Source organism: Chitinophaga sp. G7 BAM 1005, assembly GCF_057126945.1.
In genome coordinates, this window is record NZ_CP181478.1 from 4,382,224 (window position 1) to 4,439,894 (window position 57,671).

General features: G+C 45.2%; 33 protein-coding genes (2 of these 33 only partly in view). 11 read left to right on the forward strand and 22 right to left on the reverse strand.

What is annotated here, in order from left to right; genetic code table 11:
- The 10 genes from ACMXI2_RS17400 to ACMXI2_RS17445 all read right to left on the reverse strand — a co-directional run.
- Nucleotides 1-1,998 carry the 5' portion of a T9SS type A sorting domain-containing protein gene (locus ACMXI2_RS17400; protein ID WP_483777359.1) on the reverse strand. It extends 264 nt beyond the left edge of the window, so the window shows 1,998 of its 2,262 coding nt (coding positions 1-1,998); the start codon lies at nt 1,996-1,998; its stop codon lies beyond the left edge, outside the window.
- A 23-nt stretch (nt 1,999-2,021) separates the two neighbouring features.
- On the reverse strand, nt 2,022-2,930 hold the full coding sequence (locus ACMXI2_RS17405) for a FecR family protein (RefSeq protein WP_483777360.1): 909 nt from the start codon (nt 2,928-2,930) through the stop codon (nt 2,022-2,024).
- Between the two features lie 49 nt (nt 2,931-2,979).
- Nucleotides 2,980-3,573: an RNA polymerase sigma factor gene (locus tag ACMXI2_RS17410; RefSeq protein WP_483777361.1), complete on the reverse strand. Its 594-nt coding sequence runs from the start codon at nt 3,571-3,573 to the stop codon at nt 2,980-2,982.
- A complete protein-coding gene (locus tag ACMXI2_RS17415) occupies nt 3,574-5,187 on the reverse strand; it encodes a RagB/SusD family nutrient uptake outer membrane protein (protein ID WP_483777362.1) in 1,614 nt (537 codons plus the stop codon).
- A 12-nt stretch (nt 5,188-5,199) separates the two neighbouring features.
- Nucleotides 5,200-8,616, reverse strand: a complete 3,417-nt coding sequence (locus ACMXI2_RS17420) for a TonB-dependent receptor (RefSeq protein ID WP_483777363.1) — start codon at nt 8,614-8,616, stop codon at nt 5,200-5,202.
- Between the two features lie 709 nt (nt 8,617-9,325).
- Nucleotides 9,326-10,960: a hypothetical protein gene (locus ACMXI2_RS17425; protein ID WP_483777364.1), complete on the reverse strand. Its 1,635-nt coding sequence runs from the start codon at nt 10,958-10,960 to the stop codon at nt 9,326-9,328.
- 35 nt (nt 10,961-10,995) lie between these two features.
- Entirely contained in the window at nt 10,996-12,012 is a 1,017-nt protein-coding gene (locus ACMXI2_RS17430) for a PorP/SprF family type IX secretion system membrane protein (protein ID WP_483777365.1), read from the reverse strand.
- 25 nt (nt 12,013-12,037) lie between these two features.
- Entirely contained in the window at nt 12,038-26,623 is a 14,586-nt protein-coding gene (locus ACMXI2_RS17435) for a DUF7507 domain-containing protein (RefSeq protein WP_483777366.1), read from the reverse strand.
- Between the two features lie 968 nt (nt 26,624-27,591).
- Nucleotides 27,592-29,562 carry a sensor histidine kinase gene (locus tag ACMXI2_RS17440; protein WP_483777367.1) on the reverse strand — a complete coding sequence of 657 codons (1,971 nt, stop codon included), beginning with the start codon at nt 29,560-29,562 and terminating at the stop codon, nt 27,592-27,594.
- 30 nt (nt 29,563-29,592) lie between these two features.
- Nucleotides 29,593-30,225, reverse strand: a complete 633-nt coding sequence (locus ACMXI2_RS17445; RefSeq protein ID WP_483777368.1) for a LuxR C-terminal-related transcriptional regulator — start codon at nt 30,223-30,225, stop codon at nt 29,593-29,595.
- Nucleotides 30,226-31,121: 896 nt separating this feature from the next.
- Here ACMXI2_RS17445 and ACMXI2_RS17450 point away from each other — a divergent pair.
- The 4 genes from ACMXI2_RS17450 to ACMXI2_RS17465 all read left to right on the forward strand — a co-directional run bounded on the left by ACMXI2_RS17450 (nt 31,122) and on the right by ACMXI2_RS17465 (nt 33,444).
- The gene (locus tag ACMXI2_RS17450) at nt 31,122-31,829 is read left to right on the forward strand and encodes a sensor histidine kinase (RefSeq protein ID WP_483777369.1); all 708 of its coding nucleotides are present in this window, start codon (nt 31,122-31,124) and stop codon (nt 31,827-31,829) included.
- Nucleotides 31,830-32,027: 198 nt separating this feature from the next.
- Complete coding sequence (locus ACMXI2_RS17455) at nt 32,028-32,330, forward strand: transposase (RefSeq protein WP_483782404.1); 303 nt, start codon at nt 32,028-32,030, stop codon at nt 32,328-32,330.
- The gene (locus tag ACMXI2_RS17460; protein WP_483777370.1) at nt 32,272-32,550 is read left to right on the forward strand and encodes a transposase; all 279 of its coding nucleotides are present in this window, start codon (nt 32,272-32,274) and stop codon (nt 32,548-32,550) included. The genes ACMXI2_RS17455 and ACMXI2_RS17460 overlap by 59 nt, the downstream gene beginning before the upstream one ends.
- Before the next feature lie 552 nt (nt 32,551-33,102).
- Nucleotides 33,103-33,444 (forward strand): helix-turn-helix domain-containing protein, encoded by a 342-nt coding sequence (locus tag ACMXI2_RS17465; RefSeq protein ID WP_483777371.1) that lies wholly within the window; start codon nt 33,103-33,105, stop codon nt 33,442-33,444.
- An 83-nt stretch (nt 33,445-33,527) separates the two neighbouring features.
- Here ACMXI2_RS17465 and ACMXI2_RS17470 read toward each other — a convergent pair whose 3' ends face one another.
- The 7 genes from ACMXI2_RS17470 to ACMXI2_RS17500 form a co-directional block, all read right to left on the reverse strand.
- A complete protein-coding gene (locus ACMXI2_RS17470) occupies nt 33,528-33,908 on the reverse strand; it encodes a hypothetical protein (protein ID WP_483777372.1) in 381 nt (126 codons plus the stop codon).
- 4 nt (nt 33,909-33,912) lie between these two features.
- Nucleotides 33,913-34,908, reverse strand: a complete 996-nt coding sequence (locus ACMXI2_RS17475) for an RHS repeat domain-containing protein (protein ID WP_483777373.1) — start codon at nt 34,906-34,908, stop codon at nt 33,913-33,915.
- Nucleotides 34,909-35,005: 97 nt separating this feature from the next.
- On the reverse strand, nt 35,006-35,413 hold the full coding sequence (locus tag ACMXI2_RS17480) for a hypothetical protein (protein ID WP_483777374.1): 408 nt from the start codon (nt 35,411-35,413) through the stop codon (nt 35,006-35,008).
- 749 nt (nt 35,414-36,162) lie between these two features.
- Nucleotides 36,163-36,708: an ORF6N domain-containing protein gene (locus ACMXI2_RS17485; RefSeq protein WP_211327025.1), complete on the reverse strand. Its 546-nt coding sequence runs from the start codon at nt 36,706-36,708 to the stop codon at nt 36,163-36,165.
- Between the two features lie 33 nt (nt 36,709-36,741).
- On the reverse strand, nt 36,742-37,668 hold the full coding sequence (locus tag ACMXI2_RS17490; protein ID WP_483777375.1) for a tyrosine-type recombinase/integrase: 927 nt from the start codon (nt 37,666-37,668) through the stop codon (nt 36,742-36,744).
- Complete coding sequence (locus ACMXI2_RS17495) at nt 37,658-38,626, reverse strand: tyrosine-type recombinase/integrase (protein ID WP_483777376.1); 969 nt, start codon at nt 38,624-38,626, stop codon at nt 37,658-37,660. The genes ACMXI2_RS17490 and ACMXI2_RS17495 overlap by 11 nt, the downstream gene beginning before the upstream one ends.
- Before the next feature lie 51 nt (nt 38,627-38,677).
- The gene (locus ACMXI2_RS17500; RefSeq protein WP_483777377.1) at nt 38,678-40,075 is read right to left on the reverse strand and encodes a hypothetical protein; all 1,398 of its coding nucleotides are present in this window, start codon (nt 40,073-40,075) and stop codon (nt 38,678-38,680) included.
- Between the two features lie 275 nt (nt 40,076-40,350).
- Here ACMXI2_RS17500 and istA point away from each other — a divergent pair, with 275 nt between their 5' ends.
- Genes istA through ACMXI2_RS17520 form a run of 4 tightly spaced genes read left to right on the forward strand, consistent with a single transcriptional unit; the run spans nt 40,351 to nt 43,845 of the window.
- Nucleotides 40,351-41,898: an IS21 family transposase gene (gene istA / locus ACMXI2_RS17505; protein ID WP_483777378.1), complete on the forward strand. Its 1,548-nt coding sequence runs from the start codon at nt 40,351-40,353 to the stop codon at nt 41,896-41,898.
- Between the two features lie 32 nt (nt 41,899-41,930).
- Entirely contained in the window at nt 41,931-42,686 is a 756-nt protein-coding gene (gene istB / locus ACMXI2_RS17510; protein ID WP_483777379.1) for an IS21-like element helper ATPase IstB, read from the forward strand.
- 32 nt (nt 42,687-42,718) lie between these two features.
- Nucleotides 42,719-43,006: a transposase gene (locus ACMXI2_RS17515; protein ID WP_111580750.1), complete on the forward strand. Its 288-nt coding sequence runs from the start codon at nt 42,719-42,721 to the stop codon at nt 43,004-43,006.
- Between the two features lie 23 nt (nt 43,007-43,029).
- A complete protein-coding gene (locus ACMXI2_RS17520) occupies nt 43,030-43,845 on the forward strand; it encodes an IS3 family transposase (protein WP_483782389.1) in 816 nt (271 codons plus the stop codon).
- Between the two features lie 131 nt (nt 43,846-43,976).
- On the opposite strand, the gene ACMXI2_RS17525 is transcribed toward ACMXI2_RS17520, so the two are convergent.
- Nucleotides 43,977-44,234, reverse strand: a complete 258-nt coding sequence (locus tag ACMXI2_RS17525) for a hypothetical protein (protein ID WP_483777380.1) — start codon at nt 44,232-44,234, stop codon at nt 43,977-43,979.
- A gap of 145 nt (nt 44,235-44,379) precedes the next feature.
- On the opposite strand from ACMXI2_RS17525, the gene ACMXI2_RS17530 reads away from it, so the two are divergent.
- A complete protein-coding gene (locus ACMXI2_RS17530) occupies nt 44,380-44,724 on the forward strand; it encodes a helix-turn-helix domain-containing protein (RefSeq protein WP_483777381.1) in 345 nt (114 codons plus the stop codon).
- A 47-nt stretch (nt 44,725-44,771) separates the two neighbouring features.
- Here the strand turns inward: ACMXI2_RS17530 and ACMXI2_RS17535 are convergent, their stop codons facing one another.
- The 4 genes from ACMXI2_RS17535 to ACMXI2_RS17550 form a co-directional block, all read right to left on the reverse strand.
- Nucleotides 44,772-45,188, reverse strand: a complete 417-nt coding sequence (locus ACMXI2_RS17535; protein ID WP_483777382.1) for a hypothetical protein — start codon at nt 45,186-45,188, stop codon at nt 44,772-44,774.
- A gap of 2 nt (nt 45,189-45,190) precedes the next feature.
- Entirely contained in the window at nt 45,191-49,705 is a 4,515-nt protein-coding gene (locus tag ACMXI2_RS17540; protein WP_483777383.1) for a DUF6443 domain-containing protein, read from the reverse strand.
- Entirely contained in the window at nt 49,698-50,660 is a 963-nt protein-coding gene (locus tag ACMXI2_RS17545) for a hypothetical protein (protein WP_483777384.1), read from the reverse strand. Before ACMXI2_RS17545 ends, ACMXI2_RS17540 begins: the two co-directional genes overlap by 8 nt.
- 136 nt (nt 50,661-50,796) lie before the next feature.
- Nucleotides 50,797-54,591 carry a DUF5977 domain-containing protein gene (locus tag ACMXI2_RS17550; RefSeq protein WP_483777385.1) on the reverse strand — a complete coding sequence of 1,265 codons (3,795 nt, stop codon included), beginning with the start codon at nt 54,589-54,591 and terminating at the stop codon, nt 50,797-50,799.
- A 1,199-nt stretch (nt 54,592-55,790) separates the two neighbouring features.
- Here ACMXI2_RS17550 and ACMXI2_RS17555 point away from each other — a divergent pair.
- The gene (locus ACMXI2_RS17555) at nt 55,791-57,356 is read left to right on the forward strand and encodes a VPA1262 family N-terminal domain-containing protein (RefSeq protein ID WP_483777386.1); all 1,566 of its coding nucleotides are present in this window, start codon (nt 55,791-55,793) and stop codon (nt 57,354-57,356) included.
- On the forward strand, nt 57,353-57,671 hold the 5' portion of the coding sequence (locus tag ACMXI2_RS17560) for a hypothetical protein (protein WP_483777387.1). 275 nt of this gene lie beyond the right edge of the window; 319 of the gene's 594 nt are visible here — the first part of the coding sequence; the start codon lies at nt 57,353-57,355; its stop codon lies off the right edge, out of view. The genes ACMXI2_RS17555 and ACMXI2_RS17560 overlap by 4 nt, the downstream gene beginning before the upstream one ends.

Consider the following 57,671-nt stretch of genomic DNA (forward strand, 5'->3'; position numbering starts at 1 on the left):
AACCGTACCTGCGTTCTTCTTTGCAGGCGCCAGGGGGCTGTTATAAGCGCCAATATCAGGCGCGGCGCCGGACGGAACGGGATTGCCCCAGTAGTCCCTTCCCCCGTTGTCCGGGATCACCATGCCCGCACCAATAGCCGGGGAGCCGCTTTGCAGCTGGTAGCCGTCCACATTGCCGAAACTGATAACGCCGCCGGAAAAGCTGCCGGTAGTGCCTGTGCCGGGCGCCGCCAGCAAGGGATTGCCGCTGAAGTTGTTGATACCGGCCGGCTCGCCGGCGGTATGCGCGCCGTAAACAATGTTATGCTCAAATATCTTTGCTCCGCCGATGGAATCCCAGTTGGTCCAGGGTCCCGCGGCAGTGAGATAGAAAATATTGTTCCGGACATAGATATTGGAGGGATACCTGTTACCCCAGTTCTCCACGGCTATCGGCTTTGTGGTGGACCCGGCGGACAGGTACATGGTATTGTTATAGACATGCGCGTTGGTCACGTTCCCGTTGAACAGGATGATCCTGTATTTATCGTTCTGGCTTACATTGTACCGCACAACCGCATTGTTGTTGGAATTGGGCCTGTCCGTGCACAGGAGCATAAAGCCACCTTCGTTGTCATGGCTGTAGTTGTACTGGAACAGGGTGCTGTCCTGCATGAAATCCACATCATACCCCTGCCCGTCAATGGCGGTTTTCACGTTATACGCTTCGTTGAACTGGAAAACGTTCCTGCTTCCAATAAAGCACCAGATACCGGCGTTGGCGGTACCCGAGCTTACATTGGCGCCGTTCACCATATTGTATTCTATCAGGGCCGCATGGCAGACCATGGGCACAATGCCGTCCCCGCTTGCATTTTCCACGTAGTTATTCCTGATCACCAGCTGCGTGAGCGGCGTGTAATCATCAGCGCTGCTGGTGCATCCCCAGGCGGTCTTGCAGCGCCAGTCGGAGCTGGTGCTGATGCCCGTACGCTTTACATTCTTCACAACGTTGCCCTCTATACGCAGGCTGTCAAACCACGATGGAATGTTCCCATAGCTGCTTTTACGTACAACGGCCATGATGCCGGTGCTGCCGTCCTGCCCTTTGGTATTGTCGCCTAACACATCATGCACATTGTTGTTCAGTATCTTGATACCCGTGAGCCTGCCCCGGTTGATGTTCTCCACTTCAATGCCCCGTTTCTTCTGGCCGGCATTGGCGGTATTGGTCACTTCCAGGTTGGTGATATGCCAGTACTGTTGATTAGTGAGATAAACGGTACGCAGCGCGCCGTTGCCGTTGAACACCGGCTTTGACGTTGCGCCTCCGTAGCGGCTGATCACAATGGGCTGTCCCGGTTTGCCTTCTCCCAGGGGATGAAGGGTACCGGTCCACTGGCCATCGTATTTGAAGAGAATACTGTCGCCGGCAAAGAAGATGGTGGCGTTCACCTTTGACAGGGTTTTCCAGGCGGAGGAAGGCGTCAGCCCGTTGTTGCCGTCGTTGCCCGTAATATTATCGATATAATAATTAGCCCGTGCAACAGGCGTAACGGTCAACTGGAAATCGTCCGCGTAGGCGGCGCCTGTTTTGGTCATGTAGAAATAAACAGTGGCCTGGGTATCGGCATCGCCTGTGATAAAGGTAAGCGAGTACTCCTGGTAGCCGGTATTGGTGACGGGCGTTTTTAGCTCGGCGCTGCCGTAATTCTTCACGCCCAGTAAGGCGGTATCCCCGGCTGTTCCAATGCTGATCCAGGCAGTGAGGGTGTACTTCGTCCAGGGTTGCAGTCCTGTGACCACTTGTTCAATGCTCACTTTTCCGCCGCTGGCCATAGCAGCGTATGTACCGGAATGCGCGCCGGAAGCAACCGCTTGTATAGTCCCGCCGCCGGAAGCGGGCGCCCATAGCGACCAGGGGGATAATACGCCTGTCTCAAAACCGGGATTCTGGATAGATTGGGCCTGGCAATAGAAAGCCAGGCAAAGCAGTGGTAAGCTTAGCAGTTTTTGCATAACATAAATGGAATTGATATCTTTCAGCAGCCCGTGCCTTTCAGTACATATTCGTCCTGCTGTTTTACTGATCTTCCGTTAATGATCTCTGCCAGCACGGCCAGCACGTCTTCCAGCGACTCATTGCTGAAGTCCGCGGATATCAGGCAATGCTGTATGGCAGCGTCTGCGCTGATGCGAGCGTTGTACCTGCGCTGCAGCTGCTGCAGCACTTCCGCCAGCGGCGTTTCCATGAACGCCAGCTTCCCATCCTTCCACGCAGCGGCGCTGCCGGCATCAAACTTTTTGCTGATGGAAAACCGTTGCTCGCTCTTATTATACACCAGTTGCTGATCCGGGGTAACATATTCCGCGGGTTGCCTGCCGTTCTCCTTCATTACTTTCACACTGCCGGTCAGCACGGCCACATTGATCTGCCCACTCTCCCCGTAAGCGCTGATGTTAAAGCTGGTGCCTACCACCTGTGTGCTGATCTTATCTGTATGGATGATGAAAGCCTTCCCTACGTCCGGCGCTACTTCAAAATAGGCTTCCCCTTCCAGCTGCACATCGCGGGCATTTCCACTAAAAGACGCCGGGTATTGCAATGTGCTTGCTGCATTCAGCCACACCTTTGTACCGTCTTCCAGCACTATTGACGCCACCTGTCCCCGATTTGTGGTAAGGGTTTTCATGACTACCGGCTGCCGGGCCGGCCTGTTCATGTAAAGCCAGGCTGAGATACCGATCAATGTTGCCAGGGAAGCCGCTATCAGCCAGCGGCGGGAGCCGTTCCGGGAGGAACGTGTGTTATTGTCCATACCTTCCAGCACTTTGTCAAACACCCGGGCTCCGTCAAAACCGGCATTCGTTTCCAAAGGCGCGCCGCCTTCAGCTTTCAACTGCTGAACATCCCGGTAGTATTTGCGGATCAGCTTCTCTATTCTGGACATATGCTTCATTGAATTGTATGCTTGAGATGTATATAGGATGCAGAAAACATCATGCTCCCCCAAAGTGAAACAGGGAAAGTATGCACAGCAGGATCAGCATTTCCCGCAACACTCCCTTTATTCTCCGCAGGGCAATGGTGATCTGGTTTTCCACTGTTTTCGGGGAAATATGCAGCAATGCGGCTATCTCTTTATTGGATAATTGCTGCTTGCGGCTGAGGTAAAATATTTCCCGGCACTTGCCCGGCAGCTGTTCCATGCTCCGCTGAAGCACAACGCCTACTTCCTTTTCCAGGAGCCGGCCCTCCGGTGAATAGAGCATTACTATGTTGTTCTCTATGGCCGCCATATCCAGGTATGTTCTGGCTGATCTGACATACATCAGCACACTGTTACGCACGGACTTGTACAGGTAGGCCTGCAGGGAATGTATGCGTAGCGAGTGCCGCTTGGACCAGAAATTAATGAACAGTTCCTGCACCAGGTCCTCGCATACCTCCTTATTACGTAAAAGGTTATACGCGGAAGCGTACAGCGGTGAAGCATACCTGTGGTATATCTGCTCAAAGGCCCGTTGATCGTCCTGCCGCATGCGCTCCAGCAGCTCCCCGTCCGTTATATGGAATGCATCGTTGTACATCATTTACCAGCCTTCATTTTGGGTAAGGTTAAGGTCCAGGCCCAGGTCTGTCAATGGTATGGGCCAAAGATAATCCCTTTTGGGATCAAATTTCCTCTTTGAGGCATCCTGTACTATCACCACGCTGTCTGTTGTAAGCCTGGGATTGGTGATGCCGGACTGCTCCTTCGGGAAATACCTGGCGCCCAGGACAGGCTTTGGCAGCTCCGTTTCCGCCGTTTTCCAACGGATCAGGTCCCAGTACCGGAAATCGCTTTCCGCCGCCAGCTCTATCCTGCGTTCCCGCCTGATCTCTTCCCGCATGTCCAGGCCTTTGGCCGTTACAAAGGCGTTGGTGAGCGCGGGCATCTTTACGCGGGCGCGCAGCAGGTTGACGGTCCTGTCCAGGTCCGCATCGGAAATGCTGCCGTTCAGCTCATACTTTGCTTCTGCATTGATCAGCAGTATTTCCGCATAGCGGATGATCATATAATCCACGTAGCTCTTGCTGGGTCCCCAATCCGCCGTAATAAAGTATTTACGGATCTTGTAGCCGGTAGGCGCCAGGGAGAACGTGGGCACATAATTATTGCTGATGAACCACACACTCCTGTTGAACACCGTCATTCCCATCCGCGGGTCCCTGTTCTCAAATTCCGTCAATGTGTTCACCGGATCTTTATATAAAGGTGACCTGTCCCCTGGCAGACCATCCGCATACAGGTATGCATCCATCAGGTCCCGCGTAGGCGTAACCTGCCCGTTCTCCAGGCTCCTGCTCTGGTTGTGGGATGCAATATCATTGGTGATATTCTGCCCGTATAGCCGTACCAGTATGTTCTCCTTATTGGCCGGCCCTTCTGCCGCATACTGGAACAGGTAATAATAACTGCTGTCCTTATTGGCGCCATAGGTGAAAAGGCTGTAATCGCCGGAGTTGATAATGTCGTCTGAAGCGGCTATTGCTATTTTAAGATGCTTCTCCGCATCCCCTGCATTGTGGAACTTGTTCCAGGCGCCTTCAAAGAGCGCCAGCTGGGCTTTCAGCGCCAATGCCGCGCCCTGGGAGATCCTGCCGTATTCCGCCGCCGGCATGGCGGAGGCCCCGGGCAGTTTGGCGATGGCAAAATCCAGGTCTGCATAAGCAGAATCTATCACCTGCTCCCTGGGACTGCGGTGCGCCTGCATCAGCGTATCAAACACGTCAAAGGTGCGCAGGATCAGGGGTACATCCCCGAAACATTTCACCAGGTTAAAGTAGGCCATGGCCCTGAAGAAATGCGCCTCTCCCCTGTAGCGGTCAATGGTGGCAGCGTCTGCATTCACCCCTGCTGATTTCTCCAGGATATTGTTGCAGCTCCTGATCAGGTCATACTTATCTCCCCAGCTGGTGGAACCGGCCAGGCGGGAACCGTCGCTGATGCTGTTGGGCGTGCTGCCGTAATTGTCATTGGACCTGTTGGCCTCCGCCATGGCGCCTACACCTTTCAATGACAGGTAAAGGTAGTTGCAGGCATTCTGCAGGTCAGCAGCTGTTTTCCAATAGGAAGCGTCAGAGATACCGGTCTCAGGGTATTTGTCCAGATCTTTGGCACAACCGTAAAAGATGCATAAAATAAATATGTAACTGAAACGCATATACGTGAAATATTATAAAGTAAGATTGATACCGCAGGAATAGGTCCTGAAGAATGGATACTGGAAACTGGCATTGTTGGGCACCTCGGGATCGTAATATTTGATCCACATCTTTGTAACCTCCCAGAGGTCCTGTCCTGACAGGAAGATCCTGGCTCTACTGATCTTAGCCCTGCCGGTCAGGCTGGCAGGCAGCGTATAACCGATCTGCAGGTTCTTTAGCCGCAGGTAAGCGCCGTTCATGATCCACTTTGACGATGCCACTGTATTCTGTGTGCCGCCCAGGTATAAACGCGGGAACCTGGCGTCCGGGTTATCCGGCGTCCAGTAATCAGTGGTAATGTCCAGCGGCGATCTCCAGGCGGACAGGAAAGGCGCAATAGCTGCGGGATTCAACAATATGTTCCGCTTGCCGATGCCCTGGAAGAACGCGGAAAGATCAAAGCCTTTCCAGTTAAAGCCGAAATCAAATCCATAGTTATAACGCGGCATGGTATTGCCCAGGTACACCAGGTCCCCGTGGTCCGTTACCCTTCCCAGGCCGGCGCTGATCACTTTATCACTGTTGATATCCCTGTATTTCAGATCTCCGGCGCCGGTTCTGTTGTCCTGGAATGCATGGCCCTGCACTTCCTGCTGGCTCTGGAAATAGCCTTCGCTGATATAGCCGTAGATGGAGTTGTAAGGCATACCTTCGCTTACCTTATTCAGACCTGCCGCCACGGAGGTTTGCCCGCCGTATTTCAGTATCTTGTTCTTGTAATCTGAAATGTTAGCGTTGATCCAGTAGTTAAACCCAGATGAAAGCGTGCTTTTCCAGCCAATGCTGATCTCCCATCCCCAGGATTTCATATCAGCCACATTGTAGCTGGATGTATTAATGCCCAGGAAGGAAGGAACGGTCAGCTGCACCAGCATACTTTTGTTGCGCTTTATAAAATAGTCTCCCGTAACAGTCAGCCGGTGATCCAGGAAAGTCATGTCCAAACCGGCATTGCTGGTCTCCACCGTTTCCCAGGTCTTGTCCGGCGATGCCAGCGTTGCCTGGTAATAGGAACTGTTCCGGGTATTATTAAATGGATAAACGCCGCCTTTACTCAGCAGCGCTATATAATCATAGCTGCCTATCACGCCGTCTGAATTACCCAGCTGTCCCCAGGAGCCTCTCAGTTTGAACTCATCAAAAAAGGGGAACATACCATGGAACCATTGTTCATTGCTCATACGCCAGCCCGCGGACACAGAAGGGAACGTCTGCCAGCGGTTCACGGGCGCCAGCTTGGAGCTGCCATCCCGGCGAAGGTTAAACTCCAGGAGGAAACGCTCGTCAAAACTGTAGTTCAATCTCCCGAAATATGACAGCAGCGCCCAGGTGTTAATATTATCTGAATTGACGGCCTGCTGCGGATCACCCAGGTTCAACGCAAACAGGTCATTGGAGGATAGCGCTTTGGCAGTAGCGTCCGAATAATCATAGCGGTAATCTTCAAACGCGTAACCTGCCAGCGCATGGAAAGTATGTTTACCAATGGAATGATCATAATCCGCCAGCAGCTGGATGTTATTGGTAGTGGTGGAGGCGCGGGCCTTGGTGAGCGAGTTTGGATTGTTCAGGTAAGCCACAATGCCTCTGATATTATACATAGGCACTGTCCTGTTGATCCGCTGCGCCTGCATGCCTATATACCGCGGGCTGTACACCGCCCTTAAGGTCAGGCCTTTTACCAGCTCCCTGTATTTTAGCGATACAACGGCGGAGAAGTTATCGTCCCTTTCATCCTTCCAGCCCCCATCCTTCAGCAGCGCATATGTATTGGAACCGCCGTTGGCATATTTGGTATTATTGCTTTCCGGCAGGAATATGGGATAGGTGGTCCTGATCTGGTACATATTGTATAGCAGACCATAGTCACTATTCACTTCCTGCCCCGGCGTGTATGTATTATTCTGTGCATAGGCCACACGGGCATCCAGGGTCAGCTTATCAGTAAAATCACGACTGTAGTTCAACCGGGCATTGATCCGGTTGGCCCTGTCTGCGCCTACTTTGAACAATCCCTGCTGCCTGTAATAGCCCAGGGAAAGGAAATACTGGTCCTTTTCCCCGCCGCCTCTCATGGAGATATTATGGTTCTGCGAGGGCGTCAGCTTTCTTGTGATATAGGGTATCTGGTCAAAATCATAATAGTATTTATAATTGTCCGTATTGGTGGAGTCTACCAGGTAGTTTACATTGGGGTCCTTCATCAGCGCTATGTCTTGGTCCGTCCAGTAGGCGGCCTGCCCGGCGTTGGTAAAAGCCTCGTTCATCATCTTTGCCTCTTCCCAGGAATGCAGCCGTTTGGGCAGGTGGATGGGCTTTTGCAGGCCATACAGGCCGCTGTATTCAATAATAGCTTTTCCGCCCTGGCGGCCTTTTTTAGTGGTGACGATGAGCACCCCGCCGGCGGCCCTTGCCCCGTAAATTGCGGAGGCTGCCGCATCTTTCAGGATACTGACAGACTCAATGTCCGCGGGGTTGATATTCGCCAGATCGCCCGGCGCTCCATCCACAATGATCAATGCGCTGCTGCCATTCACGGAAGTAAGGCCCCGTACCTGGACGCTGTAACCTTCCAGGCCCGGCTGCCCGGTATTCCTGGTCACCGTAATACCGGTTGCCGCACCCTGCAAAGCCGCCAGGGCATTGGTGACCGGCCGGTTCTCTATCATCCTGCTTTCAATCTGCGATACGGCGCCGGTGAGGTTCGCCTTTTTCTGCGTGCCGTACCCTACTACCACCACCTCGTCCAAAGCGGTCCTGGACCGCTGCGACAACACAATATTTAATACCGGGGGACTGTTCCCGTCCAGCTGGATGCTCAGGGGGGCATAGCCAGTATAGCTTACATTCAGTACGGCGCCCCTGTCCACCTGCTTCAGCTCAAAAGCGCCCTTAGAATCTGTGACAGCGCCTTTAGACGTTCCTTTGATGAAAACGGTAGCTCCCGGTACGGGCGTTCCCGTTTCATCTCTGATCATCCCTCTGACTGTCCCCGGCGCCGGTCCTGCATTGGCCGGCGTCTGAAGCGCTGGCGCGGCGGGCGGCTGGACATTCTTGATCACCACCATCCTGTTCACCAGCTTATAGGACAGCTGGTTACCCGCAAGCACTTTGTCCAGTACAGCTTCCAGGCGCTCTCCCACGCAACTGAGACTGATGCGCCTTGACAGGTTGCGGATATCCTGGCCGTAGGCAAACTTTACCCCGGCTACTTTGCCAATACTGTCCAGCGCTTCGCGTAAAGGGATGTCCCTGAGCGTAAGCGTGACCGGGTTAGTTAATACCTTTTGTGCCAGGGCCGTAGCAGTAACGGCACAGACACCCAGCATGCAAAGAACAATTAATTTCAACCTGCGGATACTGAGCCGGTGGGGGATATTTTTCATAACGTAAAAAACGACTTTGATGTGTGATGCAGAAAAACGCAGGTCCCCCCAAAAAAATAAGCCTTTTTCCCCTAAATTCAAATAGTTGTACTTATTCAGGCGGTTATTGATTGGCATAACGCAGACAAATACAATGCAGCTATTCCAACCAGGGGTGAGGGGCGGCTATAGTATTTGCTGCCAGAAAAATATACGCAATTATCATCTGGTCTAAAGCGAAAGAAAATATACTGATTCAGGAAGGCGATTCATTAGAATCGTATAAGCGAATATATCCGATATTGTCTAATAACGGGGCGAATAGCGTGGAGTTATATAGCCGGTTGGCATATAATTATACCGTTTTAAAAGAAAATGTACTCGCTGAGAAGTACTATATTAAGGCTACATACATGGTTCCTAAATTGTTCATGCCACTAAATGGTTTATTCCACTTTTACCGAAGTAGTGGTCAAGTCAATAAAGCGAAGCTTGTCGCAGAGCAGATATGTATTAAAACGGCGAAAATTCCCTCAGCTCATGTAGGTCAAATTAAACGCGAGGCATGGGTATTTATCTTAATTGCCGCTAGGTCCTAAAAAAAGCCATATTAGTGTTAATGATAACATGGCTTTTTCAGGACTTGCATTTTCTACAGTAACTACCGTCGATGAACTAACGCTGCACCCGGACGGATAGTTGATTTATCATGGACATAGTAAAAAGCTCTTCAGTGTAAAAACCGTCCCTTCTTTATTTTATTCTCAGGACAAATCTCTTTCTTCAAAACATCATGCCCCTTAAGACCGCGTGTATTAAACTCGATGCTGTCCTTAGGCTGATTGCCGGCAGGCGTAATACGGATAACATAATCTGTTTCCTTCTCCAGCATCATGGCAATGGTCCTTCCGGGGGTTGCTATGAAGCACCAGCCAATGTTACGCTGCCGGTTGTACAGGTATATGCAGGCATCGTAATATCGCGGGCATACCGTACCTTCAAAAGGAATCTCCAAGGCCGGTCGCGCCAGGGGTATTATATCCATTCTTTGCGGAGCATGCCAGCTGTAAATATCATCGTCGCCCTTCCCACCAACTCTGTTGGAGGAAAGGTATCCGCTTCCATCTTCCCGGCTCACAAAATAAAAATCGTCTCCGGACGTGTTCACAGGATATCGCATGTTTTCCGGAGTTGTCCACTGTGCCTTGCTGCCATTAGATTTGAAGATATCGAAACCGCCCATACCAACAAAGCCTTTGCTTGAATAATAGAGATTTCCATCAGCTCCTATAGTAGGAAATTCTTCTTCATCTGTTGTGTTAATGGTTGGGCCGCAATTCCGTGGCGTTCCCCAGGAACCATCTGCCTGTCGTTCACTATACCAGATATCGGTGGCCCCTTGTCCACCGGGCATGTCTGAGGCAAAATACAAGATGTTGCCATCTTTGCTTAAAGCAGCATGCCCCACTGAATATTCGCCTGGCTTATTATAGGCAAATGCCGTTGGCTGTGCCCATTTCCCGTTACTATCTTTCTTACTGATATACAATTCCAAACGTCTGTTACCCGATATCGTCACCTTTTCTATTCTTTCCTTCACTGTAGCAATGCGGCGATCTGGTTCTGTTACAGTAAACCAGGCCGTCTGGTATCCATTATCAAATGCTACAGGGCCAACGTGGTACCGGTACTGGTTAAACACGGAAGAAAGATCGCTCAGGTAAACATTTCCATACTTACTGCCATCTGCGAGATACAATTTATAATAGGGGTCATTTGTACGGCCATAGTTGTTCTTATTCACCTTACTGCCGGGAGCCAGTTGATTCCGAAACAAGGAATCTGACATAAATACAATACCATTGGGGTACCAGGTAGCGCCCCAGTCAGACTTTGCTGTATTGAGCCTGGCCATATTCCGGATATCATCCCTGGTTGGTTGCTGCATCCATTGAACAGCGGCATCACAACCGGCAATCTTATTTTCTACCTGGTGGACCTGGTTGGTCTTCCGGGCATATTGCTGAAAGACTGTTTTGGCAGCATCATATTTGCCTAGGCTTTTCAGCATATCTCCATAATACAATTCATCGACGGGGTCAGCACCCGGCATTGCTACCAATTTTCCGTACCACTCGGCTGCATTGGCATAGTCATTTATTTGCCGGTAACAATCAGCCAAACGCTCCAGGTTTTTTATACTGACCTTCTTCTTTTTTGCCATTCTCTTATAGAGATTAGCTGCTTTTGCATAATCTTGCTGCAGGTAATATATGGTTGCCTGTTGCGCTACAGATCTTTGTTCCTGGGCGCATACACACTGGGCCAGCAAACAGCAAAATATAATCCCAACCGTTTTCATCATGTGGTTATTAACTAAGTGAAAAGCTTTCATGGTGATCAGAAATATCTTGGACTGAGTATACGTGTTCTTTTCCCAGGGAAGGTAATACCCAGGGATATTTCATGTGACCCGCTCTGGGCAGAAGCCAGCTTACTGATCGTAAGATCATAGGCATACCCAATCCGGAACCGGTCGTTAGCATAAAATTCAACCACCGCGCTGGCAGCATCGAGCGGGTCAAGGTATGAAGGCAGATTTGACTTGTTCCACAAACGCACACCTGTTCTGTAAGAGCCTCCTACCCACAGTTTTTCTGCGATCAGTAAAAATGCCGTCAGATCCACATTAGTAGGGCCTTTGAAATCCTCCTTTATCAAAATTGAAGGTTTGAGTTTGAAGCCCTCCCCCAGATCAAACACTGTTCCTGTTGTAAGATACAGGTGTTGTGTTTTGCGGATCGTTTTGTATTGATACCCTTTCCAATAATACCGGGTAGGGTCCGTATACAATGAAAACAGGTCCATGACTGATGCACTCGCATAAAACCTGGGGGTAAAATAATAAATCCCGAAGCGCGCATCCGGAATAAGCGTTGACACCCTGGCAGCCGGGATGGCGGGATCTCCGTCATCGTTGAATTGCAGCGTAGTTCCATCGATAGAATACTGTGTAGCCCCCGCGCCTATGCCAAAACATAAACGCCTGGTACCATCTTCATCCAACGGAATACGGTAAGAATACATTCCGTAAAATGCAGTAGCATCCTGCGGCCCCAGCTTATCGTATGTTACCTGCAGCCCTAACCCCACTCTTTCGTCTTTTGATTTAACTACTCCATCCAGCGAAACAGCTGCAGTGACCGGCGCCCCGGGAAAGCCAACCCATTGCTTTCTGTAAATAGTATTCAGATAGAGATCTTCCTTATAGCCCGCGTAAGCAGGATTTACACTCAACATGTTAAACACATATTGACTAAACTGCAGATTCTGTTGCCCTCTTGCCAAAGCAGGAAAAAGCATTAATCCTCCTATACACTTTAACAACACCCGGTTCCATCTTGATATATTATACATAACAATTCTTTTTTCGTTTACGTAATTATCTCAATAATTCTATCCAGCCTTTATATACACGTTCTCCTTCCGGTGTTCTCAGTTTCAATATATAGTAGTAGGTGCCCTCATTCAAACCATTTCCATCCCATTTGTTATCATAGTCCTTGCTCTGGTATACCATATTACCCCACCTGTTATAAATGAACAAACCGCTACCAGGATATTTGCCTAATCCCAGGATCACAAAGCGATCGTTCTTACCATCTCCATTCGGGGTAATAACATTTGGAATAAATATTTCATCACTTGCAGTTATCGTTACTACCGATGTATTGGAACCTGGCGCCGGATCATTTTCGTTGCCCTGTATAGTTGCCGTATTCTGGATACTACCGCCGCTTATTATCTGCACGGTATAAGTCAGTGTAAGCGCATCTGTGGTGCTCACATCCCCGATGGTCCATATAATACTGCGACTTGCCGGGTCATAGTGCACCTCTCCTTTCGTTACTACTATATCGACAGGCACTCCCAATGCAACTGGCAGCACATCAGTAACAACAACACCAGTGGCGGCATTTGGCCCATGATTACTTACTTCGATCTTATATCCGATACGTTTTGCAATAACATACGGCTGTGGCGTAACTACTGTCTTATTGACTACCAGGTCGGCCGATCTCACTGAATTGATATCCACCTTAGCAGTGTCCGGTATCGACGTTGCAGGCGGCCCGGTAATGATAGCAGTATTGCCGATGGCTCCCTGATCAAGCAATACCATCTCGTATGTGAGGGTGGTGCTTTGTCCGCCCGTTAATGAATCTATTGACCAGGTGGCTGTATGTGATGCAGCGTTATAACTTACTGTTCCAAGACCTGGCTTGCCAAACACCGGTGTTGGCAGGTGATCACCTGTAAGCACATCCGTTACTACCACATCTTTAACAGTAACAGCACCACCGTTACTAGCGGTCAATGTATACGTTACCTTATCGCCTGCTTTGTATGGTCCTGGCGTTACTGTTTTAGTGATATGCAGCTGGGGTTTTGCTACCACTGTTGTGATAACCGGAGGCGTAGTATTATTGTCCGGTACATTATCTGTCACTCCTGAAGGAGGAGTCAAGGTGGCTGTATTACTCAATGCACCGATGGTGGCCGCCGTACCAGAGATAAGGATACTCACGCTGCCGTTGGCAGGCAACATAGCAATCGTGCCGGTCACATTATTACCGCTTGCACTGACCACAGTACCTGCCGCGCCGTTTGACTGGCTTTGAACTGTGGCAGTTACTCCTGTCACGCCTGCAGGCACTGCATCGCTGAAGGTAGCGCCGCTTACACCAGACGGACCGGCATTGGTTATTATTACCACATAGCTGATAGCGCTTCCCTGCACTAGTGTAGCCGGTCCTGTTTTGGTAATTTGCAGGTCTGCTACTTTACTTACCGTTGTTATAACAGGCGGTGTAACAACTGCCGGTTGACCAGGAACGTTAGCTGTAGCGGTATTTACCAGTTGTCCGCCATAGTCGGCAGGAACTGTTCCGGTCACTGTTATCAGGATGCGATTGCCGGTACCCGCGCCAATATTGGCGGTTACGCTGATATTATTACCGGCGCCACTGTTGCCGGCTGTAACGTTACCGCTGCCAACAACGGAAGTTGTCCAGCTAACATTTTTCAATGCAACAGGCACCGTATCAATGATAACAACAGCTGTGGCATCACTCGGGCCACTATTCCCGGCTGTAATCTGGTATATCACCTGGTCGCCTGTGCGGACAATGGTCGGTCCTGTTTTCTGCAGGGTTACGCCTGGCTGCTGTACAATCTTCGTTATCACCATACTGCTATCAGGCGTAGTTGTCACCACTGTAGATGGCACTTTTATATGGGCCGTATTGGTAACAGTAGTTGCAGTGGTTTGCTGTAAAGTTCCGGTAATAGTGATACGCAACTGACTACCACTGGTGGCGGCCGCCTCTATGCTGATATTATTACCCGTACCATTGGCCGGACCGGTAAATATAACGTTACCGGATACACGCACCGCCTGCCAGCTTTTAACGGTAATGAGCGATGGTACAACATCAGTGACTATCAAGGTATCAAGATCAGATGGACCATTATTGGTTACATCTACGGTGTAGGTGATATCACTGCCTGCCGCCAGTTGGGCCGGTCCACTCTTGGCTATCAGTACATTGGCTTTACGTTGCACATTCGTCACTGTTGTATCTGTAGTTATCTGTGGATTACCAGGAGCAGATACTTTAGCCACGTTCTTCACCTTGCCGCTGAAATTCGGATCCAGTTTTCCATGAACGGTCACAACGATTTCATTACCTGCACCTGCCGCTATATTACCTGTTACCATTACCGCCGTACCTGAACCAGCAGCGCCCGCAGTAACTGTAGCATTTCCGGAGGCCGTCGCTGTCCAGGTGACGTCATTAATACCTGCCGGCACATTATCAGTAATCACTGCACCTGTTGCTTCACTTGGCCCGGCGTTCGTCACTGTTACAACATATGTTACAGCATCCCCGGCCTGGGCAGCAGATGGAGCAGCTTTAGTGATATGCAGTTCTGGATGATTGGTAACCTGGGTTATTACAGGTGTACTGTTAACCGGTGCTCCACCTGGAGGTACAGCAGTGGCTGTATTTGTAATAGCGCCTGTAAACGTTGGATCAACTACGCCATTGATGGTAATAGTTATTTCATTTCCGGCGCCGGCAGGGATATTAGCCTGTAGTTGTATATCATTACCACTGCCGCTGTTGCTGCCGGTAATGGTAGTATTAGTACCCGTTGCCACCGCGGTCCAGGTGACATTTTGTACCTGTACAGGCACCAGATCAGTGATATTTGTATTGATGGCATCAGACGGACCTGCATTCGTGACCACAACAGTGTAAACAATGGCTTGTCCTGCAATCACACCTGACGGTCCGTTCTTAACCACACTCAATCCCTGTTTATTACTGATGGTTGTATTTACAGAACTGCTAGCAGGCGTTCCACCCGGCAATATAGCTGAAGCCGTATTGGTTATTACTCCTGTGGAAGAGGAAGCAACGATACCTGTAACAGTAATACTGATCTTGTTACCAGTACCCGCCTTTATATTTCCGGTTAAACTGATGTTATTACCTGTACCACTATTTTGGCTCACACTGGTACCGGCACCTGTAGCTATAGCTGTCCATGTTACTTGTTTTATCTGTGAAGGCACAACGTCAGTGATGCTGATATTGCCGGCATCGGAAGGCCCGTTGTTAACAATATCTATGGTGTAGATAACCGGCGCACCTGCGAAAACAGTAGCCGGGCCGCTCTTGGTAATCTGTAATGCTGCCTGGTTCACCACGTTGGTGTTTACCGGCGGTCCGGTAACTGTAGCGCCTCCATTTGGCGTAGCCGTAGCTGTATTCACCAGCGTGCCACTGAATGAAGGGTTCAAGGTACCGGTCACGCTGATCACAATCTTGTTATCCGTTCCGGCCGGCAGGTTACCTGTAATATGAACAGTATTACCACTGCCGGCGCCACCGGTCAGCACGGCTCCACTGCCAGCTGAAGTAGCTGTCCAGCTTACATTCTGCACAGCAGCGGGCACTACATCATCAATGCTCAGGTTCGTGGCATCTGAAGGACCGTTATTGATCACCGTGATACTGTATGTTATCTGGTTGCCCGCCGCAACAGCAGCAGGACCGCTCTTAATTACCTGCAACCCGGTTTGATTATTGACAATTGTAGATACCGTACTGGTAGCCGGGGTAGGATCAACAACTCCTGCCGGCGGTGTAGCGGTGGCTGTATTGGTCAATGTACCGGTAAATGCAGCATCTACCGTACCAATCACTGTAACAACTACTTTACCTGTACCTGCTGGTATACCAGCAGTAATATTGATGGTACTGCCCGTGCCGGATGCCGTATTTACCGTGGCTCCGCCGGATACGGCAGCATTCCAGTTCACATTACTGATATTTGCCGGTATATTATCTGCAATGGCGGCACCGGTAACATCAGCAGGACCAGCGTTCGTTACTTCAAAGGTATAGCTGATCTGTTGTCCTGCATTGATATTGGCCGGACCTGTTTTGATAATATTAAGATCAGTTGACTCGTTGACAGATGTAGTAAATGAACTTGTTTTAATAGATCCTGATGTAGCCGTTGCTGTATTTGTAATAGAAGAACCAGCTGCCGGAGAGATAGTGCCGGCAATGGTAATCAGTATCTGGCCCGGACCATCCGTAGTACCTTCGATCGCAGCCTGCAGATTAATATTATTACCACTTCCGCTTGTTGCACTCACAGTAGTACCACCATTACCAGTAGCAGTGGCTGTCCATGTCACATCAGTGATCACCGCCGGCACCAGATCTGTAATATTTACAGATGTAATATTGGAAGTGCCGGTGTTGCTAACAGTCACCTTATACACAATCTTATCCCCCACATTAGCTTCTGCAGGGCCACTCTTACTGATCTGTAGTCCTACATCTGTATTGATGTTCGTATTAATAGTGCTGGTATTGGTTCCCGGTACTGTTTCTGTAATACCTGCGGGCGGTATTACAGTAGCTGTATTACTGATGGTACCCGGCGTAGCGCCTGCATTTACAACGCCATTAATATTTACCGTTATACTATTACCCGCACCAGCCGGAAGATTACCTGTAACAGTCAGGTTATTACCGGCAAGACCGGTAGTAAGCACCTGGGCTGTACCACTCGCAGTAGCTGTAAACGTGATATTGGTTATCTGGGCTGGTATTGCATCCTGTATTACGGCTCCCGGCACATCTGAAGGGCCGTTATTGGTAATAAGCAGCTGGTAACTGATTGGCTGACCAGCAGCCTTATCAGCCGGGCCTGTCTTAATAATAACCAGGTCAGCTTTCCTGTCTACAGAAGTAGTTACCGTGCTGGTGGCAGGTGTTGGATCAGTGGCGCCCGGCGGAGGTGTGGCGGTAGCTGTATTTTTCAGCGTTGTCACTGTTGTAGCAGGATCTACTTTACCGTTTACAACAATAGTAACATTGTTTCCCGTGCCTGCCGGTATACTGGCGGTGATATCCACATTACCGGTTCCGGTGGCAGCACTTACAGAAGTGCCAGTTCCGTCAGCGGTGGCAGTCCAGGTGACATTTTGCAAACCTGCAGGAATTATATCAGCAATATGACTGCCTACAGCGTTAGCCGGGCCTGCATTGGTAACTACAATGGTATAAGTCACATTCTGACCGGCAGTCACCTGCTGAGGACCGCTCTTTACAATATTGAGGTCGGTTATGTTATTCACCTGCGTAGTAACGGTGCTAACAGATGGTGTTTTGCCCGGTACTGTAGCAGTAGCGCTATTTGCAATGGATGCCGATATATAAGCTGGATCAACTACAGCGCTTATAGTAAATGTAATTTTATTGGCAGCACCGGCAGGTATATTACCCGTTACCGCAATATTGCCATTTCCGGAAGCAGCGCTTACGGTAGTACCTGCCCCTGTAACAGCCGCTGTCCACGAAACCTGCTGTAAACCGGCTGGTAAATTATCGCTGATGGCAACATTAGTGGCATTGGACGGCCCGCTGTTGGTAACGTCGAGTGTATATACAACAGGCTGTCCTGCTGAGATAATAGCCGGTCCGCTCTTCACTATTGCCACATCAGGATCATTGGTAACATCTGTTGCCTTAGAAGCCGATGCCGGTGTTTTACCGGTTATGCCGGCCGTTGCTGTATTGGTGAGTGTTCCAGAGAAAGACGAATCCACCGTACCATGAATAGTGATACTGATATTATTAGCAGCTCCCGCAGGAATGTTGCCGGTGATGTTGATATTACCGGTTCCGGCAGACGCGCTGACACTGGTGCCTGTACCGTTGACTGTCGCTGTCCACGTGGCATACAAGAGGTTTAAAGGAAGAACGTCTGTAATGACGACGCCGGTAGCATCAGATGGTCCGGTGTTGGTTACCAGTAACTGATAAGTGATCTGCGTTCCGGCACTGGTCTTATCCGGCCCTGTTTTAACAATATGCAAAACAGGGTCGTTGGTTATAGTTGTAGTAACTGTATCACTTGATGCTGTTGGTTTACCGGGTACTGTTATCTGCGAGAAGTTACTCAGCGCGGCTCCGGTATATGCCGGATCTACTTGTCCTTTAACAGTAATGGTTATACTATTTCCGGCACCGGCGGGTATATTCCCGGTAATGTTAACATTTCCGGCACCATTAACAGTATTTACGGTTGTACCAGTTCCCGCAGTAACAGTGCTCCATGTTGGATTCAGTATACCGGCAGGAATAACATCCGCAATCATTGCGCCAACGGCATCCGATGGTCCATTGTTGGTAACGGTAATGGTATAAGTGATATTCTGCCCTGCGCTCAGGGTAGGCGGACCGCTCTTGGTGATCTGCACATTGGGATCGTTGGTAATGTTGGTGGTGATATTAGTAGTAACTGGCGGTTTACCAGGAAGCGTAGCAGCAGCTTTATTAACAATACTACCGCTAAACGCAGGATCTACTATTCCTGTAACGGTAATGGTGATTTTATTAGCAGCGCCCGCCGGGATATTACCGGTAATATTCACATTTCCGCTACCTGACTGTATATTGGATGTAGTGCCGTTACCGCTGGTGGCAACTGTCCATTTTGCTCCTAAAATACCAGATGGTATGGAATCTGTAACCACTACTCCCACTGCATCTGAGGGCCCGTTATTACCCACAACAATCGTATAGGCAATGCCGTTACCCCCACTTGCAGATGATGGTCCGCTTTTACTGATTGTTACATCTGGAGTATTAGCAACTACCGTAGTAACAGGTTGGCTTGGTACAGTAGGACCATCCGGTTGTTCAGCAGTAGCTGTATTGGTGATACTACCCGCAAAGGCCGGATCTATCTTACCACTCACCATAATAGTGATACTGTTTCCTGCACCTCCGGCTATGTTACCGGTAACTGACAATGTATCGTTGCTGATCGTTGCGTTGGCAATGCTGGCCTTTCCGGACGCAGAGGAAGCGCTGATAACAGGATTCAGGATATGGCTATCCAGCGCATCTGTTATCTGTACACCTGTTACATCACTCGGACCAGCATTGGTCAGTACCAGAGTATAAGTGATGTTCTGTCCCGCACTAAGTGTGGCCGGACCACTCTTTGTCAATTGCAGTGAAGTCTTCCTGCTAACAACAGTAGTTACCGTATTTGACGGCTGTGAAGGTTTACCGGCGGGTGTCACGGTAGCAGTATTGGTTAATGTGCCTGTAATGGCAGGATCTACTTTGCCTGTTACAACTATAGTGATCTTGTTTCCAGCACCGGCAGGTATATTGGCAGTGACACTCACATTACCTGATGTACCGGTGCTACCGGCTGTTACGGCAGCTGCACCTGTTGCGATAGCCGTCCACCTGGCTCCCTGTATCTGAGCCGGAATATTATCTGTTATTACAGCACCGGCGGCATCAGAAGAGCCATTATTTATCACTTCTACCGTATAAGTAATGCTATCTCCGGCATTAAGTGTTGCAGGACCATTCTTGATAATTACCAGTGCCGGATCATTGGTAATATTGGTAGTTACCTGGCTGCTTACAGGCGTACCACCGGCTGGTGTAGCAGTGGCGCTGTTAGTAATAGTACCGGCAGGTGTAGCGGATGGTATTCTTCCCCTGATAGCAATAGTAACTCCATTACCGCTGCCAGCAGGTAAGCTGGTTGCAATATTGATATTACCGGTACCATTCAACGGGCTTCCGCCGATAATGCTGGCTGTACCGGTAGCAGTAGCTGTCCAGCTCACGCCTGTTAGCGTTGCCGGAATGTTATCCTGGATATTGGTATTCGGAGCATCACTTGGACCGGCATTTGTTACCTGTATGGTATACATGATAGTATCGCCTGCAGATACGGTTCCACTTGCCGGACCGGTTTTCACAATATTAACACCTGTCTGGTTTTTAACAGTTGTACTAACCGTATTAGATGGTATTGGTGTAGTACTTCCTGGAGGCGTAACACTTGCAGTATTTAAAATAGTGCCGGTAGCGGAAGATTTAATAGTTCCATTAACTGTAATAGTAATAGTATTTCCACTACCTGCAGGAAGATTACCTGTAAGATTAATATTGCCACTTCCACTGGCAGCGCTTACTGTGGCAGTTCCCTGTACGCTGGCTGTCCAGGTAGCATCGGCGATCTGTGTAGAAATGGTGTCTTTCAATATTACACCAATGGCATCAGACGGTCCGCTATTAACATAGGTAATAGTATAGCTGATAGCTGTTCCTGCCGGAGCATCTGGCGTACCTGTTTTTGTTGCTTTAAGATTGAATTGCGGACTATAGGTATCCGTATCAGTAGCGGTATTATTAGTAGGATTGTTATCTGTATAGCCAGTGGGCGGCGTAACAGCAGCGGTATTTGAAAGATTACCGGTAAATCCTGCCGGCACTTTTAATGTAAGCATATAAGTTATGCTTCCACCAGCAGGTATATTTACCAGTTGATTAATAGCGCCTGTACCATTGGGCGCCGGCACCGTTGCCCCATTAAGCGTGCTTGCGCTCCATGTTGCCGTAGTGATGCCAGCAGGTAACGTGTCACTAACAGTTGCCCCGGTTACAGCTGAAGGACCATTATTGCTCACAACGATTGTATACACCACGTTTGTTCCCGGGGTATACGTAGCCGAACCATCTGTTTTGGTAATAGACAGATCTGCAACACGACTGATCAGGGTGGTATCCTTAGCTGTTGGCGGCGTTGGATCGGTGGTGCCCGGAGGTGGCGTAGCCGTAACAGCATTTATCAATGCTGTTCCACTTACGCCCGCACTCACGGTACCGGCAATCGTCAGGGTGGCACTTTGACCGGAGGCCAATGTCAACCCTGTCCACGCCCCGCTTCCACTGGTATAGGTACCTACAGATGGTGCATAGCTGCTGGCGGTAAATCCGGCTGGTAAGTTATCCGTTACCGTTACAACATCGGCTGGTAATAATATAGCAGGGCCATTGTTGGTCAACGTAATCGTATAAGTCAGCGCCTGGCCGGCTACAGCTGGTTTTGGAGTCGCCGTTTTGGCCAGATTCAGGTCCATAACACGGCTTACCAGTGTAGTGTCTTTTGCTGTAGGTGGCGTTGGATCGGTGATACCAGTCGGTGGTGTCAGCGTCACAGTGTTAATCAGGCTGGTGCCGGTATAACTATTGCTGACGGTGCCAGTAATAGTCAGCGTAGCAGAGCCGCCAGCGGCCAGCGACAAGCCGGTCCACGCTCCGGTAGCAATGTTATAAGTACCGGCAGATGGAGCGTAGTTATTAGCCGTAAAGCCGGATGGCAAATTATCTGTAAGCGTCAATGTATCGCCGGGCAGCATACTGCTCGGACCACTATTAGTTAAGGTAATGGTATAAGTCAGCGTCTGGCCCACTACCACTGGTTTGGGACTCGACGTCTTAGTCAGCCCGTAATCAATCACACGGTTAATCGTGGTTGTTTGATGTGCCGTATCATTCAATAAGTTTGGATCGCTAATCGTTGGCGGGGTGGTTACAATAGCGGTATTGTTCAGCCTACCGGTAGCATTAGCCGCTACGGTACCTGCAATAGTGATAGTGGCGCTCTGACCGGATGCAAGGGTCAGGCCTGTCCAGATACCATTGCTGCTGGTATAAGTACCCGCTGATGGCGTATAGCTATTAGCGGTATAACCGGTAGGTAGGTTATCTGTTACGGTGATGCTATCCGATGCATTTATAACAGATGGACCGTTATTGGTAATGGTAAGCGTATAAGTCAGTGACTGACCGGCAATAACCGGATTCGGATTAGCTGTTTTAGTGATAGCCAGATCTGCTTTACGACTGATCTGGGTGGTATCCTTAGCTGTTGGCGGCGTTGGATCGGTAGTGCCCGGAGGTGGCGTAGCCGTAACCGTATTTATCAGTGCTCCACTTGCACTTGCGCTCACAGTGCCCGCAACCGTCAGCGTGGCGCTTTGACCGGTATCCAGCGTTAACCCTGTCCAGGCACCAGTTCCACTGGTATAGCTACCCGCAGATGGCATATAGCTGCTGGCGGTAAATCCGGCTGGTAAATTATCCGTTACCGTTACAATATCGGCCGGTAACAACTTAGCAGGGCCATTATTGGTCAGCGTGATGGTATAAGTCAATGCCTGGCCGGCTACGGCTGGTTTTGGAGTCGCCGTTTTGGCCAGGTTAAGGTCCATGACACGGCTTACCGGTGTCGTGTCTTTAGCTGTAGGTGGCGTTGGATCGGTGGTACCTGTCGGCGGGATCAGCGTCACACTGTTAATCAAACTGGTGCCGGTATAACTGTTGCTGACCGTACCTGTAATAGTCAGTGTAGCGGAGCCACCGGTGGCCAGCGACAAGCCGGTCCATGTCCCGGTAGCACTGTTATAAGTACCTGCGGATGGAGCGTAGTTATTAGCGGTAAAGCCGGATGGCAGGTTTTCCGCGAGCTTCAATGTATCCCCCGGCAGCATGCTGCTCGGGCCATTATTCGTTAACGTAATGGTATAAGTCAGTGCCTGACCTGCTACTACTGGTTTTGGGCTCGCTGTCTTAGTTAGCCCATAATCAAGCACACGGTTAATAGTGGTCGTTTGACGGGCCGTATCATTTGATAAGTTCGGGTCCGTAACAGTTGGCGGATTAGTTACAATAGCGGTATTATTCAGGCTACCGGTAGCATTAGCCGCTACGGTACCTGCAATAGTGATAGTGGCGTTCTGACCGGATGCAAGGGTCAGTCCTGTCCAGATGCTATTGCCGCTGGTATAGGTACCTGCAGATGCAGTATAACTATTAGCTGTATACCCGACAGGCAGGTTATCTGTAACCGTAATGCTATCCTGCGCCCTCATAGCAAAAGGCCCGTTATTGGTAACGGTAAGCGTATAGGTCAGTGACTGACCGGCAATAACCGGATTGGGATTAGCCGTTTTAGTGATAGACAAATCATAGGCCGGTTGTATGATCAGGCTATAGTCTTCCACTTCCCCATCCATCGCAGCACCAACAGTACTTGTTGCTGTCAACGGATCGGTGGTCAAACGGAAACGCACATATGTAATCCCTGCTCCTGTGATTAAGGTATTAACATTATTCCAGGTAAGTGTGGCAGTGATTTCATTGTTGGCGACCGTAGTGCCAGTTGCTTCTCCCGGATCAAAAGTACCATTACGGTTAAAGTCGATCCACCCTTCCAGGTTGGCCACCGCACCGGTAGTATTGGTAACAGGAAAAGTAAGTGTATAAGTGGTTGTCGCAGCTGTAAGTACAGGTAATGGCGCCGTCAGGCCATCGTCATTCGGATCACCATTGGGAACATTCGCGTCAGCGCCGGCAGCTACCGCAAGCGCCTCCGGTTTACCTGCAACTGTAGCCCCTATTTTCAATCTGGGGTTAACAAGATGTGCTGGCCCATTAGATGTAGATAAAGTGACGTAGCTATTCGGTGCATCTCCTAAATCTGCATCAGCTACGGCTACTATGCCATTAAATTCCGAGGTATTATTACCGGCATCGGTGGCTGTTGCCGTCAACAAACTACCCTGTGCCACCCCACTAAGGGTTGACAATGGAATAGTAAATTGAAACCGGTTAGCAGTACGAGCTCCTATTGTACCACTACCGTCATCCATATACGTGCCGGTAGCAGCATCCTGATCTGTAATACCCACTACCGTTCCTCCTTCCTGAAATGTGGCCAGATACCTGCGCCCTTCACCAAATCCCAGGAGGTTGGTAAATGCGGCTGGCAGCGGATTGGGGCTTAATGGAGGTGTAGGAGTAAAGCTGGCATCCCTGTCGGCCAGAAACAGCTCAATAGTGGCTCCCGGGGTGGAATAACCTTTTATTACCAGGCTATTTCCAATAATTACCGCGCCGGTAACGACCGGAAAATTAAGCAACGCATTAGGACCTGTAGTGGAGCTTCCATTGGGGGTAACAATATCCGGAGCACTACCTGCAGGCCGCAAATCAATTCCAAGACCTACATTGGCATAAGTACTGTTCTGCATTATTTTATTGCCCAGAGCGGTAGCATTACCTCCTATTACAATGCCGGAGGCTCCACCAGCGGTAACAATATTCTTAGTAATGACACTGTTCGTGGTATTATTAAACTGGATATTATCTTTTTCCGTTGCAATTGTACCTGCAGCTCCATTTCCGGAAAAAGTATTATTAGTTACTGTAGTACCGGCGCCTATAGCCACTTTCAGCCCTTCATTCAGGCTACTTTGTACACTGTTGCCGGTAATACTGAGACCCTGAAGATCAGTTGATACCGTTCCGCTGGTCATTTCAATACCGATACCGGAAGGTTGTACCGAAGCCGGTGCTCCGTTTCCATTATTCAATATTTCATTACCGGAAATAGTGAGACCATTGATTGCTGCCCTTTGCCGGATACCCTCAAAGTCGGCACGAATAATATAATTATTGGTGATATTCCCGGCGTTTCCACTAATAGAAATATTGGTGCCCGGATCGCTTCCGGCAACTTCTGTATTGGTTGAAACAGCTGCGCCTCCGATAATATTCTCGGTGATCAGGTTATTGTTACCAGTACTAAGGATATTGGCTCCTGCATTGGTATTGTTACCAAACCGGTTGATGGCGATATTTCGGACAATCTCATTATTGCCGCTCAAATTCAACCCGCTTGTAGCAGTACCAGCGGCGCCATTCCAACGTATTTCCACCTCTGGCTGCTGTACTCCAGGCAACGATATCTGGTCAACTCCCACCTTAGTTCCCGGGTTCCCCGCCACACCTGGTTGTGTGTTACCGATATTAGCAGTTTGGGTACGGCCATCAATACTGGTGTTAGCGTCTGTAACAGCGGGCAATAAGGTGGTAAGGTTAATAATTGCAGTGGCGCCACCTCCGGCAGCCGTTAACTGATTAGGCTTGTTAATCCCGGGGTGCGCGTTACCATCCGGAATCATGAAAATACTGGTTTCCACACCAGGCGCAGGTGTAAAGATACTGTTAGCAGCCTGGCTCAACCCTGTATTGGTTAATATATTGCTGTTACTGATAAATTGCTGTAACGAACCTTGCCCGGTATTATTCGTATTAACGATAGTAGAGAAGTTGAAACCAAAATCAATCCCGGTGATACTGGAAGTCCCAATGGTAGCCTGCGATATAGATTGGGCAGCCCCGCTTACGCCCCCACTCAGTACAAAAGTGCTTGTATTCAAAGTAGTAGTGCCGATCGTTCCTGTACCCGGATCTGCTGTAGCCGGGTTTCTACCACCCACTTCATCCACTACATTATTCTGGGTAGATGTTACCACCCTTTCAGATCTGAATGTTTGCACTCCCAACTCTGTTCCGTTACTGCCTGGCCGGGTAGACTTCACGGTATTATTTACAATTCTGATGTAAAAAACGCCATTTCCGCTTACACCTAAGGCGTAGGTACCATCAGCCAGCGTGTTGGTAAAGCTCTCCATGTTACCCGCGGCGTTATATACTTCCACCCTGGCATTAGGAATCCCAACGGTTCCTGCGGTACCAAATATCCTGCCTGCACCACCCCCATAGTTAACGTCTTCAAATACACGCCCGGCGATCTTAAATGAATTGGAGCCAAGGTCCCCATAACTGATAGAAAGCGGGCCATTCAGCACCGTAACAGATGAAGCCGGAATACTACTATTACCGGACCAGGAAGTGGTTCCGGAAAATTCACCCGCGTTTATTTTTACAATATAACTGCTGCTGCTAGCTGTGGCAAGCACATTACCCTGTAAATCAAATCCTATCCCCGAGAAGTTGGTGTACGAGGCCGGTGAGACCACCGGCACCGATTTGTACCCCAATATATTACCTGTAGCAGGTGAAATTTCCCAGATAGAAGGTATATTTGATATTGTTCCGCTTACAAACAATCTCCCCGCTGGGCTGAAATCAATATCTCCCCCTCCCACCGGAAGGTCGGTAACACCGGCAGGAGCAGGTATCATATTGGTTGAAACCACTGCCGCCGTTGCTTTATTGATGTTGACCATGTACGGCCTACCAGGCAAGCTCGTACCATTATAGTTCGAAATTGTGAAAAGCGAGCCGGATGTAGTAAAAGCCAGCTTTCCGAGCACCAGATTTCTTACTACATTGTTTGCATCATTAAATGTAGCGCTTATAGTTCCCACTGTTGAAAGTGTTCCACCCGTAGCCGGCGGCGGGTTAGGTACAAACTTTAGCAACCTGGCTCCGGTCACCTGGTTATCTGTAAAGTAGATGTCTCCATTCAGATCCACTGCCAACGCCGAAGCTGCACTGACGGTGCCTGGCGCAAAGGTATAGATAGGAGTAAGGACCCCTGTAGCGTTGTCTATACGTACAATATTCGTGGTACTATAGGAATAAGAAACGCCATATCCCTGCGCATATACGCTTTGCGCACTACTGATACAAAACAATATTATTCCCGATAGAATTACCAGGTATCTCGATATGTTTTTCTTACAATATTGCCACATGGGTCTAACACGATAATAGACATAAGGATTCCTAAGCGTAGAACTTTTACTCATACACCTGATTTAATAACAGCAGTTTTTATTAAACAATAGTTCGGCAAAAAATTAAGCAGCCATAGCTCCGATATTAAGGCACCTTATTGAACAGGTTTCGATGCTACGCATGGAGAAAGTAATATGCTCGTTATCCGGCAAGCCGGGCCAACGGGTAAATTTCATTAGTGATACAGTCATGAGTGATAAATTAAGATGGTTACTAATGGTTATATCATTTGATCTGGCTGACGGCCTGGGACTCTTCCAGGCCCATGTGGTGTTTGGTTGTTTTGGAGATATATAGTTAAGGATTAATGTCCATATTATAGTACGGTATAAATATTGATGGGTGTTACGTCTTATTATCTATCACAATCAAACTGGCTAAATAGCTGTGCAAAAACTAATACAGATTATATATTGGATTTAAAACAAAAAAACAGCAGTCCAGTTAAGCCACAACGTTTTGTTTAAAAATCCCCTGAAAAATATTGAAAGGCGTCCCAAGGCAGCTGCATTATCTCAGCAATTTTTCTTACAGCTCATACTGCTTGTAGTGTTTCGACAAAATTAGCAACTTAGTATCAAAGTGATATATACGGCTATAGATTATAGCAATAATTTGCTATGTTATTTAAAAAAACAGCATAAAATTATTATTCTTACACGAGCAAACACACCTATACTGCAAGCTGTTTTGCTTTTCGTATGACTATTTTCCCTGTTCCTACGGGAACGTCTAAACGATTAAAAAATCACGACAAAATATATTTTTTTTCAGGAGACGAATTGCCCAAATATGGCAAGTCCAGATTGTACCCTGATTTTGCAGGGGATCTGGCGGAGCATTGTGGCAGGGTGTTGTATGCTAAAAGTATAATTAATTTGTGATAGCTGTAATAGCCATAATACCCAATACAGGGTTACAAAACATAGTAAAGCAACATACAGGTGCAACTGGCAATATTTTGTCTGCTAGTGCAACATTAATGAGCGCCGGTATAGGATAATGCCAACGGGATAGATACAATTATCTCAGTTCCTTCAGCGTTTGAATTTATGGTTATTTTACCATTTAGATATTGAATCCTGCGGCGAATCGAATCCAGGCCTATAGTTGATTTGTTGCTGCCGGATTTCTTTCCACCTAATCCAATCCCGTCATCGCTGATCGTCAATATCAGGCTATCCTCTTCTTCATAAACCAGGATGCTTACATTTTTAGCTCTGGCATGTTTGATGATATTGGTGATAGCCTCCTGGACAATACGGAGTAATGCAATTCGTGTATCTGTATCGACGTTAACCATTGAATTATCGTCGATTAGAATGGTTTTATTGTAGCGGCTGTCGGGCAGCGCATGATCTGTTAGCAGCCTGACCTGCTTTTCAAAAGATAGCTCCTGTTGCCCGTCTGCAGCGCTGAACCATTCATGGCTTTTTCTTCTGGCTGCCTCATAAGCGTTGGTTGTCGCTAACTGCAATCTACTCAATTTATTTTTCAGGATAATATCTTCGGTATCCATTGATAGCGTTTCCAGTTGATGCCTGATGGCGGCAATGGACGAAGAAAGGCCATCGTGAAGATCCTGCCCAAGTCGTCGCTGCTCTTCCCTCACCGCCTCATGTTTGGCCTCTTCCATGGAGATAATCTGCATATTGGTAGCATTATTTAACGCTTCAATCTGCGATTTGGCTTTCCTGCTTCGATAAAGCATGATCAGGTAGATGGACAGTATAATGAAAGCTGCAGCGGATGAAATAATCACCAGCCAGGATGTTCGCTGTTTTTTAATGGCTTCTGAATGCTGGAGCTCAATCTTCGTGTTTTCGGCGTCAGTGTAGGCATATAGCAAACTATCCATTTGTGTCAGCAACAATGACTTCGCCTTTCGTTCATTTGCCAAAGATTTGGCTAGCCATGTGTAGCCTCCGTGAAAATCTCCTTGTGCAACTTGAAGTTTTGCTTTGTATTCATCAACTACCGGTTGCTGGCTTTTAAAAAAAACTGGAAGTGATGCAAGTTTATTGATATAAAGGCGGGCACTATCTGTTTTTTTTAAGGCCAGGAAGCGATCCGTTTTCAATTCAAGAAGTGTTCTTTCTATAAAGGTTGTCGTCTGTTCTTTATAGGTATTTTTTAGTGTTTGTATGCTATCAAGCAACGCCCCTGCCTTGGTTTGCCTTCCTTCAATGAGGGCAATATCATACTGCCTTAGCAGTATAAAATAGTCGTTGTAAAGCATGAATTCTTCATTAAGAGGGTATTTTCTCTTTAGTTCAGTACTAATTTGGTCGGCCACCAGTGCCGTCTGGTAAACCGCTGCCGTATCATGCATATTTATATAGGACTCGAAGGCTCCCATTAAAACGTCTATTGCATGCATTCCGTTAACATTATCAGTTTTTTTATTTCGCAACAGCTCAGGCAAGTGTTTTATATACTCTTCTTTACCCTTATAAAGAGAGATAACTTTATCATATAATTGCTGTTCCAATAAAATATGTACTTTATTCTGCTCTTCAAGCAAAGGACGTATTCTACCGTTTTTCTCTAATTCCTTAGATTCTTTTTCTGTATAATATATAGCAGCCCCAGTTTCTCCAAACATTAGTGCATTATTGCCTAATGCCAGATAGTAGTTTACACGAGGGTGTCCGTATTCTTTTTTCTTCCAGGCAATCTCCTTATACAAGCTGAGGATGTTTGCCAGTTCCTGGGTTCTGAATTCGATTCCTTCATCAAGAAACGCTCGAGTCAACGAATAGGCCTGATCCAGGTATTTGTCATCTGAAATATTACCAGCATAATATGCCTTGTTCAATTTGTCAAAATCCTCTTTTGCTTTGGTTGCCGATTGTCCAGCAGCAATTGGACGCTGGCAGATCAGAAGTAGAAAAAAAACGATAAGGAAGTACAAATTCTTTCGAGACAAACAAGATTGGGTTGTCATCATAAGGATTGAATAAATATTTTACCGGTCTGTTTAGATTAGTTCCTGTTTGCGCGCATATGACAACAATGCCGTAATGGAATTGACATTCACTTTTGTCATCATATTACGTCTATGCGCTACAATGGTATGTTTACTAAGGTATGTTCGTTCTGCCGTTTGAGCAATAGATAATCCATGTGCAAAATGTTGCAAAATCTCTACTTCCCTCGCCGAAAACGGTGTCATGCTTTTTAAATTTGAATTCGAGTTAATTTCAGCTATCACCGGGCAGATATATTGTTCGCCACGGCTTACTGTAGCCAGGCATTCAAGAATCGCATCAAATCCTGATGATTTACTAATAAGCCCGTGGGGACTATAGCTGAGAATATTAGTGATGGCTGTTGGACTGGCTACAGAACTTACTACAATAATAATAACGTGTTTATTTAATCGTCTGGCCACATTGATAAGCGGGAGCCCATTTTGATTTTTCAAATAATAATCCAGGAATAGATAAATGTGAGTCCTGGAATGTTTAATCAGGAATTTAGTTAATTCCTGCTCCTCGCCGAGCGTATGTACTGAACGAAAAATTTCCAGCCGTTCAATCAATGCCGAAAAAGAGTCTGCAAACAAAAGGTGATCATCAAATACGATTGCTATAGCCTCCTTTTTTTTCATAAGTATCTTCTATAAAAACCCGAATATAGCAAAAAAATGAGATTTGATATAGGGAAGATGAATGCAGGTATATATCGATAACTCATTAATGCTATATATAAATTACTTTAGTCCGGTAATAAATTTAAACCCCATAATGCCACCGCAACTAATAAATGTCGTTATGACATTTATATCTTTCTATAATCCAAATTTTCGTTCCGGTTTTTATGCGAAAGAAAATCCGTTCAAAGGTGCTATTGTTTCTCATGTAAAAATAGCAAAAAACTGCTATTTTTCTAACTTTCATAGCATGTTATTGTCTTAAGGTCTAGTCTTATACCCCGTTTTAAAAAGAAGTGGATAAATTTGTAGTCTTTCAGGACTCCTGTCAGGAGTATGAGCTATGTGGAAAATTGCTGTGACAAAGCATAAGATCTGTATTAGCTTGAATAGCTAATGGTCAATTTGATTGTGACAGGTCGTAAATGTAACCCAGCAGTATCTATGCTATAATGGAGATATTACCCCTCATTCATCTTTACAGTGTGTGTAAATATATGTTTACCACTAATCAATAAGTAAGATACAATTATAATAGCAAGCAATTAGCAGAATAAATAAAGTCATAAAATTTAATTTTCAGAATGCGATTAATAATTAAAAATGCCGAAACTACTTGTATTACCCATGCTTCACACCCGAGCCGACTGAATGTAGACATTGCAGGAATAGAGCCTGGAGATATCCTGCTTCAGATAAATATAGGTCAGGCCATAAGCTACTATGGTATAACAGAATTACTCGACACTATTGGTGACCAGGAAATCAGGGCTCATCTTTTAAATTCAGGAGGGTAAAACCAAATAGACGTAAAAATATAAGGTTAAGACAATTGTTCACATTATCCCATAATGATGAGAAAAAAGCAAGATACTTCAGATAGCTTCAGCAAAATGCTGGTTTCAGTATTAGTACATGACCTCAGACAACCATTTGCTACACTTCTCTCGGCTGCAGACATGATCAAATATGCAGATCACCCCTTATCCGAAGAAGAATTGTATATGATCTTTGACCATATGCGTCATACGGCATCAAAAAGTATTAAGCTGCTTGATGGACTGGTTTTCTGGATGAAATCCCAAAATAACGGTTATACCTGTCAAACACAATCCTTACCCTTACGTGATCTGATCAACAGCGCAAATGGGCTGTATATTCATGATCAGGCGAGTAAATCTATTAGTATTTCTAATACTATTCCAGAGCATCAACTGGTTCGTGCAAATAAAGAAATGCTGCAATTTATTAATAGAAATATTTTAAGTAATGCCACCAGATACTCCCCCCCGGGAGGAATCATAAATATATCATGCAGTGTTGAAGACAATCAGATTACAGTTGCCTTTGCAGATCAGGGGATAGGGATTAGGGAAGAACAGCTTGAACGGTTATTTAGTATCCAGGATACCAGGCTGTTAGACAGCCATTACCTTCAAGGCGCCGGAATTGCTTTAAGTATTTGCCAGGATATGATCTGGCAAATGGAAGGAAAATTATGGGCGGAATCTGCATACGGTCATGGAGCCACTTTTTTCTATTCAATACCGCTTCTGGCGTAGTCATGTATTCAGCCCTGTATATCCATATAATATCCGACTCCCTTTATCTTATTGCAAAAACGTACGGGAATAGAAATGGTCAGTAGCATAAGGCATGAATCGAACACCTGAAATCATTTATTTCATGGAGCCTTTACTATTAGATGAACTCACGGAATAATCTTACGATCAAAACCCAAACACCCGAAGGCCCTTGGCCTGGAAGATATTCTAATAACAACCACGGATAATCTTAATGGTTTTACTCAGACCATCCAATCGGTGTTCCCACAGTCTGCCACTCAGGTTTGTGTCGTACACCAGATACGTAACAGCTGCCGCTATGCAGTCTGGAAAGATAAAAAGGAGTTTACCTCGGACATGAAAGATGTTTATGCAGCTCCAACCAGACAAGCTGCCATGACTGCTCTTGACGTCCTGGATGTTAAATGGAGTGTAAAGTATGCATACGGTATCCAAAAGCTGGTGCGAAAACCGGGAAGACCTGACTGTCTTTTTTAACCTCCACATGGAGATCAGACAGATCATCTACACGACCAATCCCATCGAAAATCTGAACGGCAAAATTAGAAAATACACCAAAAACTGGCTATCCTTCCCTACTGACGAAGCTGTCCTTAAATCTGTATACCTGGCTTTGCGAGAAGTATCAAAAAAATGGATCATGCCCATTAGAAACCGGGGCATGGTCCTAAATCAGTTTTTAACTATTTTTCGATAAAAGAGTGAGAATCTAATCATTATTTTGATCCCCGGTTTTTACGTTTACACACTTAGTGATATAGTCCCAAAACCTGCGAACAGCGCAGGTTTTCTAAAACTTCTGTGATCCCTGTGGTACAGAAATCGAACTTTCTTCGCATTGTCTTTAAAGATTTATATAATGTTTTTAATTAATACCTTATCAATCACTACCCTTATGTACCTTAAATCATATCATGTCGCGGGGGCCAGATAGGACTCAGTAACTGTTTGAGGTAATCGAAGATCAGTCTTATATCTTCGCCATGGTTACTAACTTTATTTTCAAGTTGCTCCAGCTTCAATAAAATATCTTTGTGAGCTGAAATCATCTCCCGCATCCGATGAAATATCCGTATTATCTGAATATTTACAGCTATGGCCCTCTAACTGTTCAAAACACAGGAAAGTATGGTCACACCTTGCCCACTAAAGCAAAAGGGTGCGTAGCGAAGTCCCTTAAATTCTTCTTTAGAGGACGCAAATTGCGTCCTCCAATTCTCAAACTCTTCTTTGTCCATTATAAATATTGATGGATTGGAAGATGCAATTATACATTGCTACGCAACGTAAACAGCTTAAAATTTCCCAGGACGAACTGGCTAAAAGAGTGGGAACATCTGCGCCCATTATTGGTCGCTATGAACGTGGGGAGATCAAGCCTTCTATTGAGATGGCTAAAAAAATTGCAGATGAACTGGGCGTTACGGTTGATTACCTGATTGGCGGCTCTACCAGCATGGTACTGGATAAAAAGCTCCTTAAAAGAATGGAAGATATTGAGGCCTTGCCTGATGAGGAAAAAGAAAAAATTTATTATTTTATTGATATGGCTATTACATATAACAAAACTAAAAAAGCATATTCACGATAAAGTATCAAGCCCGTACAATTTTGCACGGGCTTGATATTTTATGATAGCCATATGGATTATCCATATAACACATTATATCTCCTCTATAATTCTTCAATTAAAAATACTTTATAAGCATATAATTCCAAAGTATCACCTGCTTCAAACTCCAAATAAAAATACCGCCTTCCATCTGCCGAGGATTCATATAATGTATTATTAATCTCAAAACGCCCTCTGTAAAAATTATTAAGTGTACTACTATCCGACGTCAATTGAAGTAGCAAATTTAATTTTGCTACTATAACATCTTTAAATTCCAGAATTAAATTCTTCGCTCCTTCAAAAAAACATCTCAAACTTTGACTGTCAGAATCATATAATATACTACGGCAATCATAGTCATTGTGTAAATCAATAATCCCATTGCTAGTTTCAAAAATCAATAAGCTTTCGAAAAGGGGGGATTCTGTCAAATCTAACATAGTATTACTTTTTCAAATTTTCTAAAAACTTTCGCACTAAACGAACATCTGCTTTACTCATAGGATCAGCATTTTTAGATACCCTTGAAATGCTTTTTACAATATTATCAACGATGTTCTTTCTGTAAGTCTGCATATGTGGTGTTGGTACACCCGCATGTTCTTTACCTGCAAGATCATACCTGATTTGAAGAGTTGGCGTTTTTATTGTTACCGAATTCTTGCCGCCATTCTGACTATCTTTAACATTTGTGGCTTGCTCTTTAACTGATGGACTTGTAGAGGCATTCTCACCAGGGCTATTCCCTCCTTCAATATATTTAATTGGACTAAAAATGTTTGTTGCACCAAAACCTATTGCCGACACTCCATGTATTGCAACAGGAACGGCTACAGCTGTTGCTCCTCCAAAACTCAGTACCTCACCACCTGCTGCTGCTACATTTTCCGCAGTACCGGTTACAATAGAACCAGCATCTCCTAACTTTGCTCCAATTTGATAGGCTATGGCATTTTTCCCGACAAGCCCTGTCGATTCCACTCCTATTCTTCCCGCTCCACCTAAATTATTAGACACATAAGCATTCGTGGCGCCCGCTGCAGCTGATACTATTTGCTGTCCAGTTTGCACAACAGCATTCCCCAACCTCTCCAAAAGCCCAGGCCCACCTTCTGCGGGCTCATCTCCTAAAAAGTCATTATACCTGATCGGGTTATCATAGTTAGAAGCATACGGCGACCATGCCTCCATATTCTCGATCTTCGGGTCTATCTGATTCCACCTGCCTATCTGTGGATCAAGGTTTCTAAATTGTGCATCATATATATCCAGATCCTCTGTAAACTCGATCCCATTATACTTTTTCTTGTTTTCTGGATAGTTACTTCCTTTTAGCGCATTAGATGATATTCCACTCATGGTGAGCCCAAATGGATAATAATGTGTCTCCTCCAGCACCGGTCCTGATACACTTTTCCTGATCACTTCCCCGTTGGCCACACATTTTTTTCAAAGACCTGCCCCTAAAATAAATAAAATCCGGACAGTGATGCCCGGATTTTATTTATTTTGCCACTGCTTTATTTAGTACCGCTACTTAAAGCAACTCAAGGGCCTGGGTCATTGTACCCGGGCTTCGTTTTTTAAGCCAGGTATTGAACCAGCACGACAGGAACTTGTCGCGGTAAGCGGCGTATTTCTTTTCAGCCTCCTGGCTGCCGTTGCACCAACGGTTACGCAGCTGCTCCAGTTCATAGAACATCTGGTGCAGTTCTTCGTTTTCAAAAAGATGCAGTCCATAACCGCAGTTCATAAAATAATCAATCGCCATCCATCGCTCGTTGCTTCCGTTGCCGCCGTACAGGTCATGGCCCAGATCATTGATAAAAACCTGCAAGATTCTTGACAGATCAACGTCCAGCAGTTCGCATAATAAACGTACCTGTTCCGGTACTTGCAGGGCGTAGCTTTCCTCGCCACGCTGTAGCTGTGTTTTGTTTTCCATAAACTATATTTTAAAAATGAAGAATAAAAAACAATCTCCTACAAGGGATAAAACGAACGTCCGGGAGAATAGATGATGTGTTACTGCCGCTGATCTTATATTCTCAGGTTGATCAGGGAACTATCGTCCAGCCTATATTCTGTCGCTGCCCACATCATCTGTTCTCACGGACGCAGCAAGATAGTACAACAGTTGATCAAGGTACTATCGCTGATGTTCGCGCAGCTTATTCTCCGGTCGCCGGGCCAGCGGTATAACGCTGATGGCTATATCCTGTCGCCCCAACAGACGGTCTGCCGCCCCGCACCGCCATTCCCCCCTGGCCGCTGGGGCGGTAGCCAGAGCGCAGGCCCTGGAGCGCAGCGGAAGGGCCCAGCGAGGGCGAGCCCCAGCAGGCCGCGCCTTCGTCCTTTATCTCGCCGGGAGCGCCAGCGGACGGCAAAATCAAAAATGGAAGGCCAGGGGGGACGGCGGGGGGCGGACAAAATGGACAGCGAAGGGATGGCGGGCATAAAGGCAACCTCGATTTAAACACCTCCTTAGCCAGACCGGGAGCTGGCCGAACGGAGGGTGAGGGAGCGCAAAAAGCGTGACAGGACGGAGCGCGGCCCCTGTAGCGCAGCGGAAGGGGCAAGCGCAGGACTGGCGCGCCTTTTTGCCGACTAAGCCCGCAGTGAGACCTTTTTACCTGCCAAGGCTTTATACTCATGCGTATAATTATATTATCCCGCTAGAACATCCACTGTTGCCTATTCTACGGCCTCATCATGCCGTGTAAACCCTATCCTTACCCGTGGTTCCTGTGGAGAGCTTAACAACTGTTTCAGATATTCAAAAACAAGCTCTATCTGCTCATCATGACCGGATACACGCTTTTCCATCTGTTCAAGTTTTAATAATATATCCTTATGCGTTAGTATCATTTCCCGCATCCGGGTAAAGATGCGGACGATTTGGATATTTACGGCGATGGCTCTATCGCTGTTCAACACACTGGCCAGCATTACAGCGCCATGCTCTGTAAAGACATACGGCAGGTTTGCGGAGAACTTCAGGCTTTTAAGGTGGTCGCATTTTGCGACCACCTCCTCCTTTTCCTCTGTGGTCAACTGGAACATAAAGTCCTCCGGGAAGCGTTTAAGATTACGTTTTACCTGCTCATTCAGCCGCTTTGTAGGAACACTATACAACTCCGCAAGATCTTTATCAACCATCACCCTTTTGCCTCTGATAAGCAGTATTTTGCTCATAATAGATTCGTCCGGTAACATTACCTCCTTGTCTGTTTTACTCATTACTGGTAACTTTTATGTTTAAAATAGATTTACTTACAACGGATGGAACCTGTTTACAGCTTCCTGTAGCCCTTCCAGTACATTCTGTTTATATGCTTCCGTAGAACTTACATATTTATGCCCTGCCAGATGCTGCACCTTCCTAAGATCATGCTGTTTCAGCCACTGTGTGATAACACTGGTCCTTATCTGATCAAGGTTCTTTATCCTGCTATTGATCTGCCGTAACTGCTTTAACAGCGTTTGAGTAACACCATAAAAATTATGACCACCATCCCGTTGTACAAAAAGTTGATCCGTGATTACGCCTTCTGGTAAAAGCTGTTTTCTCACTTCATGCAGGTAGTCCATTATCTCATACACCTGGAAGCTCTCTAACGTCATATTCCTGGCCGCAGTTCTTCGTTTAGCATGTATCATGATCTTGCCTTCCCGCAACTGTAAGTCAGATGTTTTTAGCGCTGCCACTTCCTCTACACGCAAGCCCTGATACACCAACAGACTTAATATCACCCGGTTGCGCCTCCTGGATAAAATATTCATTTCCTGTGGTGGTAGCATCTTTCCGGGTTCATGAGTGATATTTGTAGTGTAATGCTGATAAAGTTCTTCCAACTGTGCAGCGTTTAAAATATCATAATATGCACGGCGCTTAATACCCTGTACCTTAATACTACTAACTGGGTTTTCTTTGACCATGCCCTCACTGATCAGCCACTCATAATACTTACGTACATGCGTTAGATACCCGGATACAGTTCTCTGTGATGCGCCACCCCTACTGCTCCATTTCATAAAGTCCAGCATATCACTATAGCTTATATCTTCCAGCTCCGGTATATTCTCCTTATCTGCCCACTGGCGCAGGTAATTAACTGCTCGTATGACCGTTTCAATGGTAGCAGTACTGTAACGCTTTATAACCAGGTATTCCCGGAACTTACTATAATCAGATAGCATGTATATGGGGATTTTGCTGTTCTAAAAAGTGGGTGTATATCTGTGTACTTTCAAGGCTGGTATGGCCTAAAAAGTCTTTGATACGTTCCAGCGTCATGCCATTTTGCAGCAAGTGCGTAGCAATGCTATGCCGCAATGTATGCAGGTGTACCTCTTTTAGCTGTAGTTCCAGGTTACCAGATAAAGCGATCAGTAATTTCAACCGTACCAACAACGCCTGACCTCCTAGCCGCCTGCCGCTATAAGTAACAAAAAGGGCATCCTGTTTCCCTGTTATAAAGTAAGGACGGGCATCATACAGGTATTGTTCCAGGTATTTAATACCCTGCTTTGTAACCGGAACAAAACGTTCACGGTAACCTTTCCCCTTACGAACATGCAGCAGGGAGCTATGGAACTGGATATCACCGGTATCAAGATGATAACCTTCATTCCTTCTTAACCCGCAACCGTAGAACACTGCCAGCATTGCCCGGTCACGCTTCTGCATCGTTTCATAAAACTGGGCGCCTTTATCATGTTTACGGGATTCATAGGGCTGGTAAGTAGTTTCAAAAAGCAGCCTGATTTCTTCCTGTGTTAATACATCGGTGATAATACCTTCACCGCTTTCAGTACGTATATCCAACCTGGGAAGCAGCAGCCTGCCGCTCTGACGTAGATAATCGCTGAACTTCTGTAATGCCTGTAAATGTTTGTTCAGATAGCTATTACTTAACCCGCCACCACGACGCTGATTAGGCCGGCCTTTCAGCTTATAATAATGATCTTTGAACAGGTGTATATCTAGCTGATGTAAACCTGCATAGCCTTTACTCTCCGCGTAGTAAAGCAGCTCCTGTATATGGTTAGGTAACTGATAAACGGTTTGTTCATTATAGCCCAGCGTTCCTAACCACTGCCCGTAACTTTGGACAATATAACGGTAGGCCTCACTTTTTAAGTCAAGCTGTTTCATGATACAATAAGTTTTTGTGTGCGGTATGTATTATCCGTATAACGTGAGCCGTTAGGCCAACTGCTTCTTTCTCTTTCGTTTATCCGGCTCACTTATCTGATGGGCTGTTACTGAACCATTGAGCCCTTCCGTCACTTCATCCAGTACGGTAATGATACGTTGCTGTAATTGCTGGTATTCTTCATAGCTCAATACTTCATAATGATACGCCTTTGTGTAGCGGCTTTCCACCTGCCGTATATATCCCACTTGTAGCAGGGCTGCATGATGCCGCTTTACCGTACTTAGTGGGATACGCATCATGGTGCGGATGCCGCTATTGGTAAAAGTCTTTTCACCACTGCTTTCCAGGTACTTTTTAAGCTGCTCAAAATATTGACGGGTAGCACCGCTCAGCTCATCGCTTTTACGCAACAGTATACCTTTCATCAGCTCATTGGCCTGCCTTATATCATCTATGGTTGTTTCAATATAACATTCACCTGTTAGCTGGTCTGTCTGTAACTCCCGATGGTATTGCTTATAAAAGGTGATCACTTCTATAAAGGCAAGGTAATGCGCATTGGTGCGGCGCTGTTTAAAAACCTCCTTCGGTATCTTTAACAGCTCTGCATAAGGATTACGGACGGTAACAGGTTTTAATATACGTTGTACGTTCTGTAACAACTGGCGGGACTGTTGTTCCGCAGCGCTGTTTACCTTACCCGCACTTAGTTTGCGCTGATAGTCCATAATGCGATCATCCTGCTCTATGCTTTCATCCAGGTATAACAGGAAGCAGCGGTTAGCATTATCTTCATACAAGCTCTCATGTGTAGTACAACCCGCAATACTAACAGGACCATGTACTTTTAAATGGATGGTTTTAGTATTGCCGTTGCGGTCCTTGATGGTAACGGTTTTGCTGATACGCTGCTTACTTTGCAGTTCCCGCAAGGGATACAGGGCTGACCATATACCGTCCAGGTCTTCTATCAGTATTAGCTTATGGCCTAACTCACCTTTATCAAAATAATAAAATGCGTTCTCTGTTAAAGCGGTGATCTCGATCTTATCTTCATCAGGCATCAGGTCACCGATCTTTTCCTGCAGGTGGCTTTTACCGGTACCACTGCTGCCGAAGCTGATCACATGTAGCGGGCGGCTGGTCTTACGGCTGGTGAAGATCAGGTACATGATCAGGCGGTTTAGTTCTTCTCCTACCATGCCACTGCTGCCGATCATTTCGCCTGTGCGTTCCAGTAAGTCAGGCTGTTGTAAAAACTCCATAGCCTGCTGCTGCTCTGCTGCTGTAAGCACTTTCAGCGATTTTACCTGCTCCTGCTTGCGGGCTTCTATCTGTTGTAAACGGTAACTTTCCAGTTGGTCGGTGATTTCGCCTAGCGCCTGTACTACAGGACTGCTGCCGACTTCCAGCCTATCAGCTATCAACCTGGACAGCTTTTCCACCTGGTGATGATTATATAAATCAAGATTTTGGCGGATGCTGGATATTACGGCCTATAGTGTACCACTCGTTTCAGTCCAAAGTTTACCAGCGATTTCAGTGCAAAGTGTACCAGTTTTAACTGTTCTAATTATGGTATTTCAGTGCAAAGTGTACCACTCGACTAGGGAATAAACTGACATTACGGCGCAAAGTGTACCACTTCTCAAAGACTTGTTGATAGCATTTTTTCACGGCCTTTCTTTGTAATAAAAGCATGGCCAATAAAGTGATTCAAATGCAACATATTCGTGCGCTCATGCAGTTGATTGAGAAGGGATACTCTTTAAGGTCTATCACTGCTCAATTAAAATTATCCCGACAGGCTGTAACCCTATATAGTATCAGGCTTAAGAATGCCACCACTGCCTTTGAATCTCTTCGACAGTTGCCGGATGCGGAGTTGGCCAAAATTGTTTACCCGGTAGAGGGACCAGCTGACTTTGACGATAATGTTCGAAGGCTGGAGTTCAATAAACAGATACCTTATTTTCAAGCGGAACTTAAGCGCACGGGAGTTACCCGCTTATTGCTGTGGGAAGAATACAGTAAGGAATTTGCATCCCATTATCGGTATACCCAATTTTGTATTCTGCTGAAAGAATCCAGTAAGATCTCGCAGGCTACTATGCACCTGGTGCATAAACCCGGAGAGATGGTGATGGTTGATTTTGCCGGAGACAAAATGAGCTATATTGATAAATCTACCGGTGAGATTGTTGATTGCCCAGTCCTGGTAGCTGTGCTACCGTTTAGTAATTATTCATTTGCTATGGCATTGCCTAATGCAACCATTCCCCAGGTAATCAAAGCTTTGAATGCCTGTCTTCAATATTATGATGGGGTTCCGTTAAGCCTGAAAACAGATAACATGAAACAGGTGGTCACCAAGCCATCCCGATATGAACCCCTTTTTAGTGAGGCCTTGCAACAATGGGCACTTCATTACAACATCACGTTGTTGGCAACCAGGCCCGTGAAGCCCAAAGACAAAGCGGCGGTAGAGAACCTTGTAAAGATTGCCTACCAGCGCATCTATGCACCCCTAAGAGATCAAACATTCTTCCATATCAATGAGATGAATACCGCCATTGCAGTGCAGTTGGAGATCCATAACCAGAAGCTATTCCAGTTAAAAGATCACAGCCGGGTTCAATTATACGCCAGCCAGGAAAAAGATTTGCTGCAGCAGCTACCAACAGATGTCTTTGTAATAAAGCACCGGGTGCTGGCTAAGGTCCAGAAGAACTATCATATTACCCTGGGGGAGAACTATCATCATTACAGCGTTCCATATCAGTTCATTGGAAAGAAAGTGAGTGCCGTTTACGACACTGATGTGGTAGAGATCTATTATCAGCATCAGCGCATTGCCATGCACATCCGGAGTTATAAGAAACATGGGTTCACGACAACAGGAATACATATGCCAGCTGGCCATCAGAACTATGCACAGCAACAAGGATGGACGCCCTCGTACTTTTTAAAACAGGCAATAGCCATCGGCCCCTCAGTCCAGTCTTACGTGGATGAGGTATTAAAAAGCAAGGCCTATACAGAACAAACCTATAACGCCTGTCGGGGCATCCTGCGGTTAAACCATGAATATGGACCGATAAGGTTACAAGCAGCTTGCAGCCGTGCTTTGAACGGCATCACTTTTAATTACAGAACCTTGCAAAATATCCTGATCAACAACCTGGATCAGTTAGATATCACAGAACCTCCGGATCTGTTCAAGCTTCCGGACCATGAAAACCTCCGTGGGGCAGGAACCTATCAATAAATATCTTCAATAATTAACTAAATAATCACCACATGAATCAGCAAAGCACACTAGATCAATTACAGGAACTCAAACTATCAGGTATGGCAAAAAGGTATGCAGCCATTTTAATGCAGCCCGTGCATCAACAACCAGAACCACATATGTTGATCGCTTCGCTGGCAGAAGCGGAAGCTGGTTACCGGGTACATCAGAGAACCCAACTTTACCTACGGCTTGCCAAACTCCGTTACAATGCAACACCTGAAGAAATTAATTGCACCCCGGCAAGGGGAATAACCAAAGAAGTGCTGATCACGTTATCTGATGGCATGTTCATTGAAAAATCAGAAAATCTATTGATCACAGGGGCGACCGGATGTGGTAAAAGTTATCTGGCCTGCGCTATGGGAAGGAATGCTTGTCTACTTGGCCATAGAACTTTGTATTACTCGATGAACAGGTTCGTTGAAGCACTGGCGGCTGCAAGGCTTGATGGAACTTACATACGGTGGCTAAATATGATTGCTAAAACACCATTGTTAATAATCGATGACTTTGGGTTGATGCCATTGAGTAATGATATGAAATTAACCCTACTCCAAATCCTGGAAGATCGCTTCGCTAAAGGCGCGACCATTATTACCTCTCAATTACCTGTCAATAAGTGGTATGAATATATCAATGAACCTACACTGGCTGATGCAATCTGTGACAGGCTGACAGCAAACGCCCATAAAGTGGAACTGAAAGGTGAATCCTTAAGAAAGAAGAATATAATGGTCCCCGAAAAAAGGTCCGGTATTTAAGATAGAAAAAATCATCTTAAATTGCCAAAGTAATGACTAAAAAGAGCAGACGTAAATTTACCGGGGACTTCAAAGCAAAAGTTGTATTAGAAGCCCTGAAGGAGCGCAGCACAATTGAGGAGCTGGCGAAGAAGTATGAGCTACACCCAACACAAATAAACACGTGGAAACGGGAAGCTGCCGCGAAATTGGCTGGAGCATTTGACTCTGACGCTCCCACCAGCAATAGCGAAGACCAGGAGGCACAAATGGAGAAACTATATGCCCAAATCGGTCAATTGAAGGTGGAGAATGATTTTTTGAAAAAAAAGTTGCGGTGAAGTCACTAGTCTCCCGTAGAAAAATGATTGAATCTTCAAATCCATCAATAAGTATTCGTCAGCAATGTCGGCTATTGAGCTTGCATCGTAGTGGATTATACTACCAGCCGCTTGCAGAAACGGAGGAGAATCTGACAATAATGCGCTTGCTTGATGAGCAGTACTATAAGACTCCATTTTTCGGGGAACGGAAGTTAAAGATCTGGTTGCGTGGCCTGGGATACTTCGTCAACCGCAAGCGGCTTGGCCGCTTAATGAAGCTAATGGGCTGGGAGACGTTATATAAAAGACCTGGTACGAGTGATCCGAATACATCACATAAGGTATACCCCTATTTACTTAAAGGGTTAGCGATTACGAGGGCCAATCAGGTATGGGCAACGGACATTACTTATGTGCCCATGCGTAAAGGCTTCATGTACCTTTGTGCGGTAATTGATTTGCATACCCGGTACGTAGTAAATTGGAGTGTCAGCAATACGATGACTGCAGACTGGTGTAAAAGCGTAGTTGAAGAAGCGATAGCGACAAGTGGTAAACCTGAAATATTCAATACTGATCAAGGGAGCCAGTTCACCAGTGAAATATTTACCAGCATCCTGAAAAAGCATGAAATACAGATCAGTATGGATGGAAAGGGAAGAGCGATTGACAATATTTTTGTTGAGAGGTTATGGAAAAGCGTGAAGTATGAAAATATTTATTTGAACGTATACGAAGACGGAGTAAGTTTGTATCAAGGATTGCAACAGTACTTTGAGTTTTATAATACAGAGCGCTTCCATCAATCACTGGGATACAAAACACCAGCGGATCTTTACAGAAAGATTGCTGCCTAGCCCCTGACGGGGCTTGTGCTAACAAAACAGATGCGCAGGCGCATCCATTTTGTTAGCACTTGAAAAAGCTTAGATCTACAAATTATCGGTCCTGACATTGGGGACCATTATAGAAAAACAACTAAATTACATCAGCTACCACGAGTCTTTAAATGTGGTACACTTTGCGGTGAAATACTGGTACACTTTAACCGTAATATCCAGATGGCAAGATTTGCAATATCAGGATGATCAAGATAGTGCTGGAACTTACGGTTTAATACTTCCACCTTCAACGTGACCCGCATCCGGTCTAAACCATCCAACCGGATACCTCCCAGGATAGTAAACCCCAGTTCCTCCGTTTGGTAAGTAATGGCTTCCTGATTGTCAATATTGATCTTAGCCATAAAAAATATTTTTTCTTCACCTATTGGTGACAAAGATAATTGATAGGTAAATTAAAAACAAACTTTTCATTGTTGTTTTTCACCTATCAATAAACTAATTTTACTAAAACGCCGATCAATCAGGCATTTTCATCACTTATTAGGTATGGATTTAGGTAATAAAATAGTACAACTGCGTAAAGAGAAGGATCTTAACCGGGACGAACTCGGTAAGGCTGTAGGTACCTCTGGTGCTATCATTGGCCGTTATGAGCGTAATGAGATTACGCCATCTGTAGAAGTTGCCGCAAAAATTGCGGACGCACTTGACGTAAGCCTGGATTATCTGGTGGGTAACACGACCTTTTTAGTGAAGGATAAAAAAATGCTCTATCGCCTGGAGCTGCTGGATAAGATTTCAGAAGATGACCGTAATACCATTCTGCGCGTGGTAGATGCCTTTCTTAAAGAAGCACAACTCACTACTACCGCTAAAAAACTAAAAGCATAAAACATAAATAGCCGCAGGCGTTGCCTGCGGCTATTTATGTTTTATGACTATGCCTTTCTCTTCTTATTTAAAATAAATTTCAATATATCATATATAACGAACCATACAGCAGGTTCAACTTGTAATTTGATAATATGATCTCCTATTGTTACAGGTAAATAGTTATTATTCTTTTTAGCCTGATAATTAGTTTCAACCTCTCCTAAACCAACCTTATTTATTAGAGATAGATCATAGTGATCAATTTTGTTATACTGCATGATAATTAACCTCATATTAGTTATGACCCAACTATAATCAGTAGATTCTTTATAACATAAAATTGCGCCCTCTTTTTCAGAGAAAAAATCTTTACTTAAAAAAAACAACCGCTTCTCCTGATCGGCATCCTTCCATAAAAAAGTTTTCTCACCAGCCACATTGCTCCTTCTATACTTAGCCTCTACTACTGATACGCTAATCATCTCTATAAAGATTTAGTAAGTTTTATACTATTGCTACTTGTTTGCACAAACTTATAACCTAGCCGATTTGCAATTCCAGCATTAATCAACTTAGTATTTTCAATTTCTATTCCTTTAATAACTATTTGTTTGGCACCTTTGCTTACAGCCTCTGCTTCAAAAGTTTGTAAAAGCTTGAATAAACTATTTCCATCGTCCAGCCCTGCAAGCGTCTGAATTGTCCTTTGATATGTTCCTTTTGTAACTGTAACACTTCCACGAACATAAAAATCGGCTACATGCTCTACTGTATATGCTCCAGCTTCAACCGCTGTAGTAGCTACTCTTGCTGCTCTCAACGACTGAAAAGCAGCCAGCAAAGGAGGTAAAGGAACTAAAAGCGATTCAACAGGAACATATTCAGCTCTACCACTAGCTCTTGATTTAGTTAGTTCGCCATCCATGCCATATATTAGTTGGCCACTCTCTAGTCCATTGTAAATCTCATCTACTGCCTGGTTCCCAACAGCACTTCCAGTTTCAATACGACCACTCTTTCTAAAATATAAATTTGAGTTAACCGCATCAACAATAGGAGATCCATCTGCGGCTGTCCCGACAGATGTTGATGTATAATTTACATGTACAGATTTTTTTGTTATATCTCTTACTTCGCCTCCGGTTTCCTCTGCAAAAGATCGAGCTGCCTTTCGTTGCGCACTTGTTGATCCAAAAAGACCAAAGAAATAATTTCCATCAGGATCAATACGACTAATAGGATTATTACCTGTATAGTTATATGGAGTATAATCATAAAATTCATCGGACATCGCATCTACAACATGCCATCTTCCAATTTGCGCATCATACATCCTTGCTCCATAGTCGTACCACTCTAACCCTGATCCATCTCCGAACTCTTTGGATTGTAGCTCCTTTCCATTATACTTCTTACGATTCTCCGGATAATTACTTCCTTTGAGCGCATTTGAACTGATCCCACTCATGGTGAGCCCAAACGGATAGTAATGTGTCTCCTCCAGCAATGGCCCGGATGCCTGCGTTACCACTACATCATCAAAGAACACATCCTGAGGACTTTCGTTACTCGTATACACATATAAAAAACCACTTTTCTCTATCACCATTTTATCCTGGGCCAATGTCTGTAACTGATCCGGTTCTGCTCTTACCTGTTTAACTCCACTATTCTCATCCACTAATTTAAACTGATCATCGAACAAAACAAAATTAAGATACGCTTTAGGTCTATCAGGATTTAGCTGGTCGGGGTCCTTTTCTTTCAGACGCTGGTAATCACTATTATAAAAGTTATTATTAAATGGTGCCGTCTGGTCCGTTAAGGATATGTCATGAGCCCCCTCCGCAGGCTGACCTCCATTAAATGCTGCTATCAGGTCCTTCAGCATGCTTTCAGCAGGGACTAAAGGTGCTTTTTTATTTTGCGGCCCGGCTGATTTATAAAATGCTTTTGCACCAATTTGTATCGTATCTCCTGCCATTACACGTAACACAATGGAGGGGCCTATTTTCTTGCCAGTACCTGTAGCGGTTAACTTTGCAACAGAGGCATTCTGTCCGGCGCTTTCATCCACAGGATAACCGGCAGGTTTATCTGCACGTGTATTGTCAACATTACTAAACAGTGCTGTTTCTGTAGCGGCTGCCGGCGCTTCCATAGTGGCTGCATACATGGTAAAATCTGTTTGCTCCGTGAGCACCATGCGTATATTGCCCAGGTGGTCCTTTACAAAATAGTCGTACATATAACGTACTGGCTGCCCTGTTGCCAATATAGCCCGGACACGTCCTTCCTCGTGGCTTAAAAACTGTAGGGTGTCATTCTGATATACAAAACCGCCTATATAATCTGTAGTAGTGATTTTAGCCGGAGTAACCGTGTTGTCCGTAACAATTTTCTTCACCTTATTACCAGTGGCGTCATATTGATATTTAATAAGCCCTTTGCCAGTAATAACGATGCTATCTGGTAGGTTCAGATGATTATACCGTATAACACTAATATTCTTATTGGCATCTTTTGTCAGATTCCCGTTGGCATCGTAAGAATAATCTGCTGTTTCATTATTCAAAATCTCCCTGAAATCTCCCAGCTGACTCTGAGCGTTATTTTTCCGGTCTGTAACAAAAGATAATTTATTACTACCGGCATTATAACCATACTTCAGGCTGTCCAGGGTTTGTATGGTCAGACCATTCATGCCCTTTTGGTTCATTGACTGAATATTGCCACCGGCATCATAGGAAAGCCCGGTTACTGAAAAGTCTTTCAGGCTTTTTGTCCAACCTGTACTGCCGGCGTTTACCTGATTAAAGTCAGCAGACAAAAGACGACTGGCCCTATCATAGTTAAATCCGTAGGCTCGGGCGATCGTATCACTACGGCTTTTCCAGGTAGTACCGGCAATGTTGCCGTTAAATTGTGCCGAAGTAAATCCATAGTCATAGCTGAGTGCCTGTCCAAACCAATTGGCAGAACCACTGGCAGTGGCCACAAAATCTTTATTGATGGCTTTTAGCCAACCACGGATATTATATTCATAATTCAAGGTTTCCAGCTGACTGCTCACTGTAACACCCAAACGCTTTTTCTTTAACTGCCCCAACTCATCATACTCATTTACCGCTAAAGTTTTTTCTTGGGCCGAAACATCATTCAACATCTTTTTAACACTTACCAGACGGCCTCCTGCGTCATAATTCATAATAGTACGCACCGTTACCTCGGGGATGGTGCCACTGCGTTGATTGCGATGTCGCTGGTAGGTGCTTAACAGCTTACCGTTAAAGTCATATAAACTATTGACTACATCATATCCTCCGCTGACATTATCAGACAGCACTTGGATCAGGCGGCCTTTATCATTGTAATAATTGGTGGTAGTAAGCCATTGATCAGTTCCGAGTACTTTTACTTTTGTTCCCGTTACAAGTCCTTTAATCTTGCTACTCGAACTGGCAGGCAAGGCCTCTGCATATAGATTACTACCTGCCTGGGGCTTGGTAATATCGCGGGTATCATAACTCCTGTCGCCTGCAAACCCATAATTATCATAATAGGTATAAGTCAGCGGTGTTAACTTATTAACGGGGATGTTGGGCAGCGGGTTAGTAGCCGTGATAATAGTAGCGTCCTGCGTGACACCGGTATTGATTTCAGCTGTTACCGATGCGCCCGTACCTGTATCGAATCCATCAGTCAGCGTAATGCTGTTGGTCGCCTGGTACAGCTGAGTAGTCACATCATAGGATGCCAGCACTAAGTCCGCAGTACCAGGGAAAGTATACGGAATAGACTGTGTGTTGCTAGTGGCTGTATTCATTAAAATCTGAAGCGCCTCCCTTGTGCTGACGTCATTATAGAGTGCCGTCATAATAGGCCGGTTCAAATTATCATAGAAGGTAACGAGCCAATTGTTACCTTTCATATTACCATCCCTGGAAAATGCGATCCTGTCCCTGATATCATACACCATTTCAGTGGAGTCAGCACCAGGTACTTTCCTAATGATCATGCGGCCACGGCCATCATATCGATAGATAAAACAAAGCTCTGTTGCAATAGCAGCACTAATGGTCCAATTGCTGATGACAGCCTCCACTGCTTTCGGAGGAATTACAAAACGCAGGTTGCCCAGGTCATCATATACGTAATAAGTACACAACCAACCCATGTGAGCAGCACCTGGGACAGCCGCCAATTGAATTTTCCTTAATACTACCCTGCCTTCCTTATCCTTATATTCCACCATTTGGTTTTCTGCTTCATCCAGGGAAAACTGCTTATACAGCTGACCGGCACCATATACGCGCCCTCCTAAACTAGTAGGAATAATCCCGCCTGAAGCCGTATCCCAGATTCTTACAGAATCTGAAACAGTATTGACTAAATACTGATTTTGCATGGGCCTATTACCACCTCTCTCCACAGTAGCCGCATCGTTCTTGGCCCAGCTGTTACCTGGGGCATAGGTTTTCATTACCCGGTTTAGAGGAGATGCTTCATAGTCAATACGATTGTAATATATACTTTCTCCTATCGCACCGGGAGCAAGGGTAGCATTCTGGTAGAAAGCTTTCTGCCCATTAAAAGGATCTGTTTTGAACTTACCATCGCTGGTATTACCACTTTGTTGCACGTAAGGGAGGTATTTAAACTGCTCCCGTCCGAAAGCATCATACACAACTGGAGCCACCACGTCTTTGCCCGAAACACTCATGCCTTTTGACACGGTTTGCAGCGGACGTCCAAGTCCATCAAAATATTGAGTGACCAGGCGGACCTCCGACACTGGTCGACTGGGAGAAGCCACATAGGCGGTGTCCGATGTGGGAAGCGCAGGCTCCCAGGTACGGACATAATTAACTGTAGTATTGGTATAAGCTCCCGGCGGGGCAACAGACGTGGCCAATGGTCTTCCACTAGCATCCGGTTTCTGCGCCTGCAGTTTTACTGCAAAACACAGCAGTACTATAAAGAGATAAAATCTATACATGATATTTATTCAACAAGTTTATTAATGAGCATTGCAAATGAGATTTCAGGTAAGCAGCTAATTTTTTATCTTCATGTCTTTGTGCAGTACTCTCTTTCTTCATCTCAATAATATACAATGTTAGCTCCTCTATCTTCTGTAAGAGTTTCTTATTCATTTCTCCTATATCCAGTCCTTCTTTCTTCACATCCTTCTCCGAAGGCATCTCTGGTAAATGTTTATTGACCTTAATAAAACACTCTACTTCCTGTAATAAAGGCAATTGGTAATCCGGATGAAACACAAAATCGGCCCAGCTTCCCTGTGTTACCTTCACTCTCCGGGCTCCGATAATACCTTCCACTGCAAGCTTATAACTACCTGGATTATATGTTCCTATAGCTAACTTGCAGGCTATATAATTATTCCCACTACCAATAAAGTAGGCCGAACTATTGTAGGTGGACCCATAAACATTCACAGAACTATCTACAGCTGTTTTAAAGTTATGGGCCGGGCCACCAACCTCCTGATAAAGTAGCGGCTGTTGCTCCCCGTCATAGATTACAGGTGAAACAGCATAGTTGGATCGGTAATTATAACTTGTATTGCTCCGCATCCAGATGATGATCCTGCCACTTGAATTAGCTATTGTACCGTCTCTCCAACCGGCTATCATCCTGCTTAATGCAGATATGTTGCTGTACTGTCTGATATCGGCGTCAATAAAATTGGATCCGTTCCCCCAGGCTGTTACATGGTATCTAAACCGTGCTACGATAGACCCCCTCCACCAGTTGTCATTATGTACATTTGAACGACCTATTTCCAGCTCAGTAGCAACATTACTATTCCAGGCACCATCTGCAAATGTGACCGGGTAAAATTTAGTGGTATATCCTTTAACCCAAAAAAGCACCTGTAACCTCCTGGGCCAGCACTGTAGTTTTACAGGCGAGAATAAACAAACAAACAAGACCGTATTTTTTTTAACTGTTTCATAGATAAAGATTTGCACAAACAATATGTCGATATTCTAAAAATCATATACTATCCTAAGCTTCACCGGTTTAATACTATATGCGCCGAAAGCTGTTATCTCAATTTAATTCTTAGCGAACAGTGTACCCGCTACCAATTTGCAGCGTGAATGTATAATTTGTAGCTGGGGCTCCCGGCGTCTGAGATTGCCGCTCAGACAAAAGAAAGCTTGATTTAAGCACCTGGCTTGATCCTGAGCAATTAAAACTTTCATAAGTCACCTCCGTAATGTTGTCCGGCGTAGTCACTTTAGTAATCTTTACGTTCACAATAACATTATTCGTTAAAGTGAAGGGAATCGTACAGCCAGAATCACTATAGAATTTGACCACCACATCTCCTGTGGTAGTGGTAGGCGTCTGAACTATGTTTTCAAATCGCAGTTTCGCATACACTGGAGGTAGACATTTACTGTTCGCATTCGCGTAAGCTTGTCCATTTAAATTGATATCATCAATTGTTTTTTGATCAGCATCCGCCTGGCTAATGGTAGAAGTATAGGTACCGGCTACAACTCTATATAGTATCCAGTCTCCAATAGAATCTGCCGTACAATTACTGCGTGCAAACCACTGGCTTTTCTCTACGTTCTTATAAAATACGCAGGAGCCATATTTATTTGCATAGGCTTGCCCGTTAAGATTAATATCATTCTGCGCTTTTTGATCAGCATCTGCCTGGCTGATTTCAGAATAATAAGTGGCTACCGGCACTGCATACTCCACCGGAGTACCATTTCCGGTTACACAGTTATTACGGTTAAATACCTGACTTTTGAAATTATTAGGCCATATGGGAGTCACTGGCGTCTGATACTGGTAATCAAACTGACTGGTAATCTTACTGTCATTGTTTCGAACTGTCTTCAGCCGACTATATGGATCATAGTCATAGTACTCACTCCTACCGGTGGGGTCGGTAGTACTGGTCATCCCAACCAGCGGACGGTAGGTATAAGTTGCAACAACTGCACCTCCCAGATTGGAACGAAGCTTGTTTAACTCCGTCCGAACCGCAGCATCGGTATAGTTAACTGCACTGTCAAGCAATGATTGATTTACATATTGCTTTGCTGTATTATAATCGCTACCTATTATTTTAGCAACAGGATAATTATTACTATAGCCCCAAAAATATACTTCTTTGACATCATTAGTCTTGGACTGCTGTAGAATATTTCCCTTGTTATCATATAAGTCAAAGGTGATAGTCTCTTTATAGCCATTGTCTTTTACTATCGCCCCTCCCTGAACACCAGATTCAATAAAATTTGTTACTGGTTGGGTTAATTCCGTTCTGAATACTTTATCTGGCAAAGGCATTGTTGGCTTGTAAGTAAAGAGATTGGAAGAGATAAGACGCTTATTCGTGCCATCTGTATTAGACCGATAGCTACTTTTTTCAATCACCGGACTAACCATATTTACAGTCTGCAACTTTTTGACACCTGCGGAAATGGCATCTGCCGACGAAATTCCTGTATAATTGAGAGGATATTTATAGTTGGTCACAATTACTTCTCCTGTGCTATTGGTTATCTTTTCGCTGGCAACTAAATTGGCATAAGTATAGCTATACTCCGACGTTGTGCTAGCACTAACTCCTGTCTGGGTATCGTAGTCGGTCGTTATCTTCTTCTTTAACAACACATCTCCCCTGGTAAGCGTATAAGTAGCGTAATTAAAAACCGATTGGATGCCCGAACTATACAGGTTATATGCTGGCGTAGGTGTATTTTGTATGTCAACCTTGTCTCCGAGTCCGAAGGCTCCAACCTTAATTCCGGTAAATTCATCCACCACAGGGCTTGGATTAGGTATATAGTATTCATAGCTCTCTCTTTGTTTTGCAACATAGGCCGTGGAAGGCTTACCTTCATAGATAGTTTTCTCCTGGAGGAATGGTTTATTCCAGAACTTATACGACTGAAAATAATAGGAAGCCCCCACTGGTGAAGCATTATTCGAAGAATACTGATTTAACCTACTACCAGCATCCGGTACTGCAAATTTATATATAATCTTGCCTTCTCCGTAGTCCTCAGTTACCTGATTGTACCAACCCTCCTGCCCCTGTCCCATAGCCTCTGACAATTCTTCGTCTAGTGAAGAAGACTGGCTGGTTCTGTGCATTCCAACTACATTTGGAACTCCTCCACACAAAAGAAAGCCAAGGACAATCTTCTCTGTCAATGCGTAACGAGGATCTGTTGGATCAAATGAGCGGATCCCATCTCCATAGTAATAATTACGTGTCAAGGTCGTTCCTTTAGCCCTATCGTCGCTATAGATACTTGCTATTCTGAATCCACCACCAACTCTTATATAAGTAGTTCCTCCAATCACAACCTTATACTCGTTGGATGCATAGTTAAACACCTGTGTACCACCAGTAGGGTAAGTGATTCTTTTTAACATACCGGCATCCAGTGGCACCACACTTCTTTTATCTGTTCCATTAAGGTTAATGTTCTTCATAATGTTACCCTGACACTCGTCTCGCTGTATGGGAGGTCCGGTGATAGGTTCATAGGGATCCATCCCGACCTGGGGAAATGCAAACGCTCCAAACGTATTAGTATAACTGTAATTTCCACCTGGATTATTTATTCCATACCCAAAGCAATCATAATTTGGGAAATTCACGCTTTTGGAAGTATAGTCAAACCTATACTTTTCCACAGCTATGTTATCAGCCCCGGCTATATGAATCGAATCCAGAAAACTTGTTGCCCCAGACTGGCTATAAAAGAAAGAGATCTTTTTTATAAGCGCTCCTTTTCTATTGGCAATAGTCATGCTATTTACTGTACCGTTAGTATTACGGCTCATTGTGATTAGTTCGTTAGGCGTCGTAATTCCAGAGAGTATTTTTGAATCATAATATTTTATTGTTGCCGGTTGGGCAACACCCCTGTTATCGGACGACGGATAACAAGATGGAGTACAGGTTCCATTTCCGCTGTATCCTTCAGTGATGGTTCTGCTATATCCCGGCATTCCCTCACTTGGTTCGGTAAAGGGCTGATATTGAAAATTAATTGAGCCATTGAAGGGGGTGGTGATTTTGCCCAACAGCCATGCTGAGTTAAATTTTCTGTAAGCGCCGTTTATATAGACCTGGAAATTCTCATTGTTCGCATCGGAAACACCAAAACTATAATTCACACCACTTCCATCAGTAGCATTGAATTCGCTGATCCCAATATTATTGGTTGTATAACCGATCTTCTGCAAGGCAGCATTGTCAAGCATTGTAACAACCCGATTCTGCCGGTTTGTAATAATAAAGTTTCCACTATTGCCAGGTATACCGATAGTAAATATATCATACTGTCCGTCTAAATAGTCATTCTGAGAGGCTGCTACTGCGGGGACATCACTTCCCGGTTGCAACACCATGTACCTGGCAAGATACCTGTCGCGGTCGTAGGAAGACGTAAAACTGCTCAGATAGGCGTTCATGGTCTGTCCATTTGCGACATTATTCATATCAGGCATATCATAGGCCTCATCCAACCTGCCGCGCATCGTCCTGGACACACGATATCCAGGCTCTAATGCCCAACCAATTCCTACATCTCCACTTGTCTGCCCATATTTAATGCCAGATGCATGATAAGAAATGCCTATGGGGATTTTAACGCCATCCACATCAATCGTATAAAAATTGACATTTATCTGTGGTAATCCATTATACAAAGAAACCTGGTAATTAATAAACTTCTCAAACTCTCTTGAACGCGGTGAAGGTGGGATCACTGTATTCAGTTGGCCTGCCTGTCCAAAAGCATCGCCAATTCCTGCACAATTAACCAACAATATTAATAATGCCCATTTTACCCAGGTCAATAACTCTTTTTTCATGTTTCTGATAAGTTGACAATGCTTTTGTGCTTGATTCATAAAGAAATGACGTTTGCCCCACCTGCCAGGGTGAAAACTACAGTGGATACAATCAACAATTATAGAAGTGCTATTCATAAGTACAAGAAAACTGATTTGAGAGGCTATGAAAGCGCTAGGTTACAGGGCACCATGAACTAACAACAACATCTAAATAGATAAACAACAATGATTAAATCTCATGAAATACGGCTGACAGGTTTGTATATATAGGGACCGCATGCTTTTCAGGGATTTAATGCTAAGATATATATTATAAGTTATTCTTTATACCCATTTAAATTGGTAATAAAAAAATAATAGGTCATTCTGAAAATTATTTAAACTTACATGATACCATGCTTGATGCAAGAATAATAGCCGATCACGCAGCCTATTTGCGCATCTTATTTTAGCAGTATTATAATGTACATAGTACGGTTCGGTCCCTACAATATGCAAGAAGAATCTGGTACTTTTAATAGTTTAATTAATCTGCATTTTAAATTTAAACTAATCAATCCTGACGTCAAATATTTCTACCTTCCCCTTATCAAAATTCCATCTCACTATGGAAAAGATATTTTTATATATAGTTCGCGGGAAGCGAAGGATATTCAACCCTTTAGTGTAAGACAATTAGTTTTATAATGAAAGATCTCGAAAGTAGACCATCTATAGGTTATTGGAAATAAATATTGTAAATTGGCATTGGCAAGTCAACCCAAATAAAACTAAGTAAACCGAAACAGCGAATCCGCACTTTGATAGACTAACAATAGACCAAAAACAAAAAACCCGCGCCAAGCGCAGGTTTCAGGTTTCTCCAGTGATCCTGTTCGGATTATTCTCGAACCATTTTCTCGAAAATCTAAAGCTATTAGCTGATTTAAGGTTAGCATATCACTAATTGACTAATAATCATAAGTAATTGGTTCGATAGCTTACCGTTACTGGGCACTAACAAAGAAAAACCGCTCTAGCAGCGGTTTTTCTTTGTTAGTAAACTTCACTTTTAACGTAACTCTCTCTTATTTAAATCAAAATTGGTTCGATTCCTGAAGTGGTATTATAGTCTGCCTCTCCTCTTACCTCAAGCTCCAACCTGGTAGAGTCAAGAAATTATGACATGATATACAGATTTGGGCTATATTTAGTTGCATTTAATTGTCTTCTTATCTATGGATTTACTCGAAGAAATGGTACGGTTTTACAAAAAGGCTGTAAGAACGGCCATTGTGGCAGAAGATGTCATTACAAAAAAATGGTATCACGTCTTTTCTGTCATTGAGCTTTTGCCTGAAGAAATCTTGCCCTATAAAATACCAGACCAAACCTGGTATGAACAAAGGACCATAAGGCCGAAATTGACGGGCAAATGGGACACCTATAAACCCAACTTAGTGGTAGAAGAAATAGCTGACGTTGATAAGGCCATCGAGTACTTTAAAAACCCTTTACAACAAAGTAAAACCGTGGGAATTGCCGATCATTTTATAAACAGCCGCTTCTCGATGGAGCCAGCAGGTGCCTCTCCTTTGGTGTTGCCTTCTAATATTTATACTAAGGAAGGAGTCGGCGCTATTTTGCCCAAAAGAGACTCTGGTCTATTAGTGTGGGCGCAAATTGATTCCCAAAGAGCAGTCCAACAAAAGTTCCAGCAAACAACCGGAAAGGAAAAGGAAGCTATTAGTAAACTTGCCACCGAGTGGCTTGGATTTGATCTGCTTGCCTTTCCCGAGCATATCGGCAATATTTACCTATCACTACCTAATCCTTACTTTAGAAAACTGGATTTTACTCACCAATCAAATCCGGAAGGTATTATTTATAACTTATTGAAGCGGGAAGGCATAAAAGATGAGACACTCTCCATTCAAATTACTAACTGGCATGGCGATGATATTGTCTTTGATGGAGTCTTTGATATTACTGAAAAAATGGGATTTTTAAATTTGCCGCATGCCCCAGGCATGATCGAAACTAGGGTCTATAACAAGAGCAGGCATTTGATTGCAGTGCTACCTAAAGCGGCTTTCTTAAAAAGAGTTAACTTCGGCCTATCGTATGGTCATTCAGAACTTCAAATCAACAGGCAGGGAGAAGACCCGGTTGTAATTCAAAAATTTTCGACCGAACAAACTATGAAAGTGGGAGACGCAGGAGAGCTGGACGAAACCTATTATTTCAAAACAGGGCAGGAAAGCCGGCAGTACCAAGGCCATCAAACCAGGAACGAATTTCACTTTTTTGCTGCTGGCCAAACTGAGGCGGATAAAACTGAGACGAAGGCAAAAGCCAGAAAGGTCGTTAAAGAGATTATCAACCAAGCAAAGGACAGCTGTTACCTGGTGGACCCCTATTTTATGGCAAAAGACTTAATTGAGTACGCTTATCAAATAGAAAGTACAGCACCCACCTTGCGGATTCTTAATTGTAAAGGCAAAGACTTTGTCAATAAAGAGGAAGCGCAAAAATTATATGACGCCATAGAGGCCTATAACAAAATGCCTTATCAGAAAATAGAATGTAAAATGATAACAGGCTCCATGCTCCATGATCGTTTTATTATTCTAGACACCAATGCGTATTTACTGGGAACTTCCTTTGCTGAAATCGGCAACCGAGCCGGCTGCATTGGAAAAATTCCCAACTCAAGTGATCGCCAGGTGGTGGATCAAATAGAAAAATGGTTTTGGAAGGAAAGCGTGACATTGATGGATTATATAAATAGTAAGGAAGCATGAGCCAGCCAGTATTTCCTCATAACGTTGACAGTGCAACGCGGATGCATCATGATGGCCATCCTGCTTACTGGTTCTATCATAGGGACTCGTTTCCGTCTGCCCCTCCACTATTATACCAGCAGCTAATTTCAAGTGCAACATCCTCAATCGATATTTGGGACCCGTATTTTAATGTGTCGGCAGGAACAGTTGGTGATGCGATGATTTTTACATCCGTTCAGCCGCAAATTACCATTAAGATATTGACTACAAAAGGAATGACAAAGGGACGACCGTATTTAGGAGTTGTAGAAAATGCGATTAAGCAAACAATTC

Bases quoted from the DNA above. Each gene is read 5' to 3' on its own strand.
- ACMXI2_RS17405 (WP_483777360.1), bottom strand. From the start codon at position 2,930: ATGTCCAGAATAGAGAAGCTGATCCGCAAATACTACCGGGATGTTCAG.
- ACMXI2_RS17410 (WP_483777361.1), bottom strand. From the start codon at position 3,573: ATGATGTACAACGATGCATTCCATATAACGGACGGGGAGCTGCTGGAG.
- ACMXI2_RS17415 (WP_483777362.1), bottom strand. From the start codon at position 5,187: ATGCGTTTCAGTTACATATTTATTTTATGCATCTTTTACGGTTGTGCC.
- ACMXI2_RS17420 (WP_483777363.1), bottom strand. From the start codon at position 8,616: ATGAAAAATATCCCCCACCGGCTCAGTATCCGCAGGTTGAAATTAATT.
- ACMXI2_RS17425 (WP_483777364.1), bottom strand. From the start codon at position 10,960: ATGATGAAAACGGTTGGGATTATATTTTGCTGTTTGCTGGCCCAGTGT.
- ACMXI2_RS17430 (WP_483777365.1), bottom strand. From the start codon at position 12,012: ATGTATAATATATCAAGATGGAACCGGGTGTTGTTAAAGTGTATAGGA.
- ACMXI2_RS17435 (WP_483777366.1), bottom strand. From the start codon at position 26,623: ATGAGTAAAAGTTCTACGCTTAGGAATCCTTATGTCTATTATCGTGTT.
- ACMXI2_RS17440 (WP_483777367.1), bottom strand. From the start codon at position 29,562: ATGATGACAACCCAATCTTGTTTGTCTCGAAAGAATTTGTACTTCCTT.
- ACMXI2_RS17445 (WP_483777368.1), bottom strand. From the start codon at position 30,225: ATGAAAAAAAAGGAGGCTATAGCAATCGTATTTGATGATCACCTTTTG.
- ACMXI2_RS17450 (WP_483777369.1), top strand. From the start codon at position 31,122: ATGAGAAAAAAGCAAGATACTTCAGATAGCTTCAGCAAAATGCTGGTT.
- ACMXI2_RS17460 (WP_483777370.1), top strand. From the start codon at position 32,272: ATGCATACGGTATCCAAAAGCTGGTGCGAAAACCGGGAAGACCTGACT.
- ACMXI2_RS17465 (WP_483777371.1), top strand. From the start codon at position 33,103: ATGGATTGGAAGATGCAATTATACATTGCTACGCAACGTAAACAGCTT.
- ACMXI2_RS17470 (WP_483777372.1), bottom strand. From the start codon at position 33,908: ATGTTAGATTTGACAGAATCCCCCCTTTTCGAAAGCTTATTGATTTTT.
- ACMXI2_RS17480 (WP_483777374.1), bottom strand. From the start codon at position 35,413: ATGGAAAACAAAACACAGCTACAGCGTGGCGAGGAAAGCTACGCCCTG.
- ACMXI2_RS17485 (WP_211327025.1), bottom strand. From the start codon at position 36,708: ATGAGTAAAACAGACAAGGAGGTAATGTTACCGGACGAATCTATTATG.
- ACMXI2_RS17490 (WP_483777375.1), bottom strand. From the start codon at position 37,668: ATGCTATCTGATTATAGTAAGTTCCGGGAATACCTGGTTATAAAGCGT.
- ACMXI2_RS17495 (WP_483777376.1), bottom strand. From the start codon at position 38,626: ATGAAACAGCTTGACTTAAAAAGTGAGGCCTACCGTTATATTGTCCAA.
- istA (WP_483777378.1), top strand. From the start codon at position 40,351: ATGCAACATATTCGTGCGCTCATGCAGTTGATTGAGAAGGGATACTCT.
- istB (WP_483777379.1), top strand. From the start codon at position 41,931: ATGAATCAGCAAAGCACACTAGATCAATTACAGGAACTCAAACTATCA.
- ACMXI2_RS17515 (WP_111580750.1), top strand. From the start codon at position 42,719: ATGACTAAAAAGAGCAGACGTAAATTTACCGGGGACTTCAAAGCAAAA.
- ACMXI2_RS17520 (WP_483782389.1), top strand. From the start codon at position 43,030: ATGATTGAATCTTCAAATCCATCAATAAGTATTCGTCAGCAATGTCGG.
- ACMXI2_RS17525 (WP_483777380.1), bottom strand. From the start codon at position 44,234: ATGGCTAAGATCAATATTGACAATCAGGAAGCCATTACTTACCAAACG.
- ACMXI2_RS17530 (WP_483777381.1), top strand. From the start codon at position 44,380: ATGGATTTAGGTAATAAAATAGTACAACTGCGTAAAGAGAAGGATCTT.
- ACMXI2_RS17535 (WP_483777382.1), bottom strand. From the start codon at position 45,188: ATGATTAGCGTATCAGTAGTAGAGGCTAAGTATAGAAGGAGCAATGTG.
- ACMXI2_RS17540 (WP_483777383.1), bottom strand. From the start codon at position 49,705: ATGTATAGATTTTATCTCTTTATAGTACTGCTGTGTTTTGCAGTAAAA.
- ACMXI2_RS17550 (WP_483777385.1), bottom strand. From the start codon at position 54,591: ATGAAAAAAGAGTTATTGACCTGGGTAAAATGGGCATTATTAATATTG.
- ACMXI2_RS17555 (WP_483777386.1), top strand. From the start codon at position 55,791: ATGGATTTACTCGAAGAAATGGTACGGTTTTACAAAAAGGCTGTAAGA.